At 67.6% G+C, this 57,671-nt stretch carries 48 protein-coding genes, 1 tRNA gene and 2 pseudogenes (2 of these 51 running past the window's edge); 26 read left to right on the top strand and 25 right to left on the bottom strand.

The window, feature by feature from the left end; all coding sequences use genetic code 11:
* A protein-coding gene (locus ACWEKS_RS09005; protein ID WP_452339557.1) for an FHA domain-containing protein crosses the window boundary here: on the top strand, window positions 1–952 show its end. 1,508 nt of this gene lie to the left of the window's left edge; only the last 952 of its 2,460 coding nucleotides appear in the window; its start codon lies off the left edge, out of view; the stop codon is at window positions 950–952.
* A 31-nt stretch (window positions 953–983) separates the two neighbouring features.
* Here ACWEKS_RS09005 and ACWEKS_RS09000 read toward each other — a convergent pair whose 3' ends face one another.
* Entirely contained in the window at window positions 984–1,427 is a 444-nt protein-coding gene (locus ACWEKS_RS09000; RefSeq protein WP_452339556.1) for an SgcJ/EcaC family oxidoreductase, read from the bottom strand.
* 145 nt (window positions 1,428–1,572) lie between these two features.
* Here ACWEKS_RS09000 and ACWEKS_RS08995 point away from each other — a divergent pair, with 145 nt between their 5' ends.
* Window positions 1,573–2,040: a MarR family winged helix-turn-helix transcriptional regulator gene (locus ACWEKS_RS08995; protein ID WP_452339555.1), complete on the top strand. Its 468-nt coding sequence runs from the start codon at window positions 1,573–1,575 to the stop codon at window positions 2,038–2,040.
* A 122-nt stretch (window positions 2,041–2,162) separates the two neighbouring features.
* On the opposite strand, the gene ACWEKS_RS08990 is transcribed toward ACWEKS_RS08995, so the two are convergent.
* Both ACWEKS_RS08990 and ACWEKS_RS08985 read right to left on the bottom strand, forming a co-directional pair.
* Window positions 2,163–2,573: a hypothetical protein gene (locus ACWEKS_RS08990; protein ID WP_452339554.1), complete on the bottom strand. Its 411-nt coding sequence runs from the start codon at window positions 2,571–2,573 to the stop codon at window positions 2,163–2,165.
* Between the two features lie 148 nt (window positions 2,574–2,721).
* A complete protein-coding gene (locus ACWEKS_RS08985) occupies window positions 2,722–4,107 on the bottom strand; it encodes a serine hydrolase domain-containing protein (RefSeq protein WP_452339553.1) in 1,386 nt (461 codons plus the stop codon).
* 300 nt (window positions 4,108–4,407) lie between these two features.
* Between ACWEKS_RS08985 and ACWEKS_RS08980 the strand changes: the two genes are divergently transcribed.
* Both ACWEKS_RS08980 and ACWEKS_RS08975 read left to right on the top strand, forming a co-directional pair.
* A complete protein-coding gene (locus tag ACWEKS_RS08980; protein ID WP_452339552.1) occupies window positions 4,408–5,445 on the top strand; it encodes an alpha/beta hydrolase in 1,038 nt (345 codons plus the stop codon).
* Between the two features lie 277 nt (window positions 5,446–5,722).
* Window positions 5,723–6,694 (top strand): alpha/beta hydrolase, encoded by a 972-nt coding sequence (locus tag ACWEKS_RS08975; protein WP_452339632.1) that lies wholly within the window; start codon window positions 5,723–5,725, stop codon window positions 6,692–6,694.
* Window positions 6,695–6,759: 65 nt separating this feature from the next.
* Here the strand turns inward: ACWEKS_RS08975 and ACWEKS_RS08970 are convergent, their stop codons facing one another.
* The 3 genes from ACWEKS_RS08970 to ACWEKS_RS08960 form a co-directional block, all read right to left on the bottom strand.
* Entirely contained in the window at window positions 6,760–8,367 is a 1,608-nt protein-coding gene (locus ACWEKS_RS08970; RefSeq protein ID WP_452339551.1) for a flavin-containing monooxygenase, read from the bottom strand.
* A 118-nt stretch (window positions 8,368–8,485) separates the two neighbouring features.
* Window positions 8,486–8,851 carry an ArsR/SmtB family transcription factor gene (locus ACWEKS_RS08965; protein WP_379378476.1) on the bottom strand — a complete coding sequence of 122 codons (366 nt, stop codon included), beginning with the start codon at window positions 8,849–8,851 and terminating at the stop codon, window positions 8,486–8,488.
* A 4-nt stretch (window positions 8,852–8,855) separates the two neighbouring features.
* Complete coding sequence (locus ACWEKS_RS08960; protein ID WP_452339550.1) at window positions 8,856–10,097, bottom strand: MFS transporter; 1,242 nt, start codon at window positions 10,095–10,097, stop codon at window positions 8,856–8,858.
* Window positions 10,098–10,206: 109 nt separating this feature from the next.
* On the opposite strand from ACWEKS_RS08960, the gene ACWEKS_RS08955 reads away from it, so the two are divergent.
* The gene (locus ACWEKS_RS08955; RefSeq protein WP_452339549.1) at window positions 10,207–10,965 is read left to right on the top strand and encodes a hypothetical protein; all 759 of its coding nucleotides are present in this window, start codon (window positions 10,207–10,209) and stop codon (window positions 10,963–10,965) included.
* Window positions 10,966–11,042: 77 nt separating this feature from the next.
* Here ACWEKS_RS08955 and ACWEKS_RS08950 read toward each other — a convergent pair whose 3' ends face one another.
* Window positions 11,043–11,819, bottom strand: a complete 777-nt coding sequence (locus tag ACWEKS_RS08950) for an SDR family oxidoreductase (protein ID WP_452339548.1) — start codon at window positions 11,817–11,819, stop codon at window positions 11,043–11,045.
* Window positions 11,820–12,031: 212 nt separating this feature from the next.
* On the bottom strand, window positions 12,032–13,630 hold the full coding sequence (locus ACWEKS_RS08945) for an HNH endonuclease (protein WP_452339631.1): 1,599 nt from the start codon (window positions 13,628–13,630) through the stop codon (window positions 12,032–12,034).
* A gap of 99 nt (window positions 13,631–13,729) precedes the next feature.
* Between ACWEKS_RS08945 and ACWEKS_RS08940 the strand changes: the two genes are divergently transcribed.
* On the top strand, window positions 13,730–14,218 hold the full coding sequence (locus tag ACWEKS_RS08940) for a hypothetical protein (RefSeq protein ID WP_379378468.1): 489 nt from the start codon (window positions 13,730–13,732) through the stop codon (window positions 14,216–14,218).
* A 26-nt stretch (window positions 14,219–14,244) separates the two neighbouring features.
* Here ACWEKS_RS08940 and pabB read toward each other — a convergent pair whose 3' ends face one another.
* Window positions 14,245–16,377, bottom strand: coding sequence for an aminodeoxychorismate synthase (gene pabB, locus ACWEKS_RS08935; RefSeq protein WP_452339547.1), 2,133 nt, complete (start codon window positions 16,375–16,377; stop codon window positions 14,245–14,247).
* Window positions 16,378–16,502: 125 nt separating this feature from the next.
* On the opposite strand from pabB, the gene ACWEKS_RS08930 reads away from it, so the two are divergent.
* Entirely contained in the window at window positions 16,503–17,558 is a 1,056-nt protein-coding gene (locus ACWEKS_RS08930; protein WP_452339546.1) for a phosphotransferase family protein, read from the top strand.
* Between the two features lie 21 nt (window positions 17,559–17,579).
* On the top strand, window positions 17,580–18,161 hold the full coding sequence (locus ACWEKS_RS08925) for a DinB family protein (RefSeq protein WP_452339545.1): 582 nt from the start codon (window positions 17,580–17,582) through the stop codon (window positions 18,159–18,161).
* Window positions 18,162–18,164: 3 nt separating this feature from the next.
* Here ACWEKS_RS08925 and ACWEKS_RS08920 read toward each other — a convergent pair.
* Window positions 18,165–19,157 (bottom strand): annotated as a pseudogene (locus ACWEKS_RS08920) (agmatine deiminase family protein); the annotation flags it as partial.
* Window positions 19,158–19,189: 32 nt separating this feature from the next.
* On the bottom strand, window positions 19,190–20,380 hold the full coding sequence (locus ACWEKS_RS08915; RefSeq protein WP_452339544.1) for a serine hydrolase domain-containing protein: 1,191 nt from the start codon (window positions 20,378–20,380) through the stop codon (window positions 19,190–19,192).
* A 163-nt stretch (window positions 20,381–20,543) separates the two neighbouring features.
* Here ACWEKS_RS08915 and ACWEKS_RS08910 point away from each other — a divergent pair, with 163 nt between their 5' ends.
* The 5 genes from ACWEKS_RS08910 (at window position 20,544) to ACWEKS_RS08890 (ending at window position 25,484) form a co-directional block, all read left to right on the top strand.
* Window positions 20,544–21,983 carry an amino acid permease gene (locus ACWEKS_RS08910; protein WP_452339543.1) on the top strand — a complete coding sequence of 480 codons (1,440 nt, stop codon included), beginning with the start codon at window positions 20,544–20,546 and terminating at the stop codon, window positions 21,981–21,983.
* A 61-nt stretch (window positions 21,984–22,044) separates the two neighbouring features.
* Window positions 22,045–22,857: a serine hydrolase domain-containing protein gene (locus tag ACWEKS_RS08905; RefSeq protein WP_452339542.1), complete on the top strand. Its 813-nt coding sequence runs from the start codon at window positions 22,045–22,047 to the stop codon at window positions 22,855–22,857.
* A 120-nt stretch (window positions 22,858–22,977) separates the two neighbouring features.
* Window positions 22,978–23,511: a DUF3145 domain-containing protein gene (locus ACWEKS_RS08900; protein WP_452339541.1), complete on the top strand. Its 534-nt coding sequence runs from the start codon at window positions 22,978–22,980 to the stop codon at window positions 23,509–23,511.
* Window positions 23,512–23,525: 14 nt separating this feature from the next.
* Window positions 23,526–23,930 (top strand): hypothetical protein, encoded by a 405-nt coding sequence (locus tag ACWEKS_RS08895; RefSeq protein ID WP_452339540.1) that lies wholly within the window; start codon window positions 23,526–23,528, stop codon window positions 23,928–23,930.
* A gap of 162 nt (window positions 23,931–24,092) precedes the next feature.
* The gene (locus ACWEKS_RS08890; RefSeq protein WP_452339539.1) at window positions 24,093–25,484 is read left to right on the top strand and encodes an FAD-binding oxidoreductase; all 1,392 of its coding nucleotides are present in this window, start codon (window positions 24,093–24,095) and stop codon (window positions 25,482–25,484) included.
* A gap of 79 nt (window positions 25,485–25,563) precedes the next feature.
* On the opposite strand, the gene ACWEKS_RS08885 is transcribed toward ACWEKS_RS08890, so the two are convergent.
* The 6 genes from ACWEKS_RS08885 to aceE all read right to left on the bottom strand — a co-directional run bounded on the left by ACWEKS_RS08885 (window position 25,564) and on the right by aceE (window position 34,090).
* Window positions 25,564–26,994, bottom strand: a complete 1,431-nt coding sequence (locus ACWEKS_RS08885; RefSeq protein WP_452339538.1) for an acyl-CoA carboxylase subunit beta — start codon at window positions 26,992–26,994, stop codon at window positions 25,564–25,566.
* A gap of 172 nt (window positions 26,995–27,166) precedes the next feature.
* Complete coding sequence (locus ACWEKS_RS08880; protein WP_379399911.1) at window positions 27,167–28,417, bottom strand: KasA/KasB family beta-ketoacyl-ACP synthase; 1,251 nt, start codon at window positions 28,415–28,417, stop codon at window positions 27,167–27,169.
* An 11-nt stretch (window positions 28,418–28,428) separates the two neighbouring features.
* Complete coding sequence (acpM, locus tag ACWEKS_RS08875) at window positions 28,429–28,734, bottom strand: meromycolate extension acyl carrier protein AcpM (RefSeq protein WP_033086997.1); 306 nt, start codon at window positions 28,732–28,734, stop codon at window positions 28,429–28,431.
* 99 nt (window positions 28,735–28,833) lie between these two features.
* Window positions 28,834–29,748 (bottom strand): ACP S-malonyltransferase, encoded by a 915-nt coding sequence (locus ACWEKS_RS08870; RefSeq protein WP_452339537.1) that lies wholly within the window; start codon window positions 29,746–29,748, stop codon window positions 28,834–28,836.
* A 127-nt stretch (window positions 29,749–29,875) separates the two neighbouring features.
* Window positions 29,876–31,177, bottom strand: a complete 1,302-nt coding sequence (locus tag ACWEKS_RS08865; RefSeq protein WP_379400047.1) for a PucR family transcriptional regulator — start codon at window positions 31,175–31,177, stop codon at window positions 29,876–29,878.
* 45 nt (window positions 31,178–31,222) lie between these two features.
* Complete coding sequence (aceE, locus tag ACWEKS_RS08860; protein ID WP_452339630.1) at window positions 31,223–34,090, bottom strand: pyruvate dehydrogenase (acetyl-transferring), homodimeric type; 2,868 nt, start codon at window positions 34,088–34,090, stop codon at window positions 31,223–31,225.
* 243 nt (window positions 34,091–34,333) lie between these two features.
* On the opposite strand from aceE, the gene ACWEKS_RS08855 reads away from it, so the two are divergent.
* From ACWEKS_RS08855 to ACWEKS_RS08835, 5 genes and pseudogenes are all read left to right on the top strand, one after another.
* A complete protein-coding gene (locus ACWEKS_RS08855) occupies window positions 34,334–34,891 on the top strand; it encodes a hypothetical protein (protein WP_452339536.1) in 558 nt (185 codons plus the stop codon).
* A 160-nt stretch (window positions 34,892–35,051) separates the two neighbouring features.
* The gene (locus tag ACWEKS_RS08850) at window positions 35,052–35,474 is read left to right on the top strand and encodes a DUF3052 domain-containing protein (RefSeq protein WP_354838512.1); all 423 of its coding nucleotides are present in this window, start codon (window positions 35,052–35,054) and stop codon (window positions 35,472–35,474) included.
* A 108-nt stretch (window positions 35,475–35,582) separates the two neighbouring features.
* Window positions 35,583–36,047, top strand: a complete 465-nt coding sequence (locus ACWEKS_RS08845; protein WP_354838203.1) for a peroxiredoxin — start codon at window positions 35,583–35,585, stop codon at window positions 36,045–36,047.
* Between the two features lie 63 nt (window positions 36,048–36,110).
* Window positions 36,111–36,182 (top strand) — tRNA-Val (locus ACWEKS_RS08840).
* Between the two features lie 194 nt (window positions 36,183–36,376).
* Window positions 36,377–36,613 (top strand): annotated as a pseudogene (locus ACWEKS_RS08835) (HD domain-containing protein); the annotation flags it as partial.
* 503 nt (window positions 36,614–37,116) lie between these two features.
* Here ACWEKS_RS08835 and ACWEKS_RS08830 read toward each other — a convergent pair.
* Window positions 37,117–38,460 carry a serine hydrolase domain-containing protein gene (locus ACWEKS_RS08830; protein WP_452339535.1) on the bottom strand — a complete coding sequence of 448 codons (1,344 nt, stop codon included), beginning with the start codon at window positions 38,458–38,460 and terminating at the stop codon, window positions 37,117–37,119.
* Between the two features lie 520 nt (window positions 38,461–38,980).
* Here ACWEKS_RS08830 and ACWEKS_RS08825 point away from each other — a divergent pair.
* The gene (locus ACWEKS_RS08825) at window positions 38,981–41,230 is read left to right on the top strand and encodes a serine/threonine-protein kinase (RefSeq protein ID WP_452339534.1); all 2,250 of its coding nucleotides are present in this window, start codon (window positions 38,981–38,983) and stop codon (window positions 41,228–41,230) included.
* Between the two features lie 472 nt (window positions 41,231–41,702).
* A complete protein-coding gene (locus tag ACWEKS_RS08820; RefSeq protein ID WP_452339533.1) occupies window positions 41,703–43,763 on the top strand; it encodes a protein kinase domain-containing protein in 2,061 nt (686 codons plus the stop codon).
* Between the two features lie 403 nt (window positions 43,764–44,166).
* On the opposite strand, the gene ACWEKS_RS08815 is transcribed toward ACWEKS_RS08820, so the two are convergent.
* The 3 genes from ACWEKS_RS08815 to ACWEKS_RS08805 form a co-directional block, all read right to left on the bottom strand.
* The gene (locus ACWEKS_RS08815; RefSeq protein WP_452339532.1) at window positions 44,167–44,775 is read right to left on the bottom strand and encodes a hypothetical protein; all 609 of its coding nucleotides are present in this window, start codon (window positions 44,773–44,775) and stop codon (window positions 44,167–44,169) included.
* Window positions 44,776–45,007: 232 nt separating this feature from the next.
* A complete protein-coding gene (locus tag ACWEKS_RS08810) occupies window positions 45,008–45,139 on the bottom strand; it encodes a hypothetical protein (protein ID WP_452339531.1) in 132 nt (43 codons plus the stop codon).
* Window positions 45,140–45,195: 56 nt separating this feature from the next.
* Window positions 45,196–46,434 (bottom strand): PucR family transcriptional regulator, encoded by a 1,239-nt coding sequence (locus ACWEKS_RS08805; protein WP_452339530.1) that lies wholly within the window; start codon window positions 46,432–46,434, stop codon window positions 45,196–45,198.
* A 113-nt stretch (window positions 46,435–46,547) separates the two neighbouring features.
* Between ACWEKS_RS08805 and ACWEKS_RS08800 the strand changes: the two genes are divergently transcribed.
* From ACWEKS_RS08800 to ACWEKS_RS08790, 3 genes are all read left to right on the top strand, one after another.
* Complete coding sequence (locus tag ACWEKS_RS08800; RefSeq protein WP_452339529.1) at window positions 46,548–48,074, top strand: flavin-containing monooxygenase; 1,527 nt, start codon at window positions 46,548–46,550, stop codon at window positions 48,072–48,074.
* Between the two features lie 45 nt (window positions 48,075–48,119).
* The gene (locus ACWEKS_RS08795; protein ID WP_452339528.1) at window positions 48,120–48,572 is read left to right on the top strand and encodes an SDR family NAD(P)-dependent oxidoreductase; all 453 of its coding nucleotides are present in this window, start codon (window positions 48,120–48,122) and stop codon (window positions 48,570–48,572) included.
* 235 nt (window positions 48,573–48,807) lie between these two features.
* A complete protein-coding gene (locus ACWEKS_RS08790; RefSeq protein WP_452339527.1) occupies window positions 48,808–49,902 on the top strand; it encodes a saccharopine dehydrogenase family protein in 1,095 nt (364 codons plus the stop codon).
* 170 nt (window positions 49,903–50,072) lie between these two features.
* Here the strand turns inward: ACWEKS_RS08790 and ACWEKS_RS08785 are convergent, their stop codons facing one another.
* On the bottom strand, window positions 50,073–50,897 hold the full coding sequence (locus ACWEKS_RS08785) for a GTP-binding protein (protein WP_452339526.1): 825 nt from the start codon (window positions 50,895–50,897) through the stop codon (window positions 50,073–50,075).
* 83 nt (window positions 50,898–50,980) lie between these two features.
* Between ACWEKS_RS08785 and ACWEKS_RS08780 the strand changes: the two genes are divergently transcribed.
* Both ACWEKS_RS08780 and ACWEKS_RS08775 read left to right on the top strand, forming a co-directional pair.
* Window positions 50,981–51,427, top strand: coding sequence for a Zn-ribbon domain-containing OB-fold protein (locus ACWEKS_RS08780; RefSeq protein ID WP_354838229.1), 447 nt, complete (start codon window positions 50,981–50,983; stop codon window positions 51,425–51,427).
* Window positions 51,420–52,622, top strand: a complete 1,203-nt coding sequence (locus tag ACWEKS_RS08775; protein ID WP_364615718.1) for a lipid-transfer protein — start codon at window positions 51,420–51,422, stop codon at window positions 52,620–52,622. Before ACWEKS_RS08780 ends, ACWEKS_RS08775 begins: the two co-directional genes overlap by 8 nt.
* Window positions 52,623–53,052: 430 nt before the next feature.
* On the opposite strand, the gene ACWEKS_RS08770 is transcribed toward ACWEKS_RS08775, so the two are convergent.
* On the bottom strand, window positions 53,053–53,976 hold the full coding sequence (locus tag ACWEKS_RS08770) for a hypothetical protein (protein WP_452339525.1): 924 nt from the start codon (window positions 53,974–53,976) through the stop codon (window positions 53,053–53,055).
* A 356-nt stretch (window positions 53,977–54,332) separates the two neighbouring features.
* On the opposite strand from ACWEKS_RS08770, the gene ACWEKS_RS08765 reads away from it, so the two are divergent.
* On the top strand, window positions 54,333–56,120 hold the full coding sequence (locus ACWEKS_RS08765) for a DUF222 domain-containing protein (RefSeq protein WP_452339524.1): 1,788 nt from the start codon (window positions 54,333–54,335) through the stop codon (window positions 56,118–56,120).
* Between the two features lie 278 nt (window positions 56,121–56,398).
* Here ACWEKS_RS08765 and ACWEKS_RS08760 read toward each other — a convergent pair whose 3' ends face one another.
* Complete coding sequence (locus tag ACWEKS_RS08760) at window positions 56,399–56,755, bottom strand: hypothetical protein (protein WP_452339523.1); 357 nt, start codon at window positions 56,753–56,755, stop codon at window positions 56,399–56,401.
* Between the two features lie 372 nt (window positions 56,756–57,127).
* On the bottom strand, window positions 57,128–57,671 hold the 3' portion of the coding sequence (locus ACWEKS_RS08755) for a TetR/AcrR family transcriptional regulator (RefSeq protein WP_452339522.1). Its footprint extends 44 nt past the window's final position; only the last 544 of its 588 coding nucleotides appear in the window; the start codon falls outside the window, past its right edge; its stop codon occupies window positions 57,128–57,130.

Genomic DNA, 57,671 nt, shown 5'->3' with positions numbered 1-57,671 from the left:
CGACTGGGCCGGTGAGTTCCGGAAGTCCCCGCGCTTCGAGAACTACGTCGCTGTCGAGCAGACCGACGTCACCGGACCGGCGGAGGTACACACACCGGCGCCGCCGCCCGCGCCGCAGTCCAAGCTCAGCCAGCTCAGCACACTGTGCCGGCGGTATCTGGCGGTGATCGCCTCGGACCGCAGTTACCTGGCGTTGCTCGGCGCGTTGCCGCTGCTGCTGGGCGGCCTGATCGCCGCGGTGCCGTCGGGCGCCGGTTTCACCGGGGCGCCGGGAACCAACACCGATGCCTCGACCAAGCTCATGATCTTGATATTCGGTGCCTGCTTCGTCGGCACCGGCAACGCGATTCGCGAGATCGTCAAGGAACAGACGATCTATCGCAGAGAACGCGCGGCAGGACTGTCGGCCGGGGTCTATTTGATGTCGAAACTGCTGGTCTTGGGCGTGATCACCGTCCTTCAGACGGCGGTGCTGTTCCTGATCGGCACCATCGGTGAGACCTTCCCGCCGACGGGGATATTCACCTCGGTCCAGCTGGAGTTGATCATGGCGATGGCGATGCTGGGCATCGCGTCGCTGACGTTGGGCTTGCTGGTGTCGGCCGCGGTGGACACCTCGGAAAAGACACTGCCGCTGCTGATCGTGCTGTCGATGGCACAACTGGTGCTCACCGGCGGGCTGGTGCGGCTTCCCGGCACTCCCGTTCTGCAACAGCTGTCCTACCTGTCGCCCTCCCGTTGGGGCTACGGCGCTGCAGCGGCCAGCATCGACCTCGACACCCTCTCGCCGCACAATGGCGGGCCCGACCCGCTGTGGAAACACACCATCGGTACGTGGCTGCTCGATATGGGAGTCGTCGCCGGCCTGGCGGCGATCTTCCTCGCGCTGGCCTGGTATCGCCTGCATCAGATGCGGCCACGCCGCCGCGGCGCCCGCCCCGCCCAGATTTGAGCCTGCTCAACGGATTACCGCTGGGTGGCCATCAGCGTGCGGCCGGGCGGGTGGCGGGCTGAAACTTGAAGGAGACGGCCTCCATCAGGGGCTTGTGCTGGGTCTTCTGCACGGCCGCGATCCGCCACTGACCGTCGGTGTCGCGCACGACGGTGTAGGTAGCCAGCTTGCCCAGCTTGCGGGGCTCTCCCTTCGCGGACTCTCCGCGCGTCACGACGACAGCAGCGTCGGCGCCGTAGTGGCGGATCTCGACGATCTCGACCATGAGCCGGGTGCCCTTCAGGTAGCTGTCGAACAGTGCCTGGTGAGCGCGGCCGATTTCCTCACCACCGTGGTAGACGGTGCCGACGTAGGTGACATCGGTGGCGTCGGTGGTGAAGCACGCGCCGTAGGCGGAGCCGTCACCGCGGTTCCAGGCATCCTGGCTGCGCTCGATCAGTGCGGTGATGGCGGTGGTGTCGGCGGTGGTGTTCATGGTGATTCCTTCCGTGCATGGGGGTATCGGGAGTCGGCCGGCAGGGCCTGCCTCGTCTCCCCTCGTGCTAGTCTCTGCTTAAAAGATTTCTCTTCTTATACACGTTATCTTCTCCGAGGAAGAGATTACGAGAGAGGTGTCGCACTTGTCAACGTCTCGGGCCGGAAACGAACACGGCCGGGTCTTCCGCCGATACCAGAGTTCGGTTGTGCTGCATGCCCAGGCCGGCGCCAAGGCCTGTGGTCTCGGCGCCACCGATCTGTATGCGCTGAACATCCTGGAGTTGAGCGGGGCGATGACACCGGGGCAACTCGGTGCTCGCACCGGCCTCACCACGGGTCCCACCACCAGGCTCATCGATCGCCTCGAGGCGGCAGGCTATGTACGCCGGGCCGCTGACCCCGGCGACCGACGCAAGGTCATCGTCGAACCCGTCGGCAAGCCCGCCGACCTGGACGCGGTGCTGGCTCCCGCCCGGCGCGCGATCGGTGACATCATCGCGAGCTACACCCCCGAGCAGCGTGAGCTGCTCTTCGATTACTTCGCTCGAGCGGCCGAGGCCTTCCGGGAAGCCACCGACGAGATCGCCGAACTCGACGAGAAGACGCACTGACCCGACCGGACCGGCGCATACCGCGCTGACCGAGGCGGTCAGCGCGGTATGCGCCGAAAGGCAACGGGCCGAGGGGATCTCAGGGTTGCACTCGGCAGCTGGAGTATGTGGGCTCCGGCCTTTCACGCCGCGTGCAGGGCCGCGGTCACCTTGCGGGTCATGTCGTCGACGACGGGGCCGGGCTGACCGTTGCGGCTCGCCTGGGCGGCCGCCTCGATGGCGACCAGCACGGTGGTGCGGAAGTTGTCGGCCTCGGCGGGATCCTGCCGCTCGAGCAGGGCTGTCGCGGCGGACAGGGCCGGGAGAACCTGGTCGGCGAGGTCGGCGACGGTCTTGCCGGACAGGTGGATGTCCTTGGACTTCGCGTTGAGTACGTGTCCGATCTGACCGGTGGCCGACGACAGCGCGAGGGAACCGGCGGTGGCGGCCTTGTGGGGCTTGTCGGAGGCGGCGGCGAGCAGGGAGACGGCACCGTAGGCGGCAGAGCGGATGGTGGCCTTGTCCTGGTCGGTCAGGGTGAGGGCGGCGGACATGGTGTGCTCCTTCGAAATCTGTTGTGGCAGTGGCCCGGATCCGGTGTCGGGTTCGGGCCCGTTCTGTTCGATGCGCCTACTTTGTCCGGCGCGGCTGACAGCGCCCTGATGGCGACCTGACACGGTCGCTGACACCGCGTTCAGCGGTTCAAGAGACTCGGGTGAAGACCCGGCCCGCGAGGTCGATGGCGGTGATGTCGCCGTTGGTGTCTCGGGTGAAGTAGCCGCGCTGGCCCTTGAAAGAGCCGTCGGTGATGACGTATTCGTCGCTGCCGGGAAGGAGGCCGAAGGGGAAGGGTGGGTGGTCCTGGGGGATTTCGGCGCCGGCGGCGGCGCGGATTTCGGGTTTGACCCTGCAGTCGAGGTAGAGCTGGTCGCCGTCGGCGTAGCAGGTCATGGTCATGGCGTCGATGTCGTAGACCCCGAACAGTTCCGGGGCGCGCGCGGCGTCGAAGGGGGCCGGCTCGGGATCTTTGTCGACGACGCCGAGATAGTGCTCCAGGGCCCAGCGGATGATGGCCTGGTTGGCGGGGATGCCGTCCGGGCTGGCGTTGGAGAGCACGACCACCGCGAAATCGCGCTCGGGCACCAGCTGGAAATTGGCGAACTGGCCGAAGCCGGAACCGTCGTGGCCGACCGTGCGGACCCCGTCCACATCGCGCAGCATCCAGCACAGGCCGAAGGCGTCGGCGAGGGTGCTGGCCCGCAGCTCGACGGTCGGCTGCTGCATCCGGTGCATCAGCTCGGCCGGCAGCACCGGCGCGCCGCTCTCGGTGCGGCCGTCACCGAGGTGGAATCGGCCCCAGCGCAACAGATCCGACACCGTGGAGCCGAGCCCGCCGCCGGGGTTGTTGGCGCGGCTGCCCTTCCAGGCCCGCGACACCTCGAGCTCACCGTGCTCTTGCCGCTCGTGCCCGGCGGCGAAGCGGCGGGTCATGACATCGCCCTCGAAGTAGAAGCTCTCGGCCAGCCCCACCGGCTCCAGAACCGCGTCGGCGACGATCTTTTCGAACGACTCCCCGGTCACCTTCTCGATGACGCGGCCCAGCAGGTTGAACCCCGCCTGGCTGTAGGACGCCCGCTCGCCGGGCGCGCCGATCAGCGGCAGCTCGGCCAGCGTGGCCACGAAGGCGGCCAGCCCGTCCGCACCGTCGCCGGTGTCGTTGATGATGTTCCATTCCAGCCCGGCGGTGTGGTTGAGCAGCTGCCGCACGGTGATCGTCGCCGCGGACTCCTCGTCGATCAGCACCAGCTCCGGCACATAGGTGCGCACCGGCGCGTCCAGATCCACCCGGCCCGCCGCGACCAGCTGCATCAGAGCGGTGGCGGTGAAGGTCTTGCTGGTCGAGCCGATCGCGAAGATCGTGTGCTCGGTGATCGGCACCGGGTTCTCGGTGCTGGTCACGCCGACATTGGCGTGGATCTGCCGCCCGTCGACCCAGATGCCGACGGCCATGCCGGGCATCCCGTACTCGGCGGCGGTGGCCGCGACGAACTCGGTCAGGGCGGAATCGGTGTGCGCGTTCTCGGTCATTGCGGTGCCTTTCGGTGATGGCTGTTCGTGTGTGTCCATGACGATGCCGACCCGCGCTGACAGCCCGCCGACAGTGCGCTGACCGCCGCCCGTCAGTGGCGTGGATCCCGGTCAGCGGCGGCTGTGAGTGAAGTCACCCGAGCCGATTTCCGGCTCCGACCGGGGGCTCACCACCCTCTCAGCCGCAGCTCAGCTTCGAGTCAGCAATTGCTAAGAGGCCGTGGGCAACGTGGGGGGCTGATTCGTGACACCTGCACAAACGACTCGTCACGCCAGAGAAAAACTGCCGAAGGAGAAAGCGTGCGTTCAACGAAGACCTGGGGCAGCGCGGTATTGGCCTTGACCGCAACCGTTCTGCTACCGGTGGCCGCGGGCGCCGCCTCCGCCGACCCGGGGACCTCGCTGAACTTCGCGGGCACCTCCGCCAACGGCTCTCGCATCGCCTCCAGCAAGGCCACCGACGCACGCACCCTGAACCTGCAGGTCTATTCGGCGGCCATGGACAAGAACATCGAGGTCGATGTGCAGCGCGCCGCCGATACCTCGGCGCCCACCCCGGTGCTGTACCTGCTCAACGGCGCGGGCGGCGGTACCGACTCCGCGACCTGGCAGAAGCAGACCGACGTCCTGAACTTCCTGTCCGACAAGAACGTCAACGTGGTGCAGCCGATCGGCGGCGGCTTCAGTTACTACACCGACTGGCGCGAGCCGGATCCCACCCTGGGCGTGAACAAGTGGAAGACCTTCCTCACCGAGGAACTGCCGCCGCTCATCGACCAGGCGCTGAACACCAACGGCCGCAATGCCATTGCCGGTCTGTCCATGGCCGGCACCTCGGTGCTGCAGCTGCCCATCGCCGCGCCCGGCCTCTACCAGTCGGTGGCCGCCTACAGCGGCTGCGCCCAGATCAGCGATCTGCTCGGCTACAGCATGGTCAATACCGTGGTCGCCGCGGGCGGCGGCGACAGCGCGAACATGTACGGTCCGCACTCCGATCCCATGTGGGCCGCCAACGATCCCTACGTGCACGCCGACCAGCTGCGCGGCCTGAACCTGTTCATTTCCAGCGGTTCCGGCCTGCCGGGCCCGTGGGACACCCTCGGCGGCACGCACACCCTGCCCGGCGCGGGCGGCTGGGCGAACCAGGTGGCCCTGGGCGGCACGCTCGAGGCCGCCACCAACTACTGCACCCACAACCTGAAGGCCAAGCTCGACGGCCTCGGTATTCCGGCCACCTACGACTTGACGCCCACCGGCACCCACTCGTGGGGGTACTGGCAGGACGCGCTGAAGAAGTCGTGGCCCGTCCTGGCGACCGGTCTGGGCCTGCCGGCCTGACCGGTACATCGACGAAACCGGCACGCCTTCAGGGGAAGCGAGCCGGTTTCGTCTTGTGTACACGTGTGGTAACGAGGGCGGGAATCGTGCCCTGACCCTACGGCCGGAAACGTACTCTCGGAGTCAGTTCAGTTCCGGGCCAGCATTTTCCGAAGCCGCTCGGCACGCTGAAGTGCTGACTCGTGACAACCGGGAACCTGCCGGAGGAGTCAGCGTGCGTTCCACAATTACCCTGGGCAGCGCGGTATCGGCCTTGATCGCAACCATTCTGGTGTCGATGGCCGCGGGCACGGCCTCCGCCCAACCGGACACCCCGGTGACCTACACCGGCACTTCCGCCGACGGCTCGCGCATCGTCTCCAGCACGACCACCGGCACCCGTCTCGTAACGCTGCAGGTCTATTCGGCCGCCATGGACAAGAGCATTCAGGTTGATGTACACCGGCCGGCCGGCACCTCCGGGCCCGCCCCGGTGCTGTACCTGCTCGGTGGCGCGGGCGCCGCCGACGCCGTGACCTGGCAGACGCAGACCGATGTGCTGGACTTTCTGGCCGAGAAGAACGTCGATGTGGTGCAGCCGATCGGCGGGGATTTCACCTACTACACCGATTGGCGCGCCCCGGATCCCGTTCTGGGCGTGAACAAGTGGAAGACCTTCCTGACCGAGGAATTGCCACCGCTCATCGACGAGGCGCTGAATGCCAACGGGCGCAACGCGATCGCGGGTCTGTCGATGGCGGGCACCTCGGCGTTGCAGCTGCCCATCGCCGCGCCCGGGTTGTATCGGTCGGTTGCGGTCTACAGCGGCTGCGCCCAGATCAGTGACCCCATCGGATATCACTTCGCCGATGACGTGGTCACCAAGGGCGGCGGGGACAGCGCGAACATGTATGGCCCCGAGGGCGATCCCGAGTGGGCCGCCAACGATCCCTATGTGCACGCCGACCAGCTGCGCGGCCTGAATCTGTTCATCTCCAGTGGTTCCGGGCTGCCGGGCCGGTGGGACGCCCCCGGCGGCCCGCACACCCTGCCGGGCACGGACGGCTGGCTCCAGCAGTTGACCATCGGTGGCGGGATCGAGGCCGCCACCGACTTCTGCAGCCACAATCTGAAGGGCAAGCTCGACGGCCTCGGCATCGCGGCCACCTACGACTTCACGCCGACCGGCACCCACTCGTGGGGTTATTGGGAGGACGCGCTGAAGCGGTCGTGGCCCGTCCTGGCTGCCGGTCTGGGCCTGCCCGCCTGACCACGGACGACGAAACCGGCCCGCCGCCGAGAGGAAGCGAGCCGGTTTCGCCGGGTCCGGGCCGACTACGCGGTGAGCTCGAAGTTCGGATACCCGTTGTCGCGCTCGTCGTCGCAGTAGCGGCGGTAGTTGCCGAAACCGCCGATGTAGGGCATGAATACGCGCTTCTTGCCCTCGATGTTCGCGCCCATGTACCAGGAGTTGGCCTTCACGAACAGCGTGCCCTCGGCGACCTCGAGCAGGTGATCGGTCCACTTGACCGCCGCCTCCGCGCTGGCCTCGGCCTTGCGGATCCCGTTGGCGCGGCAGTGCTCCACCAGCGCCAGCACCCAGTCCAGCTGCTGCTCGGAGTGCAGCACCATGTTCGCCATCACCGACGGGGTGCCGACACTGTTGATGCTGAACATGTTCGGGAAGCCGGGGATGCCGAAGCCCAGGTAGGTGACCGGCCCGTCGGCCCACAGCTCACCGAGGCGGGCATCCCGCGCGCCGTGCATGTCGATGCGCAGCAGCGCGCCGGTCATGGCGTCGAAACCCGTTGCGTAGACCAGCGCGTCGAGTTCGATGAACTTGTCGGCGGTCCGGATGCCGGTCGGGGTGACCTCCTCGATGGCCTCGCGGCGCAGGTTCACCAGCGACACGTTCGGCCGGTTGAACATCTCGTAGTAGCCGGAGTCGGTGCAGATGCGCTTGGTGCCGATCGGGTGGTCGTAGGGGATGAGGTCGTCGGCCACCGCCTGGTCGTCCACCTTGGCGCGGATCTTGGCGACCGCGAACTCGCGCACCAGCTCGTTGGCGGCCAGATCGCTGTTCTGGTCGGGGAAGACCTTGTTGAACAGCACGCCGCCGCCGTCCCAGCGGTCCTGCATGGCCTGCTCGCGCTCCTCGGCGGTCAGGTCCAGGGCCTTGGTCTCCAGCGAGCGGTGCGGGGTGGCGGCCGGTGCGTAGTAGGAGTTCTCGCGCCGCTGCTGGTAGGTGGCGCGGATCTCGCCCTGCTCCTCGTCGGTCCACGGCCGGTTGGGCACCGGAACGCTGAAGTTGGCCGAACGCTGGAAGACGGTGAGTGCCTCGGCCTCCCGCGCGATGATCGGCGCGACCTGGATGCCGGAGGAGCCGGTGCCGATGACGCCGACCCGCTTGCCCTCGAAGGACACGCCCTGCTCCGGCCACTGCGCGGTGAAAAGCTCCTCGCCCGCGAAGGTTTCGATGCCGGGGATGTTCGGCTTGATCGGCGCGGACAGGCAGCCGGTGGCGAAAACCACGAACTGCGAGCGGAATTCGTCGCCGGCCTCGGTGCGCAGCGTCCAGACGGCCGCCTCGTCGTCGAAGCGGGCGCCGACGACGCGCTGACCGAACCGGTAGCGCTGCTTCAGCTCGAAGCGGTCCGCCACATGGTTGATGTAGGCGAGGATCTCCGGCTGGGCGGCGAAACGCTCGGTCCAGGTCCAGCCCTGCTGCAGGTCCTCGTCGAACGAGTAGGAATAGTCGACGCTCTCCACGTCGCAGCGCGCACCCGGGTAGCGGTTCCAGAACCAGGTGCCGCCGACACCCTCGCCCGCCTCCAGGCCGAGCACGTTCAATCCGGCCTTCGCCGCCTGGTGGACGCCGTAGAGTCCGGCGAATCCGGCACCGATGATGATCACATCGAATGGGCTGCCCTGCTCGGGATGCATGCGCGACCTCTCACTATTCGTCTCGAGATATTTCGAATAGGCATATCGTCACGGCGCATGCGGGCACTCGGCGATACCACGTCCCACTGACCAGGAGCCGAGTCCCGGGAAATACTCGCTATTCGTGCGATGGTTCGCCGGTCACGATGTGATCGGCGTGGTTCAGGCCCTCGCGGACCAGGCGGGCCAGGTGGCCGTCGCGGATGCGATAGATGATGCGGCGGCCCTCGCGGCGGGTGTCGACCAGGCCGCTGAAGCGGAGTTTGGCCAGATGCTGGCTGACCGCGGTGCGGGAGGCGCCACAGGCCTCGGTGAGGGCGGTGACATCGGCCTCGTCGGAGGCGAGGATCCAGAGGATGTGCAGGCGGGTCGGATCCGACAGCATGCGGAAGGTGGCGGTGGCCACGTCCAGGTGGGGCTGATCCGGACGGACCGGGTGGATGAGGCTGGGTGCGGCAGGTGCCGGTTCGGTCTCCTCGCTCACCAGTTCACCTTCCTGCCGCCGCCGTCACCGCCTCGGGGCCCGTCGGCACGTGTGCGGGCCAGGCGCGGGCCGCCGTCGTAGCTGCCAGTGTAGCGACGGCGGCCAGCACGATCGCCGTGGTCGGCAGGCCCGCCAGCGCGCCCAGCTTGCCCGCGACCGGGTAGGTCGCCAGGAAGCACGCGTGCGAGAGGGAGAACTGCGCGGTGAAAACGGCTGTGCGGGTGTCGGATTCGGACTGGGCGCGCAGCAGGCGGGCGGACGGGGTGTTGATCATCGAGGTGCCCGCGCCCAGCAGCACCCAGGTCACCGCCAGCACGAGCGCACCGGCCCCGCGGGGGAGCAGGGTCGGCAGCGACGCCGCGATCAGGCCCAGTGGCAGCAGCACGCAGCCGGTCATCATGAAACTGCGGTCCGGCACCCGCGCCAGCAATCGCGGGGTCGACAGCGCGACCGCCATGGAGCCGAATCCGAAGCAGCCCAGCGCCAGTGCCACCGCGGTGTTGGAGCCGCCCAGCTGATCCCGCACGTACACAACGGTATTCACGATCACCAGCGCGGTGGCCGCGGCCACCACCATGTTCATGGCCAGCAGCCCGCGCAGCACCGGCCGGTTCATCATGATCCGGGCGCCCGCGGTGATGCGCCGCAGCAGCGGGTCGGACCGCTCGGGCGCGGCGAGCCGGGGCAGCCGGGTGGTCACCACCAGCAGCGCCGAGCCCACGAAACCGGCCGCGGTGCCCACGAACAGCGAGTGATAGCTGATGACCGTCAGCAGCGCGGCCGCCAGCACCGGGCTCAGCAGCGACTCCATGTCGTAGGCCAGCCGCGAGAGCGACAGCCCGCGGGTGTAGTGCTCCTCGTCGACCAGGATCGAGGGGATCAGCGACTGGAACGCCGGCGTGAAGGTGGCCGAGGCCGACTGCAGCAGCGCGATCAGCACATAGATCTGCCAGGTGTGCGTGACGAACGGCAGCATGAGCGCGATTCCCGCGCGCACCGCGTCCGCCGACACCAGGACCAGCTTCCGGGGCAGCCGCAGGGTGAGCGCCGAGATCACCGGCGCGACAGCCACATACGCCACCATCTTGATGGCCAGCGCGGTGCCCAGCACCGCGCCCGCCTGGCCCCCGGCCACCTCGTAGGCGAGCAGGCCCAGGGCCACGGTGAGCAGTCCGGTGCCGATCAGGGCAACCACCTGGGCGGTGAACAGCTTGCGGAACCGGGGATCGCGGAGCACGTCGAGCACACAGTTACTATAAGCCTATATGTGCGCAGTTGTGCACATGATGTCGGATATATGTGGGGCCGGCCTCGCTCGGTCCGATTGCTGCGCATTCGTCGCTATCCTCGCTTCCATGGGGAGGAATCTCGTGGCCGCGGTGCTGGCTGCCGCCACGCTCACGCTGGCCGCGTGCGCACAACACCCCGCCACCGCACCCATGGCCGGCAACCTCTCCCCGCACACCAGCGATCACGTCGTCCCCGGTCCGGTCACCCCCGTCTCCGCCCTCCCGCCCTGCGGCGATATCGCCTCGGCCGCCACGCCTCCCGACTGCTACCTGCAATCCCACGACGCCGCCGGGCTGACCTTCGAAGTGCGGCACCGCGGTACGGGACAGCAGGGGTCGGTCGCCATCACGGTGCTGGACCCCGTCGGCGCACCGCTGCAGACCCTCACCGAACAGGCCGTCGGCACCACCGAGCCACGACTGCGCGACCTCGACAACGACGGCCGCGACGAGCTGATCATCCCGATCATGCTGGCCAGCGCCAACACTCGCTACGTCATCTACCACGCGGCCGGCGACGGGCAGCTCCAGCGCGCGGGCGAACTCGCGGGCATCGGCATCGACACCTCCACGGCCGGCTACACCGTGGTCACCGCGCGCGACAGCTACGAACTCTGGAACATCGAATTCTGGACCTTCGACGCCGAGAAACTCCAACCCCTGGTCACCGCCGAGGTCCGGCTCCTCGACGACGGGACCGGGCGCGTCGGCGGCAGCGAGTGCACGGTGATCGACAGCGGCGGGCTGAACCGCACGGGCCTCAGTCTGGACCAGGCGACCGGCCAGTTCTGTGCCGAACCGACCGTGCTGCGCGTGAAGCGCTGATCCACGGGTACCGCTCCGGTAGAGCGCGGCGCCGGGTGCGCCGATCACCGCTCCCGCGGCGATCGGAACAGGTCAGCTCACCGCTGTCCGTATTGCCGCCGCAGCCACTCGGCGTAGTCGTATGACACGGTCTCGCCATCGGTGTCGAGACACAGCGCAGCGTCGCGCACCCGCCGCACGATCCGGCCGACCGGCGGCACCGGCAGCGGCAGCAGCGCCTGCCCCAGCGCGTGACCCCGAAGTTCGGCCAGCTCGCCGAGGGTCTGCACGACCGGACCGCCCAGATCGCGGACCCGGCCGGACGGGCCCGCCTCGACCGCGTCGGCCAGGCGGCCCGCCACCGCGACCACGTCCACCGGTTGGAACCGCATGCCGGTGCGCGGCGCGATGCGAAACTTCGCGGCCGCGCCGACCATTTCGTCGATGAGCTCGTGGAACTGCGTGGCGCGCAACAGGGTCCACGGCACCGGGCCCTGGGTGACCACCCGCTCCTGCGCGACTTTGGTGCGGTAGTAGCTGAACGGCACCCGCTCGCAGCCGACGATCGAGATCTCCACATGGTGGCCGACCCGGGCGCGCTGCTCGGCGGCCAGCAGGGTGCGTACACCGTCGACCATCACCCGTGCGCTGCGCAGTCCGCGATGGGAGGCCGCGTCCACCACCGCGTACACACCTTCCAGTGCCGCGTCCATCCCCGCACCGGTGACCAGATCCACCGCGTGATGCGTGGTCCCCGGCACCGGGTCGGCGGGCGCGGACCGGCTCAGCACCCGCACCGTATGCCCGCGCGTCACCAGATCCCGCACCACCGGCGCACCCAGCGTCCCGGTACCGCCCACAACCGCCACCTGCATGTCGGATCCCCTTCCTCGACCAGCCTTCCTCGGACGCTAGATCCACACCGCGTGCCGCTCAACATGATTCATCGCACGCCGTCGGATTGCCCACATTCGACCCTGCGCCGCGTGTCGACGCGGCCGGCTGCGTGGCCGGGTGGGCCCACGTCACCGAGGTCGAACGAGTCTGTCGCGGGCCGGAATCCGGGCGGTTCGACCGACGGCTCCGGTCAGATGTGCGCGCCCTTGGTGCGGTTGCACGCGCGGCAGAGGATCTGCAGGTTGGCGGGGCTGGTGGCCCCGCCGCGGCTGATCGGGATGATGTGGTCGAACTCCAGGTAGTGGCTGTCGCCGCATTCGACGCATTTGCCGCCGTCGCGCTGCCAGACCACGGCCTTGACATCCGGTGGGATGGAACGGGTGTCGCGGCGGCCCGGGGTGAGGGCCAGGCGCTTGGCGATGCGCAGCGCGCCCTCCATGGCGGCGGCCACGAAGTCGGGATCGGCGACCTCGAGGATCGCGCCGCCACGCGAGGAGGTGGCCGACACCTCGACCAGTCCATCGGCGGCGGTCACCGAAACCACACGGGCCCAGGGCATTTCGGTGCCGGTGTCCGCGCCGGTGAAGCGCAGCTTACGGTTGCTGACGATCAGACGGCCCTCGGTGCGCTTGGGGCCGCGGGCCAGCTGCCGGATGTGCACGGCGGGGAGGTTCAGGTGGACCCGTTCGTCGGGATCCAGGTGCAGGCCCGTGGCGGACTGCTGCGGCAGCTCGCCCGACCGCAGCCGGGTGAGCAGGCGGCCGCGGTGCAGGCGGCGGCGCAGGTCCTCGATGACCGGGCCCGACAGGGACAGCTCCGCGACGGTGTCCTCGAAGTCGTCCACGTCGGACTCGTCCACCACGCCGTCGGCGAAGGTGAAGGCGACCAGGCGTTCCAGCTGATCGAGGGCGAGCGGGCGCAGCAGATCCAGGGCGGCGGCGCGGTCGACGCGCTGGAAGCGCAGCGCGGCCCAGAGCGTCTCCCAGTCGTCGTGCGGGGAGAGGCCACGCAGGGTGCGCTCGGCGCGGGGCCGCCAGGTGCGCAGGTATTCGGCTGTCTCGGTGGCGCATTCGCGGCACAGCGGCGTGGCGCCGAACAGCGCCGCGCCGAACAGGCGGCGGCGCGGCGTACCGCAGCGCGGGCAGTGGCGGGCATCCTGAGGCGGGGCAGGGCGGGCCGATGCCGTCCAGGTCGTGCCGTCCCACCAGCGCAGGCGGGCCGGATCGCGGGGATCCGGATGCCATTCCGCCCGTTCGGGATCCGGGGGCGGCGGCGTGCGGCGCGGCTCGGGCGCGAGGCCGTGCGCGGGATCGATCCGCACCCCGAACTCGCGCACCAGTCCGGCCAGGCTGACCCCGGCGTCGGCCAGCGCCCGGAACTCCCAGCCCTCCTCGGCGCGCGTGAACTCACCCAGCACCAGGGCCGGTGCCGGGTCCGGCGTGTCGATGTCGTACCAAGCGACCGGATGGTCGTGGTCGAACACGGTCAGCCGCAGGCCCGCGACATCGGCGAAACCGCCTGGCACCGAACCGATGACCACGATCCCCGCCACCTCCGGCTCGGTGCGCGGGAGCGAGACCGACAGCCGCGCCGTTCCCGGCGCGGGCTCCCGATCCAGCGTCACCGCCTGCGAGACGTGCCGGGGCGCGTCGAACCAGACGAAATCCCGGTCCGACCGGGCCCGCCCGTGCTCCGCCACCAGCACCGCCTGCGCCCGCACCGCATGTTCCGACCGCCACGAAAGCACAAGCGTCAGAAGCGATGTCGGAACCGTCGTATGGCCACCCATGGTCAGTTTCATCGTGGTCGAACTATGCCACGATCCTCCGACAAAACCGCATGCCCGGCCCTCCCGGCAAATCTGAAAACCGTGCGGCACAGTAGAGGTATGACCAACCCCAAGGGGAGCGACCGTCAGCCCGCCAAACCCTCGACCTCGCGCGTCCCCACCGCCGGGGACATCCTGGCGGCGGCCCAGGCCGCGGTCGAAGCCGCCCAGAGCGCGGCCGGTCAGGCCCTGGATTCCGCCCAGGTGACCGCGTCCACCGCCTTCGACACCGCCGTCCGCCTCCCGCCCGCCTCCATTCAGCTCGCCGCTCAGCTACCCGACCTGATCCAGAGCCTCACCATCGCCGTCGAGCGCCTCAACTCCACCATCGACCGCCTCGATCGCACCCTCGCCCTGGCCGAACCCGCCTTCGTCGCCTACGACAAGATCCTCACCCGGCTCGAGGCGGTCACCGCCCTCGGCGAGGAGGTCTTCACCCGTCTCGACAAACTCCCCGGCGTCTCCCTGCTCGGCCGTCTCACCGGAACCCGCGAGAACCCGGAACCCGAACCGCCCGAAGGCAAGTCCCGCCGCTCCCGCCGCAAGTGACACCGCAGGACGCCATCGCGCCGGATCTACCTGGCCGAGGGAATGCGGTCGCGGGGCGGGACGCCCAATCCTGGCAGAGCGCGCAGCGCGGCGGCGGCCTTCCAGACCATTTCGTGGTACTCGTCGGCCGGGTCGGAGTCGAGGACGACCGCGCCGCCCGCGCCGACTCGCCAGCGATTGTCGTGGCGGACGGCGGTGCGGATGACGATGTTCAGGTCGGCGGTGCCGCCGAGGCCGAGGAAGCCGATGGTGCCGGAATAGATGCCGCGGGCCTCGGTTTCGAGAGAGTCGATGATTTCGAGGGTGCGGAGTTTGGGGGCGCCGGTCATGGAACCGCCGGGGAAACAGGCTCGGAGACAGTCGATGACGTCCAGGTCGGGGCGGAGGGTGCCGCGCACGGTGGAGACCAGCTGGTGCAGGGTCGTGTAGGTCTCGACGGCCATGAGCTTGGGGACGTGCACCGAGCCGATCTCGCAGACCCGGCCCAGGTCGTTGCGGAGCAGATCCACGATCATGAGGTTCTCGGCGCGGGTCTTGGGGCTGCGGGCCAGCTCGGCTCTCAGCTCTTCATCCTCGGCGGCGGTGCCACCGCGCGGGGCGGTGCCCTTGATCGGCTTGCTCTCCACCGTGCGGGAGCGATCCACCTTGAGGAAGCGCTCCGGCGAGGAAGACGCCACCTCCAGCCCGGCGAAGCGCAAGAATGCCGCGTAGGGGGCCGGATTGCACCGGCGCAGCGTGCGATACACGGAGAGGCCGTCGGCGTCGCCCGGGGGATGAGCACTGTCGGTGATGCAGATTTCGTACGACTCGCCCGCGAGCAGCTGCTCCCGGCAGGCCGCCACATCGGCGAGATAGCGGTCCCGGCCGCGCGTGAGAAACGGCGCGACCGTGCCCTCGTCGGCGCTCAGCTCGAGGTCCGGCGGATTCTCCCAGTTCGGAAGGGTTTCCACCACGGCCCGGGTGGCTGCCAGCCAATCCCGTGCGGCGGCAGCGGCATCCGGCTCGGCCAGCGCCAGCAGATGGGTGCGGCCCGCCTCGTGGTCGACCACGATCAAGCGGTCCGCGAAGATCCACTGGGCGTCGGGGGTGGCCGCGCGATGCACGGCCTCGGCGCCGCAGTCGGCCTTCATCTCGTAGCCGAGATAGCCGACATAGCCACCGGCGAAATCGAAAGGTACATCCGGGAATTCGATCTCGCGGCGGCGTAGCTCCGCGGATAGGTAATCCAGCACCCCGCCCGGCACCGTGCGCGGTCCGGCCGCCGACTCGATCTCGACCCGGCCGCCGCCGACCCGATACCGCACCACCTCCGCCAGCGGCCCGGACGCGTCACCCAGGAACGAGAAGCGATCCAGCCCCGGCTCCACATGCTCGCTGTCGAGCCAGAAGGCATGCGGGGAACCGGCATACAGCGTGTCGAAGGCCGCCTCGGTATCGACGGCCCGCTCCACGACCGTCTGCTCGACCCGATAGCGGACGGGCGCGCCGACGGCGGGCGGTCTCGAGGTCTCGACTCCGATCCGGAGACGCGCGGGCATCGTTCGTGTGGGCTCTTGGGAAATGCCCTGCCGCCGTTGATATTCCGCGGTCAACTCGGCGAAATTGCGCAGCAGCAGTTCCCCGTGCTTGCTGGAGATCGACTCGGGATGGAATTGCACGCCCCAGTGCGGCCGGGTGCGATGCCGCACGCCCATGATCACCCCGTCCGGCGTGGTCGCCGTGACCTCGAGGTCCTCCGGCAATGGTCGAGCCGCGCACAGCGAGTGATACCGCACCGCCGAGAAGCCCTGCGGCACACCGGCGAACAGGTCCCGCCCGTCATGGCTGATCAGATCCGGGTACCCGTGCCGGGCCTGCGGCGCGGCGACCACCTGCCCACCCGCCGCGATCACGATGCCCTGATGCCCCAGGCATACTCCCAGCACCGGCAGCTCGGCTCCGGCGATCAAGGCCGCCGAGATGCCGAAATCGCGCGGGACATCCGGCCGTCCGGGCCCGGGGGAGATGACGATGTTGTCGAACTCCCCGAGCCCGAGCTCCTCGATCGAGGCCGCCTCGTCATTGCGCACGACCACGGGTTCGACCCCGTTCACCTCGCTGATCAGCTGATACAGGTTGTAGGTGAACGAGTCGTAGTTGTCGATCAACAGGGTGCGCATTTGACCACGCACATTACGCCTGCCACCGCACCGCATCGCTTCCCGACCTGCGTGAACGAGGCCCTCGCCACTACTGCGGGCGGACGCCTTCAGTTCTGTTGCCGGCCTGCGGCAGAATAGGCGGCATGTCTGTTGCGCAGCCGGTCGAAGTGGATCGTGACGTCGTCGATTTCGCCATCGTCGGAAAGTGGATGGAAGAGCAGGGCCTGCCCGGCGGGGAGTTCGAGGAGGTGAAGCTGCTCGGCGGCGGCACTCAGAACATCATGCTCCGCTTCCGCCGCGGCGGCCGCGAGTACGTGCTGCGCCGCGGGCCCAAGCATCTGCGGTCCGCCAGCAATACCGTCATCCAGCGCGAATCCCGCATCCTCGGCGCCCTCGGCGACACCGAGATCCGCGCCCCCAAGGTGATCGCCGCCTGCCCCGACGAATCCGTGCTCGGCGCGTCCTTCTACCTCATGGAGCCGATCGTCGGCTTCAACCCGCAGAACGAGCTGCCCGAACCGCACGCCTCCGACCCCGAGGTGCGCCGGCAGATGGGCCTGTCCGCGGTCGAGGCCATCGCCCGCCTCGGCTCGCTCGACCACGAGGCGCTCGGCCTGGCCGACTACGGCAAGCCGGAGGGCTTCCTGGAACGCCAGGTGCCGCGCTGGCTCAAGGAACTCGACTCCTACAGCGTCAACGACGGCTACCCCGGCCCGGAGATCCCCGGCGTCGCCCAGGTGGGCGACTGGCTCGACCGCAACCGCCCCGCCCAGCCGAAAGCCGGCATCCTGCACGGCGACTGCCACCTCGCCAACATGATGTTCTCCTACGACGGCCCCGAGGTGGTGGCCATGGTCGACTGGGAGATGTCCACCATCGGCGACCCGCTACTGGACCTGGGCTGGCAGATCGCCACCCGCCCGGTCCCCGGCACCACCGGCGCGGCGCTGGTCGGCTCCCTCGGCGCGGTCGGCGGCCTGCCCACACCCGAGGAGATGATCGCCCACTACGCGAAGTTCTCCGACCGCGACCTGACCCACGTCACCTGGTACACCGTGCTGGCCTGCTTCAAGCTCGGCATCGTGCTCGAGGGCACGCACGCCCGGGCCTGTGCGGGCAAGGCCCCCAAGCAGGTCGGCGACTTCCTGCACGCCATCACCCTCGAACTGTTCGAGAAGGCACACCAGCTGATGGAGTGACGGCACCGTAAGTTGGTCGTCATGCCGATCGTTCCCGATGCCAAGGACTGGACGTGGGTGCTCGAACGCGCCTGCGCCGAGTGCGGATTCGACCCCGCCGCCACCGCCTTCGCGGCGGTGCCGGGGTCGGCCCGCGCCAGTGCCGCCCGCCTCGCCGCCGCCCTGGAGCGACCCGACGCCCGGCAACGGCCCGATGAATCGACCTGGTCGCCGCTCGAGTACGCGGCCCACGTCCGCGACGTGTGCCTCATCTTCACCCACCGCCTCGACATCGCCCGCACCGGCGGGCCCCGCCCCGGCCCGGTGATCCCCGCCTACGACACCGCGGTCTCCGTGGGGGACAACGGCATTCCCATGTTCGCCAACTGGGACCAGGACGCCACCGCCATCGCCGCGGACTACACCACCGCCGAAACGGCCACCGTCGCAGTCGAACTCACGGCCGCCGCCGAGACCGCCGCCCGCGCCTTCGAAGCCGTGCCATCCACCGAACTCGACCAGGCCGCGCTGCGCAGCAACGGTTCCGCGTTCACCATCGACTCCATGGCGCGGTACTTCCTGCACGACCTCGTGCACCACGTGCACGACGTGGAACACGGCTGAGGTCTACGCCGGCTCCTGCTGGGTCGTGCAGTGGATGCCGCCGCCGCCCGCGGCGACCGCGTCGATACCGATCTGCACCACCCGGCGGCCCGGGAACAGCCGCGCCAGTGTGGCTTCGGCGAAGGCGTCGGCCTCCGGATCCCCGAACTCGGGGGCCAGGACCGCGCCGTTGCAGACATAGAAGTTCATGTAGCCGGACGCGAACTCGTCATCGGCGAACTCGTCGCGCACCCGCGCCGGGCCGGGAATCACCTCCACCTGCAGCGGGCGGCCCAGGGCATCGGCGGAGTCCTGGAGGATGGCGAGATGGCGGCGGGTGACGTCGTAGTCGTAGCAGTCCACATCGTCCTCGCGACCGGCCACCACCACGCCCGGGCCCGCGAACCGCGCGTAGAAATCGGTGTGCCCGTCGGTGACGTCGTAACCGGCGATCCCGGGCAGCCAGATGACCTTCGAAATCCCCAGCAGCCGAGCCAGTTCCGCCTCCACCTCCTCGCGCTGCCAGCCGGGATTGCGATTGTCGTTGAGCACACAGCTCTCGGTGACGATGGCGGTGCCCGCCCCGTCGACCTCGATGCCGCCGCCCTCCAGCACCAGCCCGGTCGTCAGCAGTTCCGCCCCGGTGCGCTCGGCGACCAGCCCGGCCAGCCGCGCATCCTCCTGATACTCCTGCTTGTCGCCCCAAGCATTGAAGTTGAAATCGACCGCTGCCATGGCCCCGTCGCCGCCCACGAACACCGGGCCGCTGTCGCGCAGCCACAGATCGTCCATCTCCGCGGGCACCAGCGCCACCTCCGGTCCGGCCAGCGCACGGGCCAGATCGAATTCCTCCGGCCGCACCAGCATCGACACCGGCTCGAATCGCGCGACGGTGCGGGCGATCCGGGCCACATCCTCGCGAATGCGGGGGAGCAGCTCGGGCGTCCACACCCGCTCATCGGCCCCGAAGGCCATCCAGGTCCGCCGATGTGGCTGTCCTTCGTCGGGCATCACCCACGGTTGCGGCGGCATGGACCTCTTCCTTTCGGTCAGCGACAGCGGAGCAGGGCCTCACGGAGATTGCGCGAACGGACATCGTCGAGCACCGCCATACCCAGGCGGTTCATCACATAGCCGAACCCCAGACCCGTTGCCGGATCGGCGAATCCGAACGAGCCGCCGTAGCCGGTGGTGCCGTAGGCGCGCTGGTCGGAGCCGAACCGGAAACTGCCGCGCGACCGGCGGAAGCCCAGGTGGTAGCGGCTCGGGGTGAGCAGCACCAGGTCCTCGGCCGGGACGTCGTCGGCGGTGTCGGGGGAACCCAGGCGGTCCAGCAGGCTGGGCTCGATGGGCAGCTCACCGGTCTGCCCCGCCGCCGCGCCGTACACCCGCGCCAGCGCCCGCGCGGTGCCGACACCACCGGCGGCCGGGCTCTCCACCGCGAGGAATTCGCGCCGGGCGGCCCGCGCGGGCGCACCGACCTGCGGGCTGTTCAGTGCGCGGAAGGACAGGCCGCGCTTGCTGTAGAGCTGAATGCCGATGCGCACCGGCAGATCTCGCTCATAGCGCAGAATGTCGAGGCCCGCGGTCGCCGAGAGCGCGGCCACCCGATCCAGCGAAACCTCGTCCGGCAGGCCGATATAGAACTCCGCGCCCAACGGTCCGGCAATGTCCTCGGCGAAGATGCGGCCCAGCGTGCGATGCTCCGGATCGACCCGCCGCAGCAGCTCGCCCTGATACAGCCCGGCCGTGATCGGGTGATAGCCGTGCCGGGTTCCCGGCCGCCACAACGGTTTCTGCTCGGCCAGCACCACCGCCATCCGATCCAGATCGGCCATATCCGCGAGCCGGAACGGCCGATCCAGCGCCGCCAGCCCGGCCTGATGGTCCAGCAGCTGCCGCACGGTGATGGACTCCTTGCCGTGCGCGGCGAATTCCGGCCAGTGCAGCGCCACCGGATCCTCGTAGTCCAGCAGTCCCCGCGACACCACCGACGCCACCGCGAACGCGGTCATGCCCTTGGTCGAGGACCACACCGGGGCCATGGTGTCGCGCTCCCACATTCCCCCGCGCTTGCGATCGCGATGCCCCGCCCACAGATCCACCACGGGCCGATCCCCGTCGTAGACCGCCACCGCCGCACCGATCTCCCCGTGCCGGTCGAAGTTGCGGCGGAACGCGTCGGCGACCGGGCCGAAGCCCGCGTCCACCTCGCCATGGATCGTGACCTGCTCACTCATGATGGGTCCGATCGTAACCGGGCATACGGTCTGTGCGGGGTCGCAGTGACGAGGGTGAAGACCACCGCGACGCCAGTACATAGCTGTGAGCAGTGCGTATCCCCCGGCCGGTGCGCGACCCTGATGCCATTTCGGCCGGTCCGACCCGGTAGCGTGGCCGCACATGCCCGGACTCCAGCGGATTACCGCATCATTGCTGCGGACCAAGCCCGTCGAACAGCTCACCTCCGATGGAGCACACACCGCACTGCGCCGCAGCATGGGCCTGATCTCGCTGATCGCACTGTCGGTCGGCGCCACCCTCGGCACCGGTATCTTCGTGGTGCTGGGCGAGGCCGCACCGCTGGCCGGGCCCGCCGTCGTCGTCTCCTTCGTCATCGCCGCACTGGCCGCGCTGTTCTCGGCCCTGTCCTACGCGGAACTGGCCGGCGCGGTGCCGGTGTCCGGATCGGCCTACTCGTACACCTATGCGACGCTGGGCGAGATCATCGCCTGGATCTGCGGGTGGTGCCTGCTGCTGGAGTACGGCGTGTCGGTGGCGGCGGTCGCGGTCGGCTGGGGCGCGTACCTCAACGAGTTCCTGGGATCGACCATCGGCTGGCGGATTCCGGACGCGCTGGCGCAGCCGCCGGGCGACGGCGGGGTGATCAACCTGCCCGCCGCCATCGTGGTGGTGCTGGCCACCGTGGTGCTGCTCGGCGGCATCCGGGAGAGCGCGCGGGTCACCACCGTCACCACCATGATCAAGATCGCGGTCCTGGTGTTCTTCGTGGCCGTGGCGGTCACCGCCTTCCACTCCTCGAATCTGCACCCCTTCGCGCCCGCCGGCGTCTCGGGCATCGGGGCGGCGGCCTCGATGGTGTTCTTCTCCTTCATCGGCTTCGACGCCGCCTCCACCGCCGGCGAGGAGGCCAAGAATCCGCAGCGAGATCTGCCGCGCGCCATCATCATTTCGCTCGGGATCGTGACGCTGGTGTACGTGCTGGTGGCGCTGACGGCCGTCGGCGCGGTCGGCGTGGACGCCGTGAGCAGCTCGGGCGCGTCGCTGGCCACCGTGCTGGAACAGGTCACCGGGCGCGGCTGGCCCGCCACCATCCTCGCGGGCGGCGCGGTCATCGCCATCGCCTCGGTGGTGCTGACCGTGCTCTACGGGCAGACCCGCATCCTGGTCTCCATGTCCCGCGACGGGCTCATGCCCGCCGTGCTGTCGCGGGTCGGGGAGAAGCGCGTGCCGACGGTCAACACGCTCATCGTGGGCGGCGTGGTGGCGGTGCTGTCGGCGCTGGTGCCGCTGGGCGAACTGGTGAACGCCACCAATATCGGCACGCTGGTGTCCTTCGGGCTGGTGAACATCGGCGTGCTGGTGCTGCGCCGCACCAAACCCGAGCTGCCGCGGTCGTTCCGGACCCTGGTGCCGCTGGTGCCGGTCATCGGCGTGGCCATGTGCGTATGGCTGCTGATCCACCTGCCAGGAGTGACCTGGCTGGCGTTCACACTGTGGTCGGCGGTCGGGCTGGTGGTGTACTTCGGCTACGGGCGGCCGAGGTCGGCCCTGAACAATGCCATGCCTGCCGAAACCGCTTCGTCGCAGCGGCATTCGTAACCGGCGGACAGCCCGCCCGGAGCGAAGCGGAGGGCAAAATCAGACGCAGTACTCTCGATGTGTGCGAGCGCTGGAGCAGATTCGACAGTGGCCGGTCCGGAACGCGGCGGCGGGCGCCGTCGTCCGCGGCAAGGGCGTGGTGGACGCCGAGGGTGACACCGCGCACGTCTTCCCGCTCGCCTCGGTGACCAAACCCCTTGTGGCATACGGGGTTCTGGTGGCCGTCGAGGAGGGCGCGATCGAGCTGGACCAGCCCGCCGGGCCGCCCGGATCGACGGTGCGGCATCTGCTCGCCCACACCTCCGGCCTGGCCTTCGACACCACCGTGGTGCTGGCCCGGCCCGGCGCGAAGCGGATCTACTCCAGCGCCGGGTTCGAGGTGCTCGCGGATTTCGTTGCGGCGCAGACCGGTATCCCGTTCGACCAGTACCTGCGCGAGGCCGTCTTCGAGCCGCTGGGCATGAACTCCTCGGCGCTGGTCGGTTCGGCCGGACATGCCGGCCGCTCCTCGGTCGCAGATCTCTTGCGATTCGCCGAGGAATTGCTGGAACCTGCTGTCGTGAGTGCCGAATTGGTTTCCGAAGCAAGCGCAGTGCAATTCCCGGGATGCAATGGTGTCCTTCCCGGCTACGGGTCGCAGCGCCCCAACGACTGGGGATTGGGTTTCGAAATCCGCGCCCACAAATCGCCGCACTGGACCGGTGGCGCGAACTCGCCGCGGACCTTCGGGCACTTCGGGCAGTCCGGCACATTCCTCTGGGTGGATCCGGACATCGGCATGGCGTGTCTCGCGCTGGCGGACGAGAATTTCGGGGACTGGGCCCGAGCGGCGTGGCCGCCCCTCAGCGACGCCGTAATCGCGGAGTTCGCGTAGCGGTCGACACAGGCATCAAGTAACACACGCAACACCGGGCACTCCAGTAAACTCGGGCAACGCCGAGCTCGGAAGGGGCCGTTGGGGAAGACGTCCCTCGTCGAGCCGGAGGTGTCAGTGGTGCACGCGTCTAGTCAGTTCGCGGAGGCGACGTCTGGAGTCGTCTATATCCATTCGTCGCCGGCCGCGCTGTGCCCGCATGTCGAATGGGCTCTCACCTCCACTCTCAAGGCCCCCGCGAAACTGCGCTGGACCGCGCAGCCGGCCGATCCCGGACAGCTGCGCGCCACCACCGATTGGTGCGGCCCGGTGGGTACCGGAGGGAAATTAGCGAGAGCATTGCGGGATTGGCCCGTGCTGTATTTCGAAGTCACCGAGAACCCCAGCGAGGGCGTCGACGGCGCCCGCTTCAGCTTCGTCCCCGGCCTCGGCCTCTGGAGCGGCGCCACCGGCGCCTGCGGCGACGTCATGGTCGGTGAAATGCGCCTGCGCGCCATCGTCGCCGAGGCCCGCGCCCACGGCCGCGGCTCCGCCGCCGAGATCGCCGCGGAGATCGACCGCGCCCTCGGCACCGCCTGGGACGATATCCTCGAGCCCTACCGCCTCGGCGGCGAGGGCGCGGAGGTCACCTGGCTGCGCCGCGACGTCGGCTGATACCAGGAGGATTCGTGCGGACCACAGCGATCGCGGGTGCGGCCCTGGCCATGGCGACGGCCTTCGTCCTCACCGCCTGCAACGACAACAGCCCCACCGTCGCCTCGGGCCCCTCGTCCCACCTCGCCACCTCCGCCGCTGCCTTCCCGGCCGCCGGCCACGAAGCCGTCCAGTGCGGCGCCGGCCCCTGGGGCCTGGCGGTCGTGGCCTCCACCGCCAAGGGCGCCGGCTTCTGCCCCACCGCGCTCTCCGTCGTCACCGCCTATGCCGACCAGCGTGCCAAACAATCCACCGGCGACATCGCCGTCACCGTCGACACCGTCCGGTGGGTCTGCGGCGAACGCCCCGCCACTCCCAATCCTTATCAGGAATGCGCCAGCCAGAACGAGTCCGCCGAGAAGGTCCGCCTCCAGTCCTGACGCGGATCCGCGATGAACCCTCGGCGTCTCCCGTGCGTAACGCCGGGGTAGCGGCAGGACACCGATGGCGGTCGATGCGGTGCGGCGCCGATGGTCCGGTGCCGTCACGGGACATGGCGCGGGGTTCGCCGTGGCGGCGGAAACCATCGGAGGAGCGGGACCATGACCACTGTGGGGATCGATATCGAAGGCTTGCGGACGAGCATCGACGGCGAGGTCATCGCCCCGGGAGACGCGGAATACGATGTGGCGCGGCAGGTTTGGAACGGATGTTTCGATCGCAGACCGGCAGTGATCGTCCGGCCGGCCAGTCCGGCCGGAGTGGCGGCCGCCGTGCTGGCCGCGCGCACGGGCAACCTGGATCTGACGGTGCGCGGCGGCGGCCACAATTACGCGGGGCACGCGGTGGCCGACGGCGCCATGATGATCGACCTGCGCGCGCTGGACTCGGTCGCGGTGGACCCGGCCACCAAGCTCGCCCGCTGCGGCGGCGGCTGCACCTGGGCGCAGGTCGACGCCGCCACCACCGAGCACGCGCTGGCGGTCACGGGCGGGTTCATCAGCAGCACCGGCATCGGCGGGCTGACCCTCGGCGGTGGCATGGGCTGGCTCACCATGCGCACCGGATTGACCTGCGACAGTGTGGCTTCCGCCGAGGTGGTCACCGCCGACGGCTGTGTCGTGATCGCCGCTCCGGACGAGAATCCCGATCTGTACTGGGCGCTGCGCGGCGGCGGCGGAAACTTCGGCATCGTCACCGCCTTCACCTTCGCACTGCACGACCTGCCGCCGATCGGGCAACTGACCATGCTCTGCTGGACACCCGCCGACGCCGTCGCCGGCCTCGCAGCCGGACGCGATCTCATCGCTGCCCTCCCTACCGGCTACTGCGCCGCGATCCTGGCGGTCAGCGGCCCGCCCGAGCCCTTCGTGCCCGCAGAGCACCAGGGCCGCCCCGGATTCGTCGTGGTCGTGATCGGATTCGGGGAGCCACAGGAACTGGAGGCGGTCGTCGCACCCCTGCGGGTTGTGGCTCCCACTCCGGCCTGGGAGCTCGTCACTCCGATCCCGTACACCGCCCTGCAGCAGATGTTCGACGAGTCCTCCCCGGCGGGCCTGTTCGCCTACGAGAAGTCGCTCTACGTGGACGAGCTCACCGACGAGGTGCTCGCCACCCTCGTCGACCACTTCCCGCGCCGCAGCCTGGTCGACTCCCTGGTCCCGATCTTCCCGCTCCGCGGTGCCTACTGCGGGATTCCCAACGCCAACACCGCATTCGGCGGTTCCCGTCAACCGTGCTGGGCGATCAACATCAACGCCCTCAGCGCCGAGCCCGACGATTTCCCGGCCGAACGCGAGTGGGCCCGTGACTTCTGGGCCGCCCTGCGCCCGCACGCCCGCTCCGACGCCGGATACGTCAACTTCCTCGTCGACCACGACGAGCACCGTATCCGGGAATCCTACGGCGACAAGTACTCCCGCCTGGTCGCCCTCAAATCCGCCTGGGACCCCGACAACGTCTTCCGCCACAACGCCAACATTCCCCCCGCCTGACAGCGAAACCTGTTCCCGGCCAACGAAAAGCGGGCGGTCTCCGAGGAGACCGCCCGCTATCGCGTTGCCGCGTAACCGATTACAGCGGAATATTCTTGTTGTGCTGCGGCCGCGCCGGGGCGGCGGCCAGGGCGGCGGCGATGGTGGAGCGGGTCTTGGCGGGCTCGATGACCTCGTCCACGACACCGATCGAGATGGCGCGCTGGACGCCACCGGCGATCCGCTCGTGCTCCTCGGTCAGCCGCTCCAGCATGGCCTCGCGCTCCTCCTCCGGGGCGGCCGCGAGAGCCTTCTTGTGCAGGATGCCGACCGCGGCCTTGGCGCCCATGACCGCGACCTCGGAACCCGGCCAGGCGTACACGGCGGTAGCGCCCAGCGAGCGGGCGTTCATCGCGATGTAGGCGCCGCCGTAGATCTTGCGGGTGACCAGGGTGACGCGGGGGACACGGGCCTCGGCGAAGGCGTGCAGCAGCTTGGCGCCGCGGCGCACCACGCCCTCGAACTCCTGCGAGACGCCCGGCAGGTAGCCCGGCACGTCGGTGACGACGATCAGCGGGATACCGAAGGCGTTGCACAGGCGCACGAAACGTGAAGCCTTCTCGGCACTTTCGGAGTTGAGGCAGCCACCCAGGCGGATCGGGTTGTTGGCCAGCACACCGACGGTGCGGCCGCCGAGCCGGCCCAGACCGACCACCATGGAGCGGGCGTAGCCGCCCTGCAGCTCCTCGAAGGTGCTCTCGCCGTCGACGTTGTCGAGCAGCTCGTGGATGATCGGCTTGACGTCGTAGGCACGCTTGGCCGACTCCGGCATCATGGCCTTGAGGTCGACATCGCCGTGTTCGGCTGCGGCCAGGTCGAATTCGCCCTGCTCGGCGAACATCGAGACCAGGCGGCGCGCACGGTGCATGGCATCGGACTCGTCGTCGGCGACGATGTGGCAGACGCCGGACTTCTTGCCGTGGGTGATCGGGCCACCGAGGGTCGCCATGTCCACGCTCTCACCGGTCACCGTCTTCACGATGTCCGGGCCGGTCACGAAGACGCGGCCTTCCGGAGCCATGATGACGATGTCGGTCAGCGCGGGGCCGTAGGCGGCACCACCGGCGGCGAAGCCGAGCACCACGGAAATCTGGGGGACCTGGCCGGACGCGCGGACCATGGCCTCGAAGACCAGGCCGACGGCGTGCAGGGCCTCGACGCCCTCCGCCAGCCGGGCGCCACCCGAATGCCACAGGCCCACAACGGGAACCTTGGAATCGATGGCGGTGTCGATCGCGTCGACGATGTGCTTGCACCCCTCCACGCCCATGGCGCCGCCCATCACGGTGGCGTCGGAGCAGTAGGCGACGGTGCGGACGCCGTCGACCTCACCGATGGCGGCGAGCACACCGGACTTGTCGCGGGGGTGGAGCGGGAGAACGGTTCCGGGATCGAAGAAACGCTGCAACCGACCCAGCGGGTCACGGGGATCGGTCGTGGTGTCGGCGTGCGCGGGGGCCATTATGGTCATCGCAAACTCTCCTCATGGGGGAAAGGCGGTCGCTGAGAGCGGCTGCGAATGTCTAAGTCCCGGGGGGATTTTCGGGTGCGGGATCGTCCATCCGAAAATCCCCGCCGGGACCGCTTGTCTTACTGACCGGTAAAGCTGAGCCGGATTTCCGGTTTACCGGGATGAATCCGTGTCAGTACCGGCCGAAGGCGAGCGCGACATTGTGCCCACCGAAACCGAAGGAGTTGTTGATCGCGAACTCGATGTCCTGACGGCGAGCCTCGCCGTGCACGACATCCAGATCGATCGCCGGATCCTGGTTGTCCAGGTTCAGCGTCGGGGGGACGATGCCATCCCGGATGCTGAGCACCGTGAGTACCGACTCGAGGGCGCCGACGGCACCGATCGAGTGGCCCAGGGCCGACTTGGGAGCGTAGACCGAAGCGTGCTGCACGCCGGCCTTGTGAATCGCGTTGGCCTCCGCGGTGTCACCGATCGGGGTGGCAGTCGCGTGGGCGTTGACATGGGTCACGTCCTTGGGGGACAACCCGGCGGTCTGCATCGCGCGCTGCATGGCGCGAGCCGCACCACTGCCCTCCGGATCGGGGGCCACCAGGTGGAACCCGTCGGAGGTGATACCCGCGCCCATGAGCCGGGCGTGGATGGTGGCGCCACGAGCCTTGGCGTGCTCCTCGGTCTCGATGACCATGAGCGCGCCCGCTTCGCCGAAGACGAAGCCGTCGCGATCCTTGTCGAAGGGGCGCGAAGCCGCCTTCGGATCGTCGTTGCGGGTCGACATGGCCCGCATCATGGAGAACGCGGCGATCGGCACCGAGTCGATGAAGCCCTCGACGCCGCCGGTGACCATGATGTCGGCGTCACCCATGACGATCATCCGCCACGCGTTGGCAATGCCCTCCGAACCCGACGAACACGCCGAGACCGGAGTGATCACACCCGCGCGGGCCTTGAGCTCGAGACCGACGACGGCGGACGGACCGTTCGGCATGACCATCTGAACAGCCAGCGGCGAAATCTTGCGATAGCCACCGTTCTTCAGCTTGTCCACCGAATCGATCAGCGCGTCGCCGCCGCCGAGACCGGTGCCGATGGCCACACCCAGCCGCAGCGGGTCAACCTCGGGAGAGCCGGCGTTCTTCCACACCTCGCGACCGAGCACGGTCGCCAGTCGCTCGACGTACGCCATGCGACGGATCTCGACCCGATCGAGCAGCGTGTCCGGCGACACCTTCAGGTGGCCGCCGATTCGAACTGGAAGGTCGTACTCCGCAATGAAGTCGTCCTCGAGAGTGTCGATGCCGCTCTCGCCATTGAGGAGGCCCTTCCACGTCGCATCGACGTCACCGGCGATCGACGTGGTCGCCGCCATGCTCGTTACGACGACGTTGGGAAAGTTCCCGTTCAAGGTGGAAGGAGTGGTCACGGTGTCGGTTCCTACTCGCCCTCGGCGCCGAACTTGGCCTTCAGCTCAGCGGCCGCGTCGGAGTTCTCGGCCTCGAGCTTCTGGATGTACGCCACCGCGTCGCCAACGGTCTTCAGGCTCGCCAGGTCCTCGTCGGGGATCTTGACGCCGTACTTGTCCTCGGTCTGGACGGCGATCTCGACCATCGACAGCGAGTCGATGTCCAGGTCGTCGACGAAGGACTTCTCGATGGTCACCTCGGAGGGCTCGATACCGGTCACCTCTTCGATGATCTTCCCGAGCTCTTCGACGATCTGTTCCTGGGTCAGAGCGGCCACTGTGGTGGCTCCCTTCTTATTTCCTGTAGAGGGTGGATTTTCAATTGTTTGCGACCCGGTTGCTCCATCGCCGTTGATAGGAGCGGGCCGCGAGCCAAGCTAGCTTGCCGCGGTGAGTTCGGCGAGCGCGGGGAGGTCCGCGGGTGTCTTCAGCGCCAGATTCGGGGTGCCCTTGAGCTCCCGCTTGGCGATGCCGACCAGGGTGCCCGCCGGCGGCAACTCTGCCACCGCGGAAACCCCTGCCGCACGGATCGTTTCAGTGCACAGATCCCAGCGCACGGGGCGCGTGACCTGGGCAGCGAGCTTGTCGACCGCGTCCTGGCCGGAGCTGACCGGCTGCCCGTCGAAGTTCGACAGCAGGGTCCGGACCGGCGCGCTGGGCGCGATCTTGGCAATGGCCTCCGCGACCGCGTCCTGGGCCGGAGCCATGAACGCGGTGTGGAAGGCGCCGGCGACCGGCAGTGCACGGACGCGGGCCTTTTCGGGCGGGTTCGCGGCAAGGGCTTCGAGCGCCTCGAGCTTACCCGCGGCCACGATCTGACCCACCGCATTGCGGTTGGCCGGAATCAGGCCGAGTTCATCGAGACGAGCGAGCACCTCCGCTTCGTCCCCACCGAGCACCGCGGACATACCGGTCGGCTCGAGTGCGCAAGCTTTGGCCATTTCCGCTCCGCGGATGGCGGCCAGGACCACCGCGTCGTCGGCGGAGATGACTCCGGCGACGGCAGCGGCGGCGAATTCGCCGACCGAGTGTCCGGCGACGACTGTATCCGCGGGAAGCGAATCCCGCGGGATTTCCGCGAAAGCCATGAGGGCAGCCGCGACGACGAGCGGCTGGGTGACGGCCGTGTCGACGATTTCATCGGCGGTCGCAGTCGTGCCCAACCGCAGCAAGTCCAGCCCCGAGGCCTTCGACCACAGCGCGATACGGTCCGCAGCGCCGGGAAGATCGAGCCAAGGGGTGAGCATGCCGGGAGTCTGAGAGCCCTGTCCAGGGGCGAGCAATGCGATCACGACTTAAGAAAACACTGTGAGGCCGCTCTCACGAGATGTCGGCGCGAATGAAGCTTGCTTGGCAGTTTTGTGAGGAGTCCACAAAAGACCACGTGGGCTGGCCGGATCGCCCGATGCTCGAATCTCGTTACACCCCATCCTTAGGATCTGTGATGGGAGTCACATCAGTGGCAGGAGTAGGTGATTCGTTACGAGTTCGTGTCAGCCGACCTACTGTGGCCGCGATACGTAACACATAGGCATCACGCGGGTTCATCGGATCCCGGCCCGTGATGTCGGCGATTCGCTTGAGTCGATAGCGCACCGTATTTGGATGAACGAACAGCTGGCGGGCGCAGGTCTCGACGGCTCCACCGCAATCCAGATAGGCGTCCAGCGTGTCCGATAGATCGGCGCTGGCGGCGGCCAACGGTAACACGAGGTGCTCGTTCAGGGCGTCTATGGCCGCGCGGTCGCCGAGCAGGGCGCGTTCGGGCAGGAGCTCGGAGGCGTGCACCGGGCGTGGCGCACCCCGCCAGCCCACCACGGCCTCCATGCCGGCCATCGCCTCCACCGAGCTGACGTGCGCGGCGGACAGTGCCCGCATGGTCGGGCCGATCACCACCGGGCCCTCGGAGAAGGCCTCGGCGAGCAGGTCGGCCAGGAACTGCGACGGATACATCGGGTCGCCGAGATGTCCGCTGACTACCATCACCAGCCGCGAACCCTGCACCACGGCGAGCGCGTTGCGGCCGTGCCGGCCGGCCACACTATGTACGGAACTGACAACAGCCACCTGATCCTTGGGGGGAGTACCCACAAGGACCGTCGCCGGGGCGGTCGCATCCCAATTGAGAGTGGCCGCACGGGAGAGCATCTCGGGGCCGGTGTCGCCGCGCACCACGGCATCGACGACCAGGGCCTCCAATCGGGTGTCCCACGCGCCGCGCGACTCCGCGGCCGAGGCGTACACCGAGGCGGCGGCGAAGCCGAGCTCCCGCCCGTACCGCAGCACCGCCTCGGTGAGCGCCACCAGCTGACGGTCGTTGCGCGCCAGGGCCGGCAGCCACTGCTCGAAGAACTCCATGGCCACCCGGACCATGTCGACGGTCTGGCGCAGCGTCAGCCGCCGCGCCAGATCGTCCGGAATCACTTGGAAGGCATCGAGACTGAAGCGGATATCCGACTCCGGGTCCTGCAGCCACTCCAGGAAGTTCACCACCGCCGTCTGCACCAGCATCTGGACGCCGGCCCGCTGGGCGGCATCCAGATTGGCGAAGAACGGCAACCGATCCTGCATCGAGGCCACGGCCTCGGTGGACAGGCGACCGGAGAACTGCTTGACCCGTTTCAGGAGGGTGTCCGGAAGCGGGTCGCGCGTCTGCCGATTCGGGGAGAGCGCGCCGGTCGGGAGATAGACCTCGTGGGATGAGGTGCCCTCTTCGTTGATCCGGCGCGGCCTCGGCGGTTTACGTTCCACGGTATTTATGTTCGGTTATGCGTCGCCGCCTTCGGTACCGGGTGCCGCCTTCGGCGCGGCGTTCACGTCGTCGATGGCGTAGCGGCGTGCCGCCTCGGCCACCGTGGCGGGTGAAATCCGGCCCTGAGCAGCGAGACCCTGCAGCGCGGCGACCACGATGGACGCGGCATCCACATTGAAGACGCGGCGCGCTGCCGGGCGGGTGTCGGAGAAACCGAAACCATCCGTACCGAGGGTGATGTATTCGGCCGGCACCCACTGGCGGATCTGGTCGGGCACCGCGCGCATCCAGTCGGAGGCGGCGACGACCGGGCCCTGCGCCTTGGACAGCACCTCGGTGATGTAGGGCAGGCCCGGATCCTGGTCGGGGTGACGGAGTTTGGCGATCTCCTTCGCGAGGGCCTCCTTGCGGAGCTCACCCCACGAGGTCACCGAGTAGACATCGGCCTGCACACCCCACTCCTGGGCCAGCATCTCCTGTGCGCGCATGCCGTCGGGCATGGTGACGCCCGCGACCAGGATGTTGGCGCGCAGGTCGCCGGCGCCGCCGGGACGGTACAGGTAGATGCCCTTGAGCAGACCCGCCACATCCAGGTTCTCCGGCTCGGCCGGCTGGACGTAGGGCTCGTTGTAGAGGGTGATGTAGTAGAAGATGTCCTCGCCGCCGAATTCGTGGTGCACCGAACGCGATTCGGGATCGGTGCCGGGCAGCGCCTCCTGGTAGCCCTGGGCCGGGCCGCCGCCGTACATGCGGCGCATGCCGTCGCGCACGATGTGGGCGATCTCGAAGGAGAAGGCCGGATCGTAGGCGACACAGGCCGGGTTGGTGGACGCCAGCAGCAGCGAGTGACCGTCGTTGTGCTGCAGGCCCTCACCGGTGAGCGTGGTTCGCCCGGCGGTAGCTCCGAGCACGAAGCCGCGCGCCATCTGATCCGCCGCCGCCCACAGGCCGTCACCCGTGCGCTGGAAGCCGAACATCGAATAGAAGATGTAGAGCGGGATCATCGGCTCGCCGTGGGTGGCGTAGGAGGTGCCGACCGCGGTGAAGCTCGCGGTGGAACCGGCCTCGTTGATGCCCTCGTGCAGGATCTGGCCGACGCTCGACTCTTTGTAGGCAAGCATCAAATCCGCGTCGACCGATGTGTACAACTGGCCGTTGCGGTTGTAGATCTTCAACGAGGGGAACCACGAGTCCATACCGAAGGTGCGGGCCTCGTCGGGGATGATCGGGACGATGCGCTTGCCGATCTCCTTGTCGCGCAACAGCTCCTTCATCAGGCGCACGAACGCCATGGTGGTGGCCACCGACTGCTTGCCCGAACCCTTGCGGACCGAACGGTAGGCCTCGTCGCCGGGCAGTTGCAGCGGCTTTGCCAGCGTGCGGCGCTCGGGGACGAAACCGCCCAGCTGCTTGCGGCGATCCATCATGTACTGGATCTCGGGCGCGTCCTGGCCGGGGTGGTAGTACGGCGGCAGGTACGGATTGGCCTCGAGCTCGGCGTCGGTGATCGGAATGCGCTGCACGTCGCGGAACGCCTTCAGATCGTCGAGGGTCATCTTCTTCATCTGGTGCGTGGCATTGCGGGCCTCGAAGTGCTTGCCCAGGCCGTAGCCCTTGATGGTCTTGGCCAGGATGACCGTCGGCTGACCCTTGTGCGCCATGGCCGCGGCGTAGGCGGCATAGATCTTGCGGTAGTCGTGGCCACCGCGCTTGAGGTTCCAGACCTCGGCGTCGGACAGGCCCTTGACCAGTTCCTTGGTGCGCGGGTCGCGGCCGAAGAAATGCTCGCGCACGTAGGCGCCGTCATTGGCCTTGTAGGTCTGGTAGTCGCCGTCGGGCGTGCTGTTCATCAGGTTCACCAGCGCGCCGTCGCGGTCGGCCTGCAGCAGGGCGTCCCACTCCCGGCCCCAGACCACCTTGATGACATTCCAGCCGGCGCCGCGGAAGAACGACTCCAGCTCCTGAATGATCTTGCCGTTGCCGCGAACCGGGCCGTCGAGGCGCTGCAGGTTGCAGTTTATGACGAAGGTCAGGTTGTCCAGGCCCTCGTTGGCGGCCACCTGGATCAGGCCGCGCGACTCCGGCTCGTCCATCTCGCCGTCGCCGAGGAACGCCCAGACGTGCTGGTCCGCGGTGTCCTTGAGGCCGCGGTCGTGCAGGTAGTGGTTGAAGCGGGCCTGGTAGATGGCGTTCATCGGGCCCAGACCCATTGACACCGTGGGGAATTCCCAGAAGTCCGGCATCAGGCGCGGGTGCGGGTAGGACGAGAGGCCGTGGCCCGGGCCGCCGTGGCTGTACTCCTGGCGGAAGCCGTCCATCTGGTCCGTGGTGAGGCGGCCTTCGAGGAAAGCGCGGGCATAGATGCCGGGGGAGGCGTGGCCCTGGATGAACACCTGGTCGCCGCCGCCCGCGTGGTCCTTGCCGCGGAAGAAGTGGTTGAAACCGACCTCGTAGAGCGCCGCCGAGGACGCGTAGGTCGAAATGTGGCCGCCCACACCGATTCCCGGCCGCTGGGCGCGGTGCACCATGACCGCGGCGTTCCAGCGGATGTAGGCGCGGAAGCGGCGCTCCACCTCCTCGTCGCCGGGGAACCACGGCTCGTTCTCGGTGGGGATGGTGTTGACGTAGTCGGTGGAGGTCAGCGCGGGGATGGCGACATGGCGCTCACCGGCGCGTTCGAGCAGGCGCAGCATGAGGTAGCGGGCGCGGCCGGGGCCCTCGCGGGTGAGCATTTCGTCGAAGGAGTCGAGCCATTCACTGGTCTCCTCCGGGTCGATGTCCGGCAGGTATGACGCCACCCCCTCGCGAATCACTCGAACCCGGCCTCCCGCCGGGGATTTGCGTGCCGATCCATTGGTGGAATTCGACGAAGTCGGGTGCATCAAGTCGGTCAAGACGTTTGCTCCTCGTACACATGGGGTGGGACATCTGGTGTGGCGTCAATACCCCGGATATCCGCTGGTGGGCGGCATACCCGTAACGATTGGTCTGGGGCGCATCTCACATCCTTGCCGATGATGCGGCCCAGGTCATCATGTCAGCCGGAAATCCAGTACGGTTGCGCAGGGAATCGCGCCGCTCGCGACGCCATCCGACACCGCCGGGCTGGATCGGGGAGGAACCAAGTGAAGCTGCTGAACCCGCGGGGGTTCGGACTGGTGTGCGCGTCCGCGGCGGTGGCGGGGGGATTGGTACTGGCCGGGTGCGCGAACACGGTCGAGGGTACTCCGACGGCGAATCAGGTTCAGGTGACGTCGTACAAGGCCGAGGCCGCGTCGTCCTCGGCCGCCGCCGCCTCCTCGAAGGCGGCCGCGGCGACCGCCAAGGCGACCGCCGACAACTGCGATCCGTTCCGCAAGATCACCGGGACCGCTGTCGATCGCTACAACGAGTTCGTCGACGCGCACGACGGAAGCGCGGCCGACCAGATCGCCAAACGCGACACGGCGGCGTCCGCGCTCGAGGACGCCGCGAAGACGGTCGAGACCCAGGTGGGTGCGTCCGGCGCGGACCTGCAGGCGGATCTGGGGCAGAAGTTCACCGACTACGTGACCGCGGCGCGGTCGCTGGCCGCGGAGGTGCGGAAGATGACGACCAGCTCGTCGGTGTCGCCGCTGAACGACGCGAGTCGCAAGGTCAACGACGCTCTGACCGCGGTCCGGAACGCTTGCCCGGCCAAGTGAATCGGGCCGTTCAGATGGTGTGAAACCGGGCTGTCCAATGGATCTCAACGGTCTCACATACGACATTTAGGGTGCGATTTCGGCCGATCGGCTTGCGCTGGGGGCTTTTACCATGTTCGCTTGCAACTACCTATTGTCGGGAGTTGAGGAGGACACCACCGTGGTCGCCGCGGCGGACGCGCAGAACTACGCTCAGAAGCTTGGCATTTCACACGACATGGTGGTTCAGGAACTGGGCTGGGACGAAGATACCGACGACGCGCTTCGCGCCGAGATCGAGGAAGCCACCGGTTCCGAGCTGCTCGACGAAGACACCGACGAGGTGGTCGACGTCGTGCTGCTGTGGTGGCGTGAGGGTGACGGTGACCTGGTGGACGAGCTGCTGAACGTGATCACCCCGCTAGCCGACGACGGCGTCGTCTGGGTGCTCACCCCCAAGACCGGTCAACCCGGCCATGTCGATCCGAGCGAAATCGGCGAGTCGGCGACCCCCGCCGGCCTCACCGCGACCACCCCGGTCTCCCTGGGCACCTGGACGGGCACCAAACTCACCCAGCCCAAGACACCTTCCAAGCAGCGCTGAGGCCTCCACTAAGGTTTCAGGTAAGCCGAGTGACAACGGTGGATTCCGCGTGTCTCCACGCCGCGTCGCTCGGTGCTGCGCTCAGTACATGAGGATGGAGGGGAAGGTATGCCGCTCGAGGTCGGTTCGGTCGCACCGGACTTCACGCTGAAGGACCAGAACAATCAGGAAGTCACGCTGTCGAGCTTCCGCGGCGAGAAGAACGTCCTGATCGTCTTCTACCCCCTGGCCTTCACCGGTATCTGCCAGGGCGAACTCTGCAAGGTCCGGGACGAACTCCCCAAGTTCCAGAACGACAACGCCGAGATCCTCGCCATCTCCGTGGGCCCCCCGCCCACCCACAAGATCTGGGCAGCCGAACAGGGCTACACCTTCCCCCTCCTCTCCGACTTCTGGCCGCACGGCGCCGTGGCCCAGACCTACGGCGTCTTCAACGAGAAATCCGGCTACCCCAACCGCGGCACCTTCGTCGTCGACAAGGACGGCATCGTCCGCTTCGCCGAGATGAACGGCCCGGGCGAGCCCCGTGACCAGCACGCTTGGGAAAAAGCCCTCGCCACACTAGATTCATAACCCGTTGCCCGGACATCCACATCCGGCGCACCGATCCGACCCCGGGCCCCGCCCGGGCAGTTGGGGCGTATAGCTCAGCGGTAGAGCACTGGTTTTACACACCAGCGGTCGGGGGTTCGATCCCCTCTGCGCCCACTCTGTTTGTACAGGTCAATCGGCCTACAGCTTGCCCCATGATCAGCGGCGAATTCGTCGTCCTCGAGGTGCCGCTCGGGGCTCGGGCCGGGCTTCGGCAACTTGATATCCACGCACGGGTTTTCGTGGATCAATTTGGCCTTTCGGGCCGATTTCATTGAGCCAGTGAGTAGGTCGGTAGCACTTGTCGACAGTTGTGGGTGCCAGCGGCCCGGAATCTTGCGGAGGTTCATCTCGCTACGGCGTTGCCGCGGCGATGGCGACATGTCAACGGCGTTGCCCGCCAGGGTACTCGGATCGCGTCAGCCTTCGGGGCCGAAGCGGACGTTCTCGTCGCGGCGTGCTGGCTTCATGACATCGGATACGCACCGTCGTTGGCTACCACAGGGTTTCACCCACTGGATGGGGCGGTGTTCCTGCGTGACCGAGGCGGTTATCGCCGCGGCCAGCGCCATTGCCGAACTGTGGCGATACCTGGTCCGTGCGACCCGGCTCGATGTTTCGATCAGCCCGCTGATGCGTACGTGGTGGTTGGCAATCTCCTGGTCTCGGCCCGCAGTGCGACGCAGACGTTCGTCCAGCTTCGTGACTGGGCCCTTCAACAGCTCGGCCTTCCGGAGGTTGATCGGTACAAGTCACGGTTGTTGAGCGGCGCCGGCTACGACGAGACTCATCGAAGCATCTTGGTGTCAGGTGCGGATGTTGCGTTCAGGGAGTGCGCCACCTCTGGTGGCGTGTTCGCACGACCGGGCGCGCTCAGTGCGGGAGGCAAGTCAGGTGCGACCGTGGCGGTTTCGAGCACGCGAGTTTCAGCACCAGCCGGATGCGCAGCGCGGCACTGCCGGTGTGTCGAGGTTGGGGACCACAACAGTGGGTGACCATTTCTTCGCGCACGGCGCGAAGGAGGGCGATATCCCTTTCTTCGGCATGTGATTCAGCGGATGCCGGGCGTGCGCGGGTCCGGACCGAGGCAGGCTTGAATGACGCAGCCCGGCGCGGTATCCGCGAACGGCGGTGCCAACGGGTAGTTCAGGCAGCTGAAGACATTGCAGCCCGGATATGCCGCGGGCCCGACACCGAAGACCGCGATCAGCAGATTCGTATCCACGTTCGAATCCGCGCGCAGCGGCGGTTCGACATACGGACCGGGATCGGGCACCAGATGGTCTTGGAATGCCGCGAACAATCTGCGGAAGAATTCGTGCGCCAGCTCCGTGGTGTCCTCCAGGGCCTCCTCGATGCCCTGGTTGCTGACACTTCCGAAGAGTCCGGTCCACATCACCGTCAAATCCAGACTCGGCACGATGAAGATGTTCTGCATGCCGCCTCCGACCATGAAATACACGTCAGCGGGCTGGAAGTTCTGGGACTCTTCGCATCCGAGGCCGATCCAGAGCAGGTAGCCAAAGCACTTGTTCGCTGGTGACGGCTGGCGTGCCATGCGCAGATAGGTCTCGGAGACGAGTTGCTGTGTGCCCCAGCGCCCGTTATTGCTCACCAGCAGACCGAGCTTCGCGAAATCGTTCGGCGGGATCATCAGATGGGCATAACCGTAGGTGTGCCCGGCGCGATCGCGCGCCCAGTAATAATCACCGCGTTCGATACCGAGCGGATCGAACAGCTCACGCTGCGCGAACTGCTGAAATGGCTCGCCGATGGCCAACTCGATGACATAGGCGAGCAGATCGACATCGCGCTCGCTGTAGCTGTATACCGCACCCGGCGGATTCTCCAACGGCACCCCGAGCGCCTGCACGGCACCATTCGGATCGATCGGAATCACCCCGGTGACACCCTCGGTAAGTATATCCGCCGCCAGGCCGGACGATTCGGTCAGCAGATTCTCCACGGTGATCGACCGATGCTGCTCATCACCCAGTCCGGGCGGCAGATACCGATCGATCGGCGCCTCGAGATCGAGTTTCCCCTGATCCCAGGCTATTCCGGCGAGCAGGGAGACAACGCTCTTCGTCGCACTCCAGATATTCCACGCGACATTGCCGGTCTCGTCGTTCGTCGGCCCCTCACCGATCAGGCAGTTGTGCCGGAACACCTGCACATTCAACCGATTACGCCCACTGGCGAACGTCAAGGCGTCCGCGAGCAGTCCCGAATCCAGTCCAACCTGTTCCGGAGCCGCCCGTTCCGGGTCCCGCCCGGACGACACCTCACACGACAGCTGCTCGGTGGGCGCGGCCTGCGCACCCCCGGCGAAAACGCTCCCAGCGACCATCGATATCGCCGCAGTTCCGGCCAGGAATCTGTAGATGCGACCCATAGCTGGAGGCTATCGCTCCCGACAGTGCCGGAGGGGACAACAGGCTGAATAAGGTTCAGCCGAATGCAAACCGGGCGTACCGCTCAACGTCGAATATTCCAAGATTCCTCTTCGAGGACATCAGCGGCGTGTTCGTGCCGTGAACCCATCCTGCGCCCATGGCGAGGACCGTGAGTCCGGTCAGTACCGACGCTGTGGGCGGTGACGATCCGATGACCGCGCACCTCGCGGTGCCGCCTGAGGTATCAGGGCGTGTGCCATGACCGATCCGGTCACCCGCGACGCCGCCGACCGTCCGCGGGCGGTGCGCTTCCGTTGGTGTCGGGGTCGATCTTCGTGCACGTGTCCTGTTAGGCCGACACTCCGGACACGATGAACGCCCAGGGTGGGGCTCCTTGGTAGGGGGGTGGACAGCTGGCAGCAGCGGTGTAAGGCTATTGATGAAGTGCCGATCATCCACCTGAGGGATCCAATACCCCTTGTTGGGGAGGCGGGATCAACCGCTTCGAGGCGAGCGACGATGGATAAGGACCTCGGCGCGAGCGCATTCGACCCCGGTGCCGCCCGCGCGACTGCAACGCAGACCGCGTTGAAGACTCTGGTTGCCCAGTTCGCCGAGGACTGGCACTCATCGAGCGAACCACCCGATCTGTCGATCCACCTGCCGGCCGAGCCCGCGCTACGGCGGTCCACGTTGATCGAACTGATCAAAGTGGATCTGCACGAACGGTGGCGGCGCAGCGACCACGCGCTGCGCCTTGCCGACTATCGCGAACAGTTCCCGGAACTGGGCACTGCACCGCTACCGCCGGATCTCATCTACGAGGAGATCAGTGCCCGCAGCTGTCGCAACGACATCGACCTCACCGAGTACGAGCACGACTATCCGACCCAAATGGCCCGTATCACCGAGACTTTCGATGTCGGCGGCGTGCGCAGTACGCTGCTGGCCGACCCCACGGCAGTCGATGCTCTCGACTCCATCAATACGGGCACGTCCCTCGACGATTTCGATCTGCTGCTGCCGCTGGGCCGCGGCGCGTTCGCGCGCGTATTCCTGGCTCGGCAGCGATCGCTGAGCCGACTGGTAGCTGTGAAGATCTCCCGCGACCGCGGCACCGAACCGCAGACGCTGGCCCAGCTCGACCACGACCATATCGTCCGCGTCTTCGATCAGCGTCAGATCACTGAACAGCATCTGAAGCTGATGTACATGCAGTTCGTGCCCGGCGGCACCCTCCTGGGCGTGCTGCGACTGCTGCGGCGCACCCCACCGGCCGAACGCAGCGGCAAGCTGCTGCTGGCGGCTATCGACGCCGCCACCACGACCACGGGCGTGCTCGCGCCGCAGCCCTCGCCCGCGCGCGCGGAACTGGAACAGCTCACCTGGCCGGAAACCGTGGCCTGGCTGGGCGCCCGGCTGGCCGCTGCGCTCGACTACGCCAATCGCCACGGTGTGCTGCACCGCGACATCAAACCCGCAAATGTGCTGTTGACCGCCGACGGTCAGCCCAAGCTGGCCGATTTCAACATCAGCTTCAGCCGGCATCTGCCCGGTGCGAACCCCGTCGCCTACTTCGGCGGCTCCCTGCGCTACATGTCCCCCGAACAGCTCGAGGCCTGTCACCCCAACGTGGCCACCACTGCCGCCGATCTGGACACCCGCAGCGACCTCTACGCACTGGCGGTGGTCCTGTGGGAACTGCTCACCGGACTGCGACCGTTCGACGACGGAGACGGGGCCGGCGAATCGGAGCAGTCGCTGCAGGCGATGATCGATCGACGCCACCGGCCCGTCGACGCGACTCTGGAGGCCGAGCTGCCCCCTGACTGTCCGGCCTTACTGCGTCACGCGCTGCTCACCTGCCTTGCGCCCGACCCCGCCGACCGCTACCCCAGTGGTGCCGAACTGGCCCAGCGGCTCGAATTGAGCCAGGACCGGGCCGCCCGCGACCTGGTCGACCCGCCCGCACACAGCCTGCGGGCACGGCTGCGCATGCGGCCGATTCCGGTGGTGCTTCCGACAGGCATGTTCGGCCAGGTCGCGGCCGGACTGTACCTTTCGGCGCACAATGTCCGGCTGATCCAACTCGAACTGGGCTCCGAGGCTGCCGGGCGGCTGACCCACCTGGGTTACGTGGTGATCGCGATCTCCTATCCGGTCGCCATCGCCGGACTGCTGTACTGGTGCCGCAACGTCTTCCTAGTGCCCGACGGCCTGCGCCGCGGCAAACACTTCGACGAGACCACCCTCGCCCGTGCGCGCGCCGACGCCCTCGCCTGCGGCGACCGGATCGCGGCGGTCGCGTTCATCGGATGGATCCTGGCCATGGGCATCTTCCTGGTGAAACTGCTGTCACTGGGGCCGGTGCCGGGCGGGCTGCTGGCCAATCTGATCGCCTCGAGCCTCGTCGCAGCCACGGTAGCGGTCGTGTACACGTACTTTCCGGCCACCTTCTTCGTGCTGCGCTGGTACTACCCGGGTTTGGTCGCCGCCGGGCACTTGTCCCCCGACGACGCCACCCGGCTGCATCGGCTGATCCAACGCAGCCGTGTGTACCTCGGTGTGGCGGCATCGGTTCCGCTGTTGGGCGTGCCGTTAGGGCTGATGTTCTTGACTCCGCAACAGCAGCACACGGTGATCGGCTCGATGGTAGCCCTCTGTGTCGGTGGGCTTATCGCCTTCGCCGTCGCCCTGCGCACCTTCTACGCCCTGCAATCGGATCTGGCGGCCCTCAAGCGCATCGTGGATCCCCATTCTCACACCTGACCATGGATGGCCATACGACCGAGATCGGCTGATCTCGAGCCGCGGAGCCGAGATGACCATTACACCGGAACAGGTCCGTCGCGCTCGGCTCGGATAGGACCGAGCCCGCAGGCCGGTTGCGTGGGGATCCCGGCTGTGGGGCGCGTTCGACTTCCGGCCGAGATGATCTCTGCCGGTTGGTCTTCCGGCTTGCCACGCTGCCGTTCGAATCGCGCGGGTCGCGGCATTAGCGCGTACTCGAGTTCGCTGGAGCCAGCGGGCGCGATGTGGCCGGGGGATCGATCTCGAGGCGGCACCGGCGCCGTCTCGGACTCGAGCAGGCCGACCGGTTCGAGATCTCGTATGGCCGGTGTCCGCGCCTATGCTTATTGAGAGGTTTCTGTTGCCAGTGTGGGTGCCCGAATAGCGGGCTGGGTGGTTGCTGGTCGGGTGTCGGATTGAGGGTGTTCCCGGAAGGGAGGGGTCCTCAGCGATGGGCGCTTCGTTGGAGCCTGGGGGAGTATTCGCCGGCTATCGGATCCTGCGTCGGCTCGGTGCGGGTGGTATGGGCACGGTGTATCTGGCTGAGCATCCGAATCTGCCGCGCCTGGTCGCTCTGAAGGTGCTCAACCGTGCTCTGACCGATGACGAGGATGTGCGTGCCCGGTTCCTGCGAGAGGCCGATACCGCTGCCCGGCTGGACCATCGGAATATCGTCACCGTCTACGACCGCGGCAACGAGGGTGGTCAGTTGTGGATCGCGATGCAGTATGTCGACGGCAGCGACGTGGCCGAGCTGCTGCGGGATGGGGGGCTGCCGGTGGGGCGGGTGGTGTGGATCGTCACCGAGACCGCGGCTGCGCTCGATTACGCCCACGGGCACGGGGTGTTGCATCGTGACGTGAAGCCGGCCAACATCCTGTTGACCGACGCGTCGCGCGGTGAACCCGAGCGGGTGTTGCTCGCGGACTTCGGTATCGCCAAGGCTCTCGATGAAACCGGCGGTTTTACTCGCAGCGGCATGCTCCTGGCGAGTCTGCAGTACGCCGCGCCCGAACAATTCGATATCGGCACGACGATCGATCACCGTGTCGACGTGTACTCCCTGGGTGCGACTCTGTACCGGATGCTCACCGGGGCGCTGCCGTATCCCGGGAGCACCCCCGCGCAGCTGATGTACGGGCATTTGAGCCTGCCGATCCCGAAGCCCAGCAGGCAGGGCGAAATGCGTGTGCCCGAAGGTTTCGATGCCATCGTCGAACGCGCCCTGGCCAAGGACCGTGACAGTCGATACTCCAGTTGTGGTGAGCTGGCTGCTGCCGCCAACGACACGCTGGCGGCGGCATCGAAGGAGCTCGCCGCGACCGTCTCATCGTCGACCGCACCGCCGAAATCCAAGATGGTGACGGAGGGTATCCCGGCAGTCGCAGGCGCCGCGTATGCGAGCGCGACGGAGCCGGCGGTGGTGCCGGGGACTCCGGTCCGAAAGCGCCGCGTCCGCCGCCGGTTGCTTGCGGTTGCCGCCGCGGCGGTCGCGATCATCGCTGCGGTCGCTGTGGTCCTGATGTGGCCGAAACCGCCACCGCACGGCTCGCCGGCCTTCACTGTCAGCCCGGTCGCCGTCGGGAAGAACCCGCAGGGCGTAGCGGTCGATGCCACGACACACCACGTGTACGTCGCGAATACTTCCGGCGGTACCGTTTCCGTTATCGACGGCACCACCCTCGCTGTCACCGCCACCATCGAAAACATACCGAGCGCGCAGGGTGTGGCGGTCGACCCGCAAACCCGCACCGTGTACGTGACCGACTACGCCGACGCCGGCAAGGTGTTCATGATCGACGCGAACACCAACACCGTCACCGCGACCATCGCCGTCGGGGCCAACGCGGACGAGGTGGCGGTCGACCCCCGCAGCCATTTGGTGTATGTCAGCAACGCCACCGTCGATCCGCTCGCGGAGGGCCAGGCCGGTAACGGTATACGCACTGGGTCGAAGCCGGGTTCGGTGTCGGTGATCGACCCCCGCGTCCGCGCCGTGACCGCCACCATCGGGGTGGGTATCCGGCCGATAGAGGTCGTGGTCGATGCCGATCGCTCGCGGCTCTACGTCGGCAACGATGGCGAAAACTCCGTGTCGGTGATCGACCTGTCGAACAACACCGTGGCCGCGACCGTCGCGGTGGGCCAGGGGCCATTTGGCCTCGCGCTCGACCATCGCTCCGGTACCCTCTACGTCGCGAACAACGTGGGTGACTCGATATGGACGATCGACACCCATACGAACCGGGCCACCGGCATCATTCCCGTCCACCGCCCGAGCATGATTGCCCTTGACCAGGATCGCCGCATCCTCTACGTCGGGGTGACGCCGATGAACGGCGACCCAACCACGCTCGACCTGACGCCGGTGGCGATCGACGTCGACACTCACAAGGTCACCCCCATCCCCGGGTCCGGCCGGACTACAGAGGGGGCCGCGGTGGACCCCGGTCTCGGCGCCGCCTACCTCGTCGACTTCGGCGACAGTGCGGTCTTCGTGGTCAGACCCTGACCGATTACCTTGCGTTACCTTGCGGCCATGACTGTCCGGTGGCGACCTGGCGGATATGTGGACCTTCTGCGCAAGTACCGCGTATTCATCGACGGCAGCAAAGTGGGTCGCATCGGCCGTGGCGATCTTTCTTGCCTACTGGTTTTACACCAGCGGTCGGGGGGGTTCGATCCCCTCTGCGCCCACCTTCGAAAGCGTCTCAGGTGATCGCTGTTCCCCTGCAGCGTCGCTGAGAACCCTTGCCCTGCAACAGGTTTTCCCTTCAGGGCGTCGGACCTGTCCCCGCGGAGCGCCGCGTCGTGGGCCGATGGCCGCTGGAATCAATTAGATCTGCTGCATTGCGAATTTCTTTCCATATAAGCGCGTGGATACATCTGCCGATTCTGATACCTCAAATCATCGACTACCGGTACCAGACCCCGGAATTCCAATCGCCGTAGTCCCAGACGTTGAAATCGTACCGATCATGCGCCCCCGCGAACACGTAGCCCAACCAACCAGCCGATGTGTCACAGATTTCGTCGTCGTGGTTGCAGACGGTGAGCACCGGGATGTTGCCGAACCAATCGTCGACGCCGGCCAGTGGATAACCGATGAGCCAATTTCCGGGAGTTGAGGACAGTCCAGCCGAACCGGGTCCCGGAGCGCGTTTGGGATCCGATAGCAGGATGGCGTTCGCATTGCCGACATCTTGGTGAGCGGTGACCCAGGCGTGGAGTATGCCCGCGCCCTCGCTGTGCCCGATCAAGCGGATGTGATCGCGCGGACATTCAGTGCGGTGTGACCAGAAGAGCCGGTCGATTTCGTTCAATGCCAACATCGGGAGGGCGGAGTTGTAGCCGACGGTCTGATCGACGTACGGAGCGAACACCGACGGGTCGCCTGAGCCGCCGATTCCGATGGCCCAGTCGCCGACGCAGCCGGCGGCCCGAGCAGTCGGGCTCGTTGCGTAGGTGATGGAAAAGAGGATGGCCAACAATGATGCGGCGAAGAGCGCCGTTGCTCTACGCATGATCGTACTTTCTTCTTTGTTCTTACTTCCGGGTGCGGCCCGGCCCGAGCAGGATGTGCCCAGAAACTACTGGCGTTCTTGTCTGCTGGCGAAACGAATTACCTGGGCCCGGATCACCTGGGCTGTAGCGAAACATCGAAGGCCATGTTTCTTTCACCTCGATGCGAGTAGTTTCCGGGTCGCCGCGTGACCAGTACGGCGCGTCCGCTTTCAGCTTACGCGAAATCGGGTTTCAACTGATCGGGCATTTGTCGAGCACCTGTACCCAGTGGTCGGCGAAATGTTTGCGCTCGATGGCTGCGGGGGCGATTCCGATCTCGACGTCGGGATCGAGGCCGAATCGGGATGTCTCTTGAACACGCATGTCTGCCAAGGTTTTTCGTGGGGCAATCTTCGGTCGGATACCGCTGCGTGAAGCAGTCAGCGGGTCCAGCGGAGGACGTCGAGGGCGGCGCCGACGGCGATGGTGTTGGTTCCGAGGGGGCGCGGTAGGAGTTCCCCGGCCCGGGCCAGGCGGCGGACCACGGTGCTGCGGTGGGTGTACAGGCGGTCTGCGGTGCGGGCGATGCTGCACTGCTCTTCGATGTAGGTGGTGAGCGCTTCGACTATCTCGGGGTCGGCGCCGGCCAGCTCGCCCAGTGTGTCCGCGATGAATTCGTCGGCGCGGATGGGGTCGTTGGTGAGGACGGCGACCAGCTGGATGTCTTGATGTCGGGCGACTCTCCGGTGTGAGGTGAGGCGGGCGAGCATGCGCTGGGTTTCGAGGGCGTCGAGGTGGCTGCGGCGGAACCCGTCGAGGTCGGTGCCGGGCCGGCCGATGGCGATGCGGATGTCCGGTGCGGCATCGAGTCCTTCGATGATCGGGGCCAGTTCGGGTGCGGTGTCGACGGGCAGCCACAGCCACAGGGCCGCGGCGCCGGCCACGATCGTGAGCCGGTGCCCGGCACCGCTGATCCGCATGAGCAGTTCCGCGGCGGCCTCGAGCTGGTCGCTGACCGTGGAGGACGTGGCCCACAGGGTGGCGGCGGTGTGCGGTCCGGTCAGCCGGTAGCCCAGCTGGGCTTCCGCCTGGGCGAGCCGGATCGGCGCGCCTTCGAGCAGTAGTGACACGGTGGCACGGCGTTCGGCGTGGGTGCCCCGGGTGAGGTCCGCCTTCTCGGCTTTCAGCTGGTCGGTGACGGCGGCGATGGTGTCCTCGATGAAGGTCGAGATCGACAGTGAGGCGAGCCCCAGCAGTTCACGCAGCTGCCGGGGATCGTCGGTGAGCGCGAAACACACCTCCATGCAGCGGTTCCATATGACGCTGTAGGTGGTGCGGTAGGCCTCGAGTGAGGCCTCGTCCAGTCCACGCCGCGCCAGATCCCTTGCTGTCGAGAGGGCTTCGGGTCCGAGGTTCGGCGGGACTCTGCGGCCGGGATGCTGCACATTGGACCAGGCCCAGTGCGCGATGTTCGCGACGTTGGCGCGCCGCACCGCGTCGGCGAGCGCGGGGTCGTCCGCGATTCGCTGCATGCGCTCGCCCGCCAAGGAGGCCTCGTGCAGGTCCTCGAGCCACTCCGCGGGCTGATTCAGCGCTATCTCCGCGGCCTGCCGGATGAGGGCGACGGTTTCCGGACCGGGCTCGGGCCATCGCGCACCGCTTGCGTCATTTTGAACCACAATTCCAATATCGTGCGTCACTATGTTGTGGCGCAACTCTCCGGCGGTATTCGATCCTGGAATCCAGTCTCCGCATCGTCGCGTGGCATGCGGAGCTGGAACAAGGAGCCGCTATGACACCCCCTCAGACCTCCGGGACGTCGTCCGCCGAACACGTCGATGTCGTGATCGTCGGCGCCGGAATCTCCGGCATCGGTGCGGGCCGCTACCTGCGAACCATGGTGCCGCACAAGAGCTTCGCCATTCTGGAGGCCCGCGGCAGCCTGGGCGGCACCTGGGATCTGTTCCGGTACCCCGGTATTCGATCGGACTCGGACCTGCACACCTTCGGCTACGAGTTCAAGCCGTGGCGCGACGAGCAGTCGATCGCCGACGGTGAACGGATCCTGTCCTACCTGCGCGAGACCGCCACCGAGAACGGCCTCGACGACGCAATTCGCTACCACCACAAGGTGATCGCGGGTTCCTGGTCCTCGGCGGAGGCGTGCTGGACCCTGCAGGTGGAGCGCACCGACACCGGCGAGCTGGTGGAGCTGACCGCCGACTGGATCTTCTCCGCCGCCGGCTACTACCGCTACGACGAGGGATTCACCCCCGAGTTCACCGGCCGTGACCGGTTCCGGGGCAGCGTCGTGCACCCGCAGCAGTGGCCCGAGGACCTGGACTACGCCGGCAAGCGCGTCGTCGTCATCGGCAGCGGCGCGACCGCGGTGACCCTGATTCCCGCGATGGCGGATTCCGCTGCGCACGTGACGATGCTGCAACGCACCCCCACCTACATCCTGCCGGTGCCGAAGAAGGACCCGATCGCGAACGCGATGAAGCGGCTGCTCGGCGACGAACGCGGCTACGCCTGGACCCGCCGTAAGAACATCGCCCAGCAGAAGCTGATCTGGAGTCTCTCGCAGAAGTACCCGGACCAGGTGCGCCGATTCATCCGGTGGGCCAATGCCAAACAGCTGCCGGAAGGCTATCCGGTCGACGAGCATTTCAATCCGCCGTACAACCCGTGGGAGCAGCGCCTGTGCACCGTCCCCGACGGTGACCTGTTCGCCGCCATCCGCGACGGCAAGGCCTCGGTGGTCACCGACCGCATCGACACCTTCACGGAGACCGGTATCCGGCTGGCTTCGGGCCGGGAACTCGACGCCGACATCATCGTCACGGCCACGGGCCTGAACGTGCAGGCGTTCGGCGGTATCCCGGTGACCGTGGACGGCCGCTCGATCGAGCTGCCGAACACCATGGCGTACAAGGGTTTGATGCTGTCGGGAGTGCCGAATCTGGCCTACGCCATCGGCTACACCAACTCGTCGTGGACATTGAAGATCGGCCTGCTGTGTGAGCATTTCTGCCGCCTGCTGGCTCACATGGACGAGAACGGCTACCGGATCGCGCGCGCCGAGGTCGCAGACAAGTCCATGCCGACCCGGCCGTTCCTCGACTTCGCCGCGGGCTACATCCAGCGCGTCGTCGACCAGCTGCCCACCCAGGGCGATCGGATGCCGTGGCGGACGTCGATGAACTACCAGGACGACGTGCACATCCTGCGGAGAGGCAGCATCCTCGATCCCGAGCTGCACTTCGAAACCCCGGTCGCAAGCCGTCCGGCTCAGCCCGCTGTGTCGGTGCCCGCATGAGCGCGGGGCTGTCCGCAGGTGACATGTTCAAGGGCAAGGTTGCCGTTGTCACCGGCGCAGGTTCCGGGATCGGCCGCGGCCTGCTGCTATCTGGCGCAGCCGACGCTGACTGCTTACTGCGCCAGCAAGTTCGGCGTCCGCGGCTTCACCGAGGCCCTGCGCACCGAAATCCTTGCCGCCCGCCACCCGGTCAAGGTGACCACGGTTCGCCCCGGCGGCGTGAAGACCGGCATCGCCTCCGGAAACCTCGCCGTCGCGTCGGCCCGCGGCGTCGATCTCACTGCCTCCCAACGTAAGCGGGTGGATTTCTACAACCGGAGACTGCTGCGGATGCTGCCTTCCGATGCCGCGAACATCATCCTCGACGGTGTTGCTGTCGGCTCGCCGCGCATCCGGGTGGGCCGCGACGCAAAGGTGCTCGACTACGCGGTCCGGCTCTTCCCAGAGCTCTATCCGAGGGTCGTGGCCGCCCTCGACCGCCGCGTGTTCGGCGCATGACAGCGCACCGCATCCCCACCGAATCGATGGAGTCCGCAGCCGTGAAGACCGTTCATGAACACGACGCGGTCCGCGGGAATCGTCCGATGGTGCTGGTCATCCCGGGGGCCTAGGTATTTCGCGCCTTCAGCCGTATTTCGACCCGCTCGAGCCGACAGATCGCGCGCGTGAACATCGGGGGATAGGTATCCCCGTGTCCCCACCTTCCGACCACCAGACAAGGAGCAACTCCCTCATGACCGGACGCATCGTCCTGCTCGGCGCCACCGGCTACACGGGCGGACTCGTGCTCGACTCGTTGCGGCGCAGAGGTGTCGAACCTGTTCTGGCAGGCCGTGATCGCGACGCGCTGCACGCCCTCGCGCAACGATCCGGACGACTGGATTACGCGCTGGTCGATGTCACCGATGCGGAGAGGATCGCGGCAGTGGTCGGCCGCGGCGATGTCCTGATCACCACCGTCGGGCCCTTCGAGCGGTTCGGGCACGCGGTGGCGCGTGCGGCCGCCGACATCGGTGCGCATTACATCGACTCCACCGGCGAAGTCGGTTTCGTCCGCGACCTGCACCGCGACCTGAACGATCGCGCACGTGCCACCGGGGCGGTCATGCTGCCCGCGTTCGGTTATGACTATGTGCCCGGGATCCTCGCCGGCACCCTGGCCGCGCACTGGGCCGGCGACCGCGCACGCTCGATCGATATCGGCTACTTCGCCACCGGACCCCTGTGGCGCGGCCTGAGTCAGGGCACTCGCACCACCATGCGTGACGCCGTCACCCTGCCGATCGTGAGCTGGCGCGACCGCCGGATCACCGAAGCACGCACCGCTTCGAAGGTTCGGGCGTTCACCGTGCGTGGCCGCCGCAGAAGCGCATTCCTCGTTTCCGGCACCGAAGTGCTGTACCTGCCCAGCGCATTCCCGGCCCTCGACAACGTCACCGTGTACAACGGCTGGTTCCCCGCACTGAGCCGACTGATCTCGATCCAAACCACGATTGCCGCTGCCACCGTGCGGATTCCGGGCGGTCGTGCCCTGGTCGATCTGCTGAGCCGGCCCATGATCGGCCCGGCCGGTGGCCCCGACACCGCCGAACGCGCCCGGACCCGCACCCACGTGGTCGCCGTCGCCTCCGACAAGACCGGCGTCCTGGCCGAGGTCCACCTCGAGGGCCCCAGCATCTACACCCTCACCGGCGAGCTCATCGCCTGGGGCGCAGCGCAACTCCTCACCGGCCCACGGCTGACCACGGGCGTCGTCGGCCCCGTCGAAGCCTTCGGCCGGGAGGCCCTGCTCCAGGGCTGCGCCGAGATCGGCCTCAACGCGATCTGACCACAATCCCACCGAGGGACGCGATTCCTTCTCCATGAACAGCGACGAACAGCAGCTGATCGAATTCGCCCTCACCTGGCAGCCTTTCGGCGGCCCGCCCAGCGAGGAAGTCCTCACCACCTTCCAGGTGCGCAAAGCGCTGCGCTGATTCGCGGCGAGGGCGGCGTCCGTCAGTAGTCGAGGGCGTGTTCTGGTTGGCAGACGTCCAATGGGGAGGGGAGGTAGCGGACTATGGCGTCCAGGAGTGGGGTGAGGGGGTCGGAGTGGCAGAGGATGGGGATTGTGTCGCCTATGCGGGTTGCGTGGCGGATTCGGTGATGTAGCTGGTCGCGGGGGAGTTCTGGCTGGGTGATCGGGGGAGCGGAACTGGCGCGTTGGGCTGTCACTGTTGTTGCGAGATTGCGGTGCCAGGGTTCGGCGAGTTTCCAGTGGCTGCCATAGATTTCGGCGGCCAGGGGTTCGAGGGACCAGAGGGCGATCAGGTCGATGAGGCCCTCGAGGTGGGGGCCTGGGGTGATGGGGATCTGGAGGGGGAGGGGGGCTGCGCCGCGGGTGTCGGCGATGGTGCGGACGCAATGGTCGAAGTCGGCGTCGGGGTGGTCGAGGCCGGTGATGAGGCAGAGGCGGGCGACCTGGTGGTCGTCGGCCACGCGGAGCATGGTTTCGAGGCGGGGGGCGAGGCTTGTGGCGGCGTCGACCACTGCGATCACGCCGTCGGCTACTCGGATGGAGCGTTGCAGGGCCGCAATCGGGGCTTGGGTCGATAGCTCGGCGAGGCGGATCGTGTGCTCGACGCCGTCTGTTGCCCAGTGGAGCGCGGTCGCGGGGCTGGAGGTGGGGTTGCCGGAACCGCAGCGCAGGTGGTGGGCCAGTCGGGCCGTGTCGGCGGGGTCGCCGAGGAGGGTGACGTTGCGGATCGACTGCGGGTCAATGGCTTTGGTGCCCATCGCGTTGTGGTACTCCAGATCGACTCGAGGGTGCCGGGCATCCTCCATCTGGAGTCACCGTACCTCCGGGCGTGGATTCGCGGAGCGGAATTCGGCCCCAAAGTAGAACGTGTTCCTATACCGTCGGGGTTGTGCAGAAAGAACAACGCCCCGCTGTGGCTGACTGGTTCACTGCGGACGACGGTGTGGTGCGGCTCAAGGGGAGCCGGTGCAAGGATTGCGGCACACCGTATTTCCCGCGGAACACGCTGGCCTGTCGCAACCCGCGCTGTGCCGGTGCGAAGGACGGCTCCGAGCTGGCCGAATACCTGTTTTCCACGCGTGGCCGGATCTGGTCGTACGCGGACGCCCGGTACAAGCCGCCCGCGCCCTATGTCTCGGCGGATCCGTTCGAGCCGTATGTCGTTGCGGCGGTGGAGCTCGAGGTCGAGCAGATGGTGATTCTCGGACAGGTGGTGCGCGGGTTCACCGTGGACGATCTGGCCGTGGGCATGCCGGTGGAATTGGCCGTGGGCACGCTGTACGAGGACGACGAGGCAGAGCACACGGTGTGGATGTGGAGGCCGGTCAATGACTGACACGAACGATCGGGACATCGCCGTCCTCGGTGCGGGCATGCACCCGTGGGGCAAGTGGGGGCGGAACTTCGTCGAGTACGGGCTGGTCGCGGCGCGTGCGGCGCTGGCCGATGCCGGGGTGGACCACCTCGATGTCGGGTACATCGCCGGCGCGGACACCATCCGCAACGGGTACCCCGGCTTCGTCGCGGGCGCGACTTTCGCTCAGGCACTGGGCTGGTCGGGTGCGCGGATCTCGAGCAGTTACGCCGCCTGTGCCTCGGGTGCGCAGGCCATTGCCAATGCGCGTGCGCAGATCCTGGCCGGACTGACCGATGTGGCGCTGGTGATCGGCGCCGACACCACCCCGAAGGGCTTCTTCCAGCCGGTCGGCGGTGAACGCCGCGATGATCCCGACTGGCTGCGCTTCCACCTGCTCGGCGCGACCAACCCGATCTACTTCGCGCTCTACGCCCGCCGCCGGATGGCACTGCACGGTGCCACGCTCGAGGATTTCGCCGCCGTTAAGGTGAAGAACGCTCGCCACGGCCTGAACAACCCGTATGCCCGGTATCGCAAGGAGGTGGCGGCCGAGGAGGTCGCGGCCTCGGCGATCGTGTCGGATCCCTTGCGGCTGCTCGACATTTGCGCGACCAGTGACGGCGGCGCCGCGCTGGTGCTGACGTCGATGGACTACGCGCGCCGGCACGGCATCGCCGACCCGGTCCGCATCCGGGCGTTGTCGACGGTCACGCCGACCTTCCCGAAGACCGTCATCGATCTGCCGGATTTCGCCACCGATTCCGCGGTGGCCGTCGAGGCCCCGCCGCACGCGTTCCGCTCCGCCATCGCGCAGGCCGCGTACGAGGAGGCCGGGCTCGGGCCGGACGAACTGTCCTTCGCGGAGGTCTATGACCTGTCCACAGCGCTGGAACTGGACTGGTACGAGGACATCGGGCTCTGCGAGACGGGCGGCGCCGAGGCGCTGTTGCGCAGCGGCGCAACCACATTGGGCGGGCGGGTCCCGGTGAACCCCAGTGGCGGCCTGGCCTGTTTCGGTGAGGCGATTCCAGCGCAGGCCATCGCTCAGATCTGCGAGCTCACCTGGCAGTTGCGTGGCCAGGCCGACGGTCGCCAGGTCGAGAATGCCCGCGCCGGAATCGCGGTGAATCAGGGTCTCTTCGGTCACGGCTCGGCGATCATCGCCACCCGCTGACCTCGGAGACACCCGGGTCCACTCGTCGCACCCGACGCTGAACCGGCAGGTACCGCACGGTATCTGCCGGTTTTTTCGTTCGAGGGCCGCCCGCCTCGCGACCGACTGAGATGCGGTTGTTCTACCCGAGGGCCATCAGCCATTCGCCGCGCAGCGGCCAACCCTGCCTCCGTAAGCCGCCCACAGACAATCATGATCACCTCCCTGCGGAGTGTCACCGATCCCGGACGGGATGCCCTGTCGCCCAATAGTATTCGGCAAATTGCAGGACGCCGCCTCCGGGCATCCGGCATCACACGAAAGTTCGCAATGCGAATATCCTGGGCCGCAGTCGGTCTCGCCGCCTGCGTCACGCCGGCCACCTCGGAACGCGCGGGTCGCGGCATAGGCGGACGCCTCGGCGGCATGCTTGCGAAGGGGTGGGAGGGCGTCAGTTGACGGTGCCCATCCCGGGGTAGTAGATCTCGGCGGCTTCGACGAAGGCGGAGCCGGTCAGTTCGGCCAGGGCCAAGGCTTCGTCGAGCTTGCGGAGGGCCTTGCGGACGTAGGGGCGATCGTCCCATTTGTCGCCCACCGCGGCGAGCGCTTCGACATTCTGGGACAGCCAGTTTCGCAAGGGCTGGATGTTCGAGGGCGCGGCGTAGCCGCCGATCGCATAGTTGGAGGGAATGGTCCAGTTGGATTCCCAATCCAGCGAAGGGAACTCGGCCGGGAAGGAACCGAACAACGGGGTGTTGTCGGACAGTGGCGGATAGCCGTTGGTTGTGGCTTGTTCGGCCAGTTCGGTGGGCCATACCCGGCCGCGCTCGATCCAGCCGGGAAGCAGCGCGGCGAGGAATTCGATCAGGACGAATTGGATATTGCCGGTCAGTGCGTCTGCGGCGGAGATCTCGTCGCCATCGCTCTTGCGGATGGTCGGGCGGTCGGCGCGGACTGCGGACGTCGCTTCCCGCAGCAGGTCGAGTTTCCAGCGGAAGCCCTTGGCCAGGTTATGGTCGGCGGGCAGGGTACCTGCCATGTCAGGCTGGACGTGTTTCGACAGGGCCGGATCGAGCAGGTCGATCTGACTGCGGGCCAGATCGTCGACCTCGTCGAGAGTGGAATTGCAATAGCGCACAACGGTTTCGGCGACGATCGCCGGATCATCGGCGGTGACGAAGAACGGCCGGCCCCAGAGGTAGAGGCCGCTGTCGAAATCCCTGCTGCCGGATGCCTTCAGAACGCCCAGTCCCCACGCGTTCGCACGAAACCGAACCTTCGCCTGTCGTACGGCGTCGGCGATCAGATCGTCCAGATCATCGTCGCTGCCCCGGCCGGCCAGAAACGGTATGACCCGTTCCTCGGCCAGGCGCATGTCCACAGGATGAAAGCTGATGTCATAACCCATATTTGGCCCCCATGAGCGATTGTGTACCGATCACCGTAGCGGCCGGGTCGGACAGGATTGCGGTTCAGACCTCCCGCTCGGCTACAAGCGCACGAAATTCGGCAGCATGGCGCGCTGTCAACGGCTGGGCCACGCCTCGCGATGGGCAAAGGCTTGGAACTGTCCCGGCTGCAGTGTGGGTGCGTCGAACCGCGGGTAACGGCATGTCGGGACGCTCGATTAGGGCGCACGGTCGACCAAAGCTGTTGTTAACCAATGATTTACCACGCGTGTTGTGGTGATCCTGCTGTCGTGTCGCGTGATTCGAAACTATGATCGAATACATGGTCGAGTCCGCTGATGACATGCTTGCTGCCGCGGAGGTGGTGGAGCGGCTTCAGGTGGTGCACTCGATGATTGCTGCGGCCCAAGCCGAGGAGATCGGCTTGATGACACGGCTGTATCGGTTGCGCCGCGCGCAGCAGCTCGCGCTCGGGGTCGGAGCCTTGTATGCGGGGGAGGATGCGGCCACCGAGATCGGGATCGCGCTGCGGGTGTCGCAGCGCTCGGTGGACGGGTTGATCGGGGTGGGGCTGGGGTTGGCGCACCGGTATCCGGTGACCCGGTCCGGTTTCGAGGCGGGGCGTCTGGATCTGGCGCGGGTGCGTGTGATCAGTGACGTTCTCACCAACGTCTCCGACGATTTGGTTGCGGTGCTGGAGCCGCGTATCGCGGCGTATGCGGAAACCGCTGAGCCGCAGCGGGTGCGGCGCACCCTGCGTCGCTGGCTGCTCGAGGCCGACCCGGCCGGGCAGGCTGCCCGCCGTAAGGCCGCCGAAGCCGACCGGTATGTGAAGGTCACCGCCGCCGACGACGGCACCGCGCAGGTGGAGGCGGTGCTGCCCGCCGCCGGAGGCCAAGCCCTCTACGAGCGATTGCGGGAGATGGCGGTCACCCAGTGCTGCGGCCGTGATCCGCGCACCACCAGCCAGCGCCGCGCCGATGCGTTGGTGGCCTTGGCCGACGGCAGCGGCCAACTCACCTGCCGCTGCGGGCATGCCGACTGCCCCCGCGCCGCCACCGCCGACCCACTCCGCGCGGCGCGCAAAGCCTTGGTACAGGTGGGTGTTTCGGCCGAAACCCTGGCCGGCCTGCGTGACAACCCGGCGCTGCTGGCCGGGTTCGGGGCCATCGACGCGGACCTGGCACGCCAGATCGCCCGCCACGCCCGCTTCACCATCATCACCGACACCGACACCGGCGCCCTCGCCGCCGCTACCGCCGTCGGCACCCTCGCTGCGATCGGCACCGGCATCAAAGCAGCCGCCGCTACCACCGCTGCCACCGCCACCGGCGTGAACGCTGCCATCGCCACCGGCGTGAACGCTGCCACTGCCACCGGCATCAGCGCGGCCGCCAGCGCTACTGTCGCCACCGGCACCAGCATGAACGCCGCAGCCGGGACAAGCTCCGCCACCGGCACGGGCTCCGGTACGGACACCAGCGCTGTCAGAGGTGCTGGCGCTCCCGTCGACTCGGCCGCAACCGCCGAAAACTGCAGTGTCGATAGTGAACTGCGGTACCGGCCCGGTGCTCGTGTCGCCGCGCGGGTGCGGGCGCTGGATGGGGGCTGCCGCGCGCCTGGCTGCGCGGTGCCCGCCGTCGCCTCCGATCTCGATCACCAAGACCGATTCGACCACACGAACCCCGAAAACGGCGGCCGCACAGTCGAAGCCAATCTGGGGTGCCGGTGTCGTCGGCATCACCGGCTCAAGACCCTGGCCGACAACGGGGTCAATGGCTGGCAGATCCTCCACCACCGCGACCGGACTGTCGAATGGCGCACGCCCACAGGCGGATCGGTCACCACCACCCCCGAGGGCGCGAAGTTCCTGTTCCCGCGCCTGCCGGTGCCGCCGCTCAGCGCCACCGCCGTCCCCCACGCCGAACCTGTACGCCCGTTGATCGATCCGGGCCCGGTGACCAACGCCATGACCGAACTGGTGCACGTCTACTGCACACCCGCCCAGCGACGGAAAGCGCGAACACGCATCCGCGCCCGCCACACATCCAAGCCCAACGCCTCGCCCATCCGCACGGCTACCGAGCGCGATGACGATCCGCCCTTCTGACCCAGGTGGCCGTCCGAGATGATCTATGTCCTTTGAATTTTCCGGTCGGTCCCGTGGTCGTTTCAGACAGCGGGTCGTGGCAATCGAGTGGGCTGTCATGAGCGGATGAATTGGCGGCGCAGCCGTTCTGAACATGCACTGCGACTGAGGAGTTGGCGAGAGGCTGCTGTTCGGTCTCGGATAGTGCTCGATTGCACCCACATCCGCATGTGCGTGCACGTCGCGGCCGTACGGCTCTCGGCCCGTTGATCTTCCGCAGCTCCTGGTGACCAGTGACTCTAGGCCACCGCGATCGCGGTGATCACGTGGACAACGCACGCAAACAAAGGTCCGGCAACCATTTGCACTTCTCTACGCCCTGCGCCGATCACGGCATCTCCCGCCTGGGCGAACGCGGCGGCGACCAGGGCGAGAGCGCTGACGGCGCCGTGCGAGAAGAAGGGAACCACGCCGGCGAGAAGTCCCAGCGGCACTGCTCTCACCGCATAGGCCCGCGCGTAGAAACGTTCTCCCGCAGTGGGGTCCTCCTCGTGACTCGAGACCGAAGGACGTAGGGCCGCAGCCACTCCGAAGCCGATGCCTATCGCGGAGACCACGCCGTTGAGCACGGTCAGCACGATCATTCCGGCGCTCATGCCTTCCTCCCAAGTGTCGTCGATCTCGGGGACCGATCGCTCACCGATCAAGCGCCCTGGAGAGACCGTTTCCTGAGTCCAGCCACGATCTGGCCACTGTAATGCCTTGGACGGGGCGTTCGAGGGCTCTGGAGGCGGCGCGGTCACCCGTCGGCTGAAACTCGAGCACGGACACGGGCGGATCGAGGCAGTGCAAGGCCACCAGTTGCGTTTCGCAACGCTCGGCTATCGCGCGCCTGCCGGGCTCGGGCCGGGGTCGAGTCTTCAGCGTGGGCGATTCCGTCGGCCGAGCCGGATCTGGTCGAGCTCGACCACGCATCGCAGGTTGCTCCGCTGAATCATTGTGGAGCGCTGAACTTTTGGCGGCGCGGTCTAGGTGTCTGCGTCCAGCAGTGCGCGCAGTGCCGAGTCGCCGATCTGTCGCAGCTCGTCGTGGCTGCGCCCGGCTGCGGCCTGGACGGCGAGGCCGTCGGAGATCGTGTGGACGAGTGCGGCCAGGGCTGCCGGTTCGTGGCTCGACGGCAGGTCGGTGGCCTGCTCGAGCCGCCTGCGCAGTGCGGCCTCGGCGGCTTTTCGTACGGTGGCGGCCTCCTGGCGTACGGCGTGTGCGTCGGGTCCTGAGGCTTGAACGGTCTTGACGCACAGGCAACCATGGGGCGTGTTCTTGCCTGCGGTCAGGTCGACGGCCCCGTGGATCAGCCGCTCGATCACCTCGCGGCCGGTGGGCGCGTCCAGCGCGTCGGCGGCGTAGGCGCCGGGGCCGTCGAGGTAGCGGGCGAGAACCTTGCCGAACAGTTCTTCCTTGTTGCCGAAGGTGGCATAGAGGCTGGGCTTGTTGATGCCCATCGCGGCGGTCAGGTCGGCCAGCGAGGTGCCCTCATAACCGTTCCGCCAGAACACTTCCAGCGCGCGGTCG

This window comes from Nocardia sp. NPDC004711 (genome assembly GCF_053601595.1).
Note: the sequence above shows the minus strand (reverse complement) of the source record. Positions and strands in the feature narration are given on the sequence as shown.

Coding starts and splice junctions, on each gene's coding strand:
- ACWEKS_RS09000 (WP_452339556.1), bottom strand. CDS start 1,427: ATGAACACCACCGCCGACACCACCGCCATCACCGCACTGATCGAGCGC.
- ACWEKS_RS08990 (WP_452339554.1), bottom strand. CDS start 2,573: ATGTCCGCCGCCCTCACCCTGACCGACCAGGACAAGGCCACCATCCGC.
- ACWEKS_RS08985 (WP_452339553.1), bottom strand. CDS start 4,107: ATGACCGAGAACGCGCACACCGATTCCGCCCTGACCGAGTTCGTCGCG.
- ACWEKS_RS08975 (WP_452339632.1), top strand. CDS start 5,723: ATGGCCGCGGGCACGGCCTCCGCCCAACCGGACACCCCGGTGACCTAC.
- ACWEKS_RS08970 (WP_452339551.1), bottom strand. CDS start 8,367: ATGCATCCCGAGCAGGGCAGCCCATTCGATGTGATCATCATCGGTGCC.
- ACWEKS_RS08955 (WP_452339549.1), top strand. CDS start 10,207: ATGGGGAGGAATCTCGTGGCCGCGGTGCTGGCTGCCGCCACGCTCACG.
- ACWEKS_RS08950 (WP_452339548.1), bottom strand. CDS start 11,819: ATGCAGGTGGCGGTTGTGGGCGGTACCGGGACGCTGGGTGCGCCGGTG.
- ACWEKS_RS08945 (WP_452339631.1), bottom strand. CDS start 13,630: ATGGGTGGCCATACGACGGTTCCGACATCGCTTCTGACGCTTGTGCTT.
- ACWEKS_RS08940 (WP_379378468.1), top strand. CDS start 13,730: ATGACCAACCCCAAGGGGAGCGACCGTCAGCCCGCCAAACCCTCGACC.
- pabB (WP_452339547.1), bottom strand. CDS start 16,377: ATGCGCACCCTGTTGATCGACAACTACGACTCGTTCACCTACAACCTG.
- ACWEKS_RS08930 (WP_452339546.1), top strand. CDS start 16,503: ATGTCTGTTGCGCAGCCGGTCGAAGTGGATCGTGACGTCGTCGATTTC.
- ACWEKS_RS08925 (WP_452339545.1), top strand. CDS start 17,580: ATGCCGATCGTTCCCGATGCCAAGGACTGGACGTGGGTGCTCGAACGC.
- ACWEKS_RS08915 (WP_452339544.1), bottom strand. CDS start 20,380: ATGAGTGAGCAGGTCACGATCCATGGCGAGGTGGACGCGGGCTTCGGC.
- ACWEKS_RS08910 (WP_452339543.1), top strand. CDS start 20,544: ATGCCCGGACTCCAGCGGATTACCGCATCATTGCTGCGGACCAAGCCC.
- ACWEKS_RS08890 (WP_452339539.1), top strand. CDS start 24,093: ATGACCACTGTGGGGATCGATATCGAAGGCTTGCGGACGAGCATCGAC.
- ACWEKS_RS08885 (WP_452339538.1), bottom strand. CDS start 26,994: ATGACCATAATGGCCCCCGCGCACGCCGACACCACGACCGATCCCCGT.
- aceE (WP_452339630.1), bottom strand. CDS start 34,090: ATGCACCCGACTTCGTCGAATTCCACCAATGGATCGGCACGCAAATCC.
- ACWEKS_RS08845 (WP_354838203.1), top strand. CDS start 35,583: ATGCCGCTCGAGGTCGGTTCGGTCGCACCGGACTTCACGCTGAAGGAC.
- ACWEKS_RS08830 (WP_452339535.1), bottom strand. CDS start 38,460: ATGGGTCGCATCTACAGATTCCTGGCCGGAACTGCGGCGATATCGATG.
- ACWEKS_RS08825 (WP_452339534.1), top strand. CDS start 38,981: ATGGATAAGGACCTCGGCGCGAGCGCATTCGACCCCGGTGCCGCCCGC.
- ACWEKS_RS08820 (WP_452339533.1), top strand. CDS start 41,703: ATGGGCGCTTCGTTGGAGCCTGGGGGAGTATTCGCCGGCTATCGGATC.
- ACWEKS_RS08815 (WP_452339532.1), bottom strand. CDS start 44,775: ATGCGTAGAGCAACGGCGCTCTTCGCCGCATCATTGTTGGCCATCCTC.
- ACWEKS_RS08810 (WP_452339531.1), bottom strand. CDS start 45,139: ATGCGTGTTCAAGAGACATCCCGATTCGGCCTCGATCCCGACGTCGAG.
- ACWEKS_RS08800 (WP_452339529.1), top strand. CDS start 46,548: ATGACACCCCCTCAGACCTCCGGGACGTCGTCCGCCGAACACGTCGAT.
- ACWEKS_RS08790 (WP_452339527.1), top strand. CDS start 48,808: ATGACCGGACGCATCGTCCTGCTCGGCGCCACCGGCTACACGGGCGGA.
- ACWEKS_RS08785 (WP_452339526.1), bottom strand. CDS start 50,897: ATGGAGGATGCCCGGCACCCTCGAGTCGATCTGGAGTACCACAACGCG.
- ACWEKS_RS08775 (WP_364615718.1), top strand. CDS start 51,420: ATGACTGACACGAACGATCGGGACATCGCCGTCCTCGGTGCGGGCATG.
- ACWEKS_RS08770 (WP_452339525.1), bottom strand. CDS start 53,976: ATGCGCCTGGCCGAGGAACGGGTCATACCGTTTCTGGCCGGCCGGGGC.
- ACWEKS_RS08765 (WP_452339524.1), top strand. CDS start 54,333: ATGGTCGAGTCCGCTGATGACATGCTTGCTGCCGCGGAGGTGGTGGAG.
- ACWEKS_RS08760 (WP_452339523.1), bottom strand. CDS start 56,755: ATGAGCGCCGGAATGATCGTGCTGACCGTGCTCAACGGCGTGGTCTCC.